Raw genomic sequence first — 57,671 nt, forward strand, 5'->3', positions numbered from 1 at the left:
ACAACCAATGTGCCCCGATCTTTAAACCGAGGGAATGGCTATCCGATTATGTTGGCGACCAGATGAAGAGCGATGCGTCAGCGCCGCGTCCCGTCCGGTGAGGCGTCATCTATGGATCGGATCGAGTCGGGTCAAACCCTTTTTTGCAGATTCTTTTCAGCCCATCCGCCTCGATCTATCACGGCCCCGCAAATGCTGGATCTTTCAGGGATCAGGGCATGTGCGGGTGCCTCCTTGTCACGGGATCAGCCGGATGCCCCCAGTCACGCCGGATCTGCATAATTGCATGCTGAAGACACTTGTCGATTCGTAGGGGAGCGTTCCGCACCACATCACAACGATCAAAAGCAGTTCTCGTTTCCTCTCCCTCGCCCCGCCGTATCGAGCAGGGCCGACGCGACGATTCACGGCCCGCACATCCGCGCTATCGGCGGACCGGCCGGCTCGCCCGGTAGATATGGCATGGAGGGATGTTGCGCCACTCCCGCGACTGATCGATCTGCCTAAACCTCGGCTCGAGCAGCGCCTCCACAGTGTCGCGCATCTGATAGGCGACCAGTTGCCCATGATCGGCAAGGAGCGCCGCGCTCGATTCCATGATGCGGACGCCCGCCGGCTCGTCGATGGTCGAGAACGGAATTCCGGTCACAATCAGGTCCACAGGCCCCAGGCCGAGATGGTCGATCACCGAGCCCGCACTTGCGGCACATCCGGTCACCGCAATGAGCCGGGGATCGGCAATCGCATCGCGCAAGTGGCGTGTGAACCGGGGACTGAGATCAATGGCAACAAGCACGCTGTCGCTGGGCATGCGCGCGAGCAGCGCACGGGTGACCGGGCCGCTGCCGGGCCCATATTCGACCACGACCCGGATATCGGCAAAGTCAATCGGCTCGAGCATGGAATCGACCAGGAAGCGCGACGCTGGAAAGGCCGATCCGACCGCAGATGGCCGATGGAAGAACTCACGAAACGAAATGATCAGACTGTTGAACCCCGATCCTGCAGGAACGGGACGAGTTGGGTGAAACAAGGTGGCCATGGAGCACTCCGGCATGAGCGACGAGCATGCTCAGATTACGTGCCCCTTTTGGCTCGGTTCCGCCAAATCCCGCGCTGCGCTTCAGCGCGGGACCCGCATGAAGCGGCGATTGCAGCCACCGCTTTCGTCTGGCAATTGGTTGCACTCTGACAGCCAGCCACGCTGGAAATGCCAATCAGGGGAGAGAGTTTGATGAATGTAGCCGAAGCCGTTGCCAGCCGTCGATCGATCCGATCGTTTCTCGACACGCCGGTACCGCTCGAGACGGTGCGCCGTGTGCTGGAGCAGGCAAGGATGACGCCTTCGGGCTGCAACTATCAGCCCTGGGAAGCCACCGTCCTGACGGGCGAACCGCTGGCGTCGCTGCAGCAGCGGCTACTGGCGAGCCAGCCCGACGATCCGCAGGAATATGATTTCGCCGCGCCCGGTCAGGTCCTCAAATATCAGCAGCGCCTCTCCAATCTGGGCAAGGCGATGTACGGCGCCATGGCCGTCGCCCGGGACAATTCGGAACAGCGTGCCGATTTCGTGAAGATGAACATGGTCTCGTTCGGCGCACCGGTGCTGCTGCTCTGCCATTTCCCCAAGCTGATGAAGGAACCGCAATGGTCGGATTGCGGCATGTGGCTGCAGACGATCATGCTGCTGCTGCGCGGCGAGGGCCTGGATAGCTGCCCGCAGGAATATATGGGCGTCTATGGCCGGACGATCAAAGACCATCTTGGCCTGGGCGAGGACATCCTGCTGTTCTGCGGCCTGGGCATCGGCTGGCGCGACCCGGACGCGCCGGTCAACAATTTCGAGCGCGAACGCGTGCCGCTCGACGAGCACGTCACCTTCCACGGCTTCGGCTGAGAGATTGGCGCCCTGCGGCTCGTCGGCCTTGCCTGGACCGACGAGCCGCGCCTCACCAGAACCGTTCGCTGGCGATCCGTGCACCGTCCGAGAGCGCTGCGAGCTTGGCCCACACGATTTCGGGGTCGAGGCTGTTGCTGCCGGCATGAACCGAAAAACCGCAGTCGACGCCCGCCATCACCCGCTCGCGTCCCAGCAGGTTCGCATAACGGCCAATGCGCTGCGCAATCAGTTCGGGATGTTCGATATAAGGACTCTGCGGCTCGACCATGCCGGGGCAAAGGATCTTGTCGTCCGGTAGCGGATGGTCCTCGAAAAAGGCAAACTCATGGGCGTGGCGCGGATTGGCGCCTTCAAGCAGGACCGTCTGCGGCTTGGCCGTCCAGACGATATCGGCAATCTCGCCAAGCGCGACATCGCAGTGATGCGGTCCGGGATAGTTGCCCCAGCACAGGTGCATTCGCAGCTGTTCTGCCGGAATGTTCCGAACCGCATGGTTGAGCGCCGCGATGTTCATGCCGATGCGCTTGCGAAAGTCTTCCAGGCTCAGATGCGTGAACTGGACATGGCGGCCCATGGCAAGGTCAGGACAATCGACCTGCAGCGTGATGCCGGCCGCGGCAATGGTCTCGTACTCATGCCGCAAACCCTCGGCGAGGGCGAAAACATAAGCCTCATCGCTTTCATAATACTGATTCGGGAAGAACAGCGCAGTCACGCCGGGTGACGCAGCCGACATGAAGGTCGCATGGCTGTTGGCGAGCCGCTGGAGACGCTCGGCATCGATCCGCGGCGCTTCCATGTCGATCACGGTGATCGGCGCGGTGCAGGCCGGGGCGGAACGCTTCGCGCGTCCCTTGTTGCCGAACACCTGTGCCTTGGCGCCGGGAAAGGCCTCGAGATCGGCAAACTCGTACTGGCCCGCCTCGCCGCCAAAGCCCGAGAGCCGGTGCTTGATATAGGTGGCATAGCTGGGCTTGGACTGCTCACCATCGTTCACGATGCTGACCCCGGCCTCGATCTGGCGCTGGATGACATGGGCCGTGGCCTGCTCGACCGCAGCTTCAAAACCGGCCTCGGACACCACTTCACCGCCTTCGCGCGCGAAAACCAGGTCGAGCAGGGCTTCGGGCCTCGGCAGGCTGCCGACATGGGTGGTGAGAAAGCGGTCAGGCACGGTCATGGGTGGAAACTCCGGCAGATCAGTCGTTGGTGGCATCGGGAATCGGCTGCAGAGGCCGGTTCAGAAAGGCGGCGAGCGCGGTGTTGAATTCGGCGGGGTGAGACAGATTGCACATATGCCCGGCATCGCGGATGAAACGAGCCTGGCCAAGTGGAGCGCTGCGGCCAATTGCTCGGGTAATGTCTCGGCGCCAGGGGGTGTCCGCAACTCCCGTGATGCCAAGCACAGGCATGCACAGGGTGGCGATCTGGTCGAGCCGGGCCGATGGACCGGCAGGTCCAGCCATCAGGTCACGCCCGTCATAATCGGCGAGCATCCGACCCGCGATATCTGCGGCTTCTCCTGCGAGACCCGCCATCAACGGATGCGCCGCCCATTGCCGCTTCATCGCGTCCAGCTGGCCCCGCCGGACCAGATCGGCAAATTCGCCAAGCGGAATGCGGTCCGAAGCGTTGGCATGGTCGGGAATGCCGGCGAGCGAGATGCCCTGCAGGACCAGCGTCGCCAGGCGGTTTCGGTGGTTCTGGGCATAGCTGATCGCGGTCGCGCCAGCCTGCGACATGCCGACCAGGTGAAAACAGTCCAGTTCCAGCCGGTCTGCGAGGCATACGAGATCTTCGACTTCGCGGGCGCGATCGGCAGGTGCGGTCGATTGGCCGAAGCCGCGCCTGTCGACCGTGATCACGCTGTGTCGCGCCGCCAGAGCGCGTGCCTGCATGGTCCACATGCGCCGGTCGAGGGTCCAGCCGTGAAGCAGGACCACAGCAGGGCCCCTGCCCAGCCGTTCGACGGCCAGATGGCCACCCTCAACGGCAAGCCACAGGGTCCGCCCGCCCAGGTGCGGCCGAGGCGCGCTGCCAGAATGGGTGCAGCCCAGCTTGCCGACCGGGCCGCCCATGAATCAAGCCGCTTCGGCGCTGCGGAAGGTGTTGTTGTTGCTGTGGTCGCCGGCCAGCCAGCGCGCGAGCTCGGCGCGGGCCTTGGCGCGGACTTCGCTTTCGATCGCCAACGCTTCAGGCGCATCGCACGTGAATTCGATGATCATGCCGTTGGGGTCCTTCACATAGACCGACCGGCAATAGCCGTGCTCGAGAATGTATGTCTGCGGCTCGACAATTCCGGCGGCGGCGATCCGGCGCTCGAGCTCGGCCTGGGCGTCGGGATCGACATGCAGCGCGATATGGTGGAACGGCGATTCCGGGATAGGCGGGCTGAACTCGGCCTGGTCGTCCTCGTTCGCGAACTGGAAGAAGGCGAGCGCGCTGCCGTCCTTCATTGCAAAGAAGCAATGGCAATAGGTGCGCTCCTTGCCGAACAGCTCGTCCTTTTCGCAATAGGTAGCGACCAGCGGAAAGCCGAGCACGTCCTCGTAAAAGGCGCGCGTCGCCTCGAGGTCGCGGGTGGTATAGGCGGTGTGGTGCAGGCGGTTGACTAGCTGGCTCATGGCTTCCTCCTCATCTTGTTTCCACGCTGGATCGACAGCCCCCTCAGGCCGTCAGTTTCAGCGTGATGCGGGCGACATGCTCGCCCTGGAAACGGGCACCTGCAAGTTCGTTTTCGGACGGCATGCGCGATCCGTCACCGCCTGCGATCGTGCTTGCGCCATAAGGCGTGCCGCCGCTGATTTCGGACATGATGGTGTTGCCGGCAAAGCTGTAGGGCAGGCCGATGACGATCATGCCATGATGCAACAGGGTCGTGTGGAACGACGTGATCGTCGTTTCCTGCCCGCCATGCTGGCTGGCGGTGGAAACGAACACGCTGGCAGGCTTGCCGATCAGCGCCCCCCTCGCCCACAGGCCGCCGGTCTGGTCGAGAAAGTTGCGCATCTGGGCCGCCATGTTGCCGAAGCGCGTGGGGGTACCGAAGATGATGCCGTCATAATCGGCGAGCTCGTCCGGGCTGGCAAAGGGGGCGGCCTGATCGACCTTCATGCCTGATCCGGCCGCGACCTCGTCGGGTACCAGTTCGGGCACGCGCTTGACTACCGCCTCGCAGCCTTCGACCGCATTCACCCCGTCGGCCACGGCGCCTGCCATGATCTCGGTATGGCCATAGCCCGAATAATAGAGGATGAGGATGCGTGCCACGGATGTCTTCCAATCGTCTGCAGGTCAGAACTTGTAGAGCGCCTCGAGCCCGAAGACGCGCGGGCGTCCCTTGAACACGAAGCCGCCCGGCGAGAATTCGGCATTATATCTTTTGTTGAACAGGTTGTCCGAAAACGCGGTCAGCGACCAGGCCCCGCCATCGAGCGTGAGGCGTGCATTGACGAGGTCCACCGGACGTCTGACGGTCGAATTGGGCACGTCGAACCAGGTCTTGCCGGTGCGGTTGTAATCCACGCGGATGCGGCCCTTGAGGTCGCTGTCGCCCAGATTGGTCTCGTATTGCGTGCCCAGATTGAGCGTATAGCGCGAGATGAATGGTGCCTCGTTGCCGATCACGGTGGGATCAGGGAATTCCTTGATCTCGCTATAGGTCACGCCAAGGCCGAAATTGATGTCCCAGCCGCGTGCCGGACGCAGCGTGCCGTCGATCTCGAAGCCCTGCAGCCGCACCTCGGGGACATTGCCCAGATTCTGGGTCGAGTTGGCGGCGAGGAAGACGAAGAAATAGCCGTTTTCCGACTTGGTGGTATAGGCGCTGGCGTTGAGCGTCAGCATCCGGTCGAACAGGTTGGTCTTGACGCCGATCTCGAACGTATCGGCCACTTCGGCTTCATATATATCGGCCACACCGACGACACCGGTGCCCGCTGCTACCGCACCGACGCCAGTCTGGTTGAACCCGCCCGAACGGAAACCGCGGCTATAGCCGCCATAGATCGTGACGTTTTCGGCCGGCTTGTAGGTCAGCGTGACCTTGGGCTGCCATTCGTCGAACGTTTCGCGGCGCACCTCGCCGGTGGTGCCGGTGGGGAAGCCGGGGACGACAGGGATGAACGCGGTCGGGGTCAGCGTGCGGTTGCGGCGCTTGTCGCGGTCATAGCGGAGCGAGGCATCGACGCGGAACGCTTCGGAGAATTCATAGCCGATATTGGCATAGACCGCCCAGGCGAAATTGTTCTGCGAGTCCGCGAGGAAGGTCGCCTGCGGGTTGCGCGGATCGGTGCTGGGGGTGCGGAACACGGGGAAGACGCCCTGGCCGGTATCCACCATGTTGCCGGTAGAGATATAGCGGTTGGTGTCGATGAAATAGCCGCCGAGCGACCAGGTGAACGCGTTATCGTCGTTCGACTGGATCCGCAGATCCTGGCTGATCGCCTCGACATCGAGGAACTGGCTCTGGTTGAGGTCAAACCCGAACAGCGCGAAGAACAGCGACTCCTGGATCGGCAGGAAGTTGAACGCATCGCCGGTCAGGATTTCGGACAAGGTGTCATAGGACGTCACCGAGGTGATCGATCCCCAATCGGCCTTGTAGTCGATCTTGGCCGAGACGTTGTAGATGTCGCGGTCGTTCTGCCCGGCATTGTTGACGCGCACGGGAAGGCTGGTGTCGTTCACGTCGGCGACGATATTGTAATAGAGCGCCTGGGTGCGCAGCAGCGACATCGAGGCTCGCAGATCGACCGTCAGCTGGTCGGTGGGTGTCCACAGCAGCTTGCCGCGCAGCGAGATATCCTCGAGCGGATCGGCATCCTCGCCCAGAAAGGTGTTGGGGATATATCCGTTGGTGTCGCGATAGGAGCCGGAAAGGCGGAATTTGAGGGTGTCGCTGATCGGACCGGAAATGCCGGCGCGCAGCGTATAGCCGAAGCCATTATCGACCCCGGCGAATACCCGCCCCTCGAACTGGTCGCTGGGCTGCTTGGTGTTGATGATGATCGCCCCGCCAATGGCGTTGCGCCCGTAAAGGCCGCCCTGCGGGCCTTTCAGGATTTCGATCTGCTCGATATCGAACAGTTCCTGGCTGAACTGGGCAGCATTGACCTGCTGCACTCCGTCAACCACCACGGCGACCGAGGGCTCGGAATTGCGGTTCTGGGTAATCCCGCGAATGATGACGAACGCGTTGCCCGCATTCTGGGTTTCGATCAGCTGGACGTTCGAGGTCAGCCCGATAAAGTCGGCGGCCTTGTCGATGCCGGCATTCTCGATCGATTCGGCGTTGAATGCAGTGATCGCGGCAGGGGTATCCTGCAGGGTGGAATCACGGCGCAGGGCGGTGACGACGATCTCGCCGGAGGCGGCCTCTTCCGTCGGCTGATCCTGTGCCAAGGCCGGCGCCGCAGCCGATAGCGCGACAACCGAAACCGAACCTGCCAGCAGCATCTTGTTCCAAATCGCGGGCATCTGCACCTGCTCCCCTCATCCAGTGGATCCCGCCGCTTCGTTCTTGCTGATGCCGGTTGAGGCTTTGCGGGCGAGTTATGCTTCGGGTAAATTGTTCGTAAAGCGAAGTCAAGTTCGATATACGAAGTTTCTGGCCGGCAGTCGAAGCATGGCGACGCGCACCATCACAGCCTGCGAGCGCAGGGGCACAGTTGGCGGGCGTTGGAAGTGAGATGCCGGGTCGTGGCGGCTTGGCAGGATCAGTTCTGCTGGAGCGAGTGCATCAATGCAGGCCAGCGCTGCAGCGCGCTGCCGATTTCGGCCGCAGCTTCGCGAAGCATTGGCAGCCGCGTGCGGACCAGTTCGTCCTGCGAGATGCGGGTGGTCGATGTCGAACAGTTGATCGAGGCAATCGCGTTGCGCTGGGCATCGAAGACCGGAACGGCGACCGAAACAATCCCGTAATCGAGTTCGTCCAATGCCGAATCATACCCGGTGTCGCGCGCCTTCTGCAGCCGCTCGGCCAACGCACCATCGGTGGTCACCGTGCGTTCCGTAAAGCGCTGCAGACTGGCCGACGCCAGATATCGCGCAACAACCGGCTCCGGCTGGAAAGCGAGCAGCACCTTGCCGAGCGAAGTTGCATGCAGCGGAAAGCGCGTGCCGACATTCGCGCCCAACCGGATGCGGCGGTTGGTCGAGACATGCGCAACATACAGGATGTCGGTGCCGGAGAGCACCGCCATCGACGAACTGTCGCCGGTATCGTCGCGCAGCTTCTGCAGCGGCGGCAGCACCACCTGCTCGACATTCATCGACGAGAGATAGGCCGTGCCGAAGCTCAGCACCTCGGGCCGCAGCAGGAACTTGCGTCCGAATTGGGCGATATAGCCAAGCTGCACCAGCGTGTTGAGGCAGCGCCGCGCAACCGCGGGGCTGAGGCCGGTGACCTGGGCCACTTCGCTCAGCTGCATTTCCGGATGTGTCGCGTCGAACGCCCGCAACACCTTGAGCCCGCGCTCGAGCGTCGAGAGATATTCGCTGTCCTTGCCTGGCTTGGCGGGTTGATCCATGCCTGATGCGCTAGCCGCTCGCCCGGTTTCAGGCAAGGCGGTGTCGTCCCAGTTCCGCAGTGCGCTCACTCGGCAGCGGCGGATGCAGGGCTGTCCACTCCCAGCACCTCGTCATTATGCTGCCCCAGCACTGGTGGTGCAGTGACTGTGGTGGCACGCTCGCCATCGAAGCTGAGCGGCGAACGGATCGTGCGGAAGGGGCCGTGCGGTCCGTGCGGGTCTTCGAGCACCAGCCCGAGATGCTTCGCCTGGGGAGTTTCGATCACCTCCGGTGCGCTGTAGACCGGCGAATGCGGGACTTCGAGCTGCTCCAGCGTTGCACACCATTCAGCGCGTGACTTTGCCGCAAAGAGCGGGGCCAGGAAGGCGGCAACCTGTTCGTAATTGGCGATGCGCGCGTCGCGGCTGGCAAATTCGGACCGCGCCAGCATGTCGGGCTGACCGACAGCGGTTGCCAGATTCTCCCAGAATTTGGGCGGCGACGACATGTGCAATGCGATCCAATCGCCGCCCTGGCACTGGAAGACATAGGATTGCGAGACATTGGGCCGACTATACGGTCCCATCACCTGGTCGTCAGAGAAATAATGGGTGAAATCATCGAGGTTGAAATGCGCCATCGCCTCGAACATCGAGACCTCGACCAACCGCCCCTTGCCGGTACTGGCACGCTCGTGCAGCGCCGCCAGCACGCCTTGCGCGCCGTAAAATCCGGTGATTGCATCGGCCAGCGCAGGCCCGACGACGCGGGGATTGGCCGGGTTCACCAGCAGACGAAGAAAGCCGCTGGCTGCTTGCGCCACGGTGTCGAAGGCGGGACGGTCGCGGTCCGGCCCGGTCGCGCCGAAGCCGGAGATCGACAGATAGATCAGCCGCGGATTGATCGCGCGCAACCGCTCGGGATCGACCTTGAGCTTGTCGGCGACGCCTGGACGGAAATTCTGGATGAACACGTCAGCCGAAGCGACCATGCGATCAAATGCCTCAAGATCGGCACCGCCGCGCGTGTCGAGCGTGACCGAGCGCTTGTTGCGGTTGTAGGTCTGGAAATGCGGGCTGTAGAAGCCGCCGCGAAAGGCGCGGAACGGGTCGCCGCCATCAGGCCTTTCCACCTTGATCACGTCGGCGCCCAGATCGGCGAGCATCATTCCGGCACATGGGCCCGTGATGAAGGTGCCCATTTCGAGCACGGTGACATTGGCGAGCGGCTTGGCCATATTGACATCTCCCTGATCGCCACTCATAGAAACTTCGATATACGAAATCAACTTCGTAAATCGAAACATTCTGGCGGGTCTCTACGCTCCCGCTCGGCCAGCACAGGAGCCCTTATGCGCATCGGCAAGCAGGACGCCCCATTCAGCTCGATCTGCACTTCGGATGCGACCAGCATTACCGTTCGCGGTCGTGATCTGTGCGGCGACATCATCGGCAAGATGGACTTTACCAGCTATTTCTGGCTGCTGGTCACGGGCGAGGAACCGACCGAGGTTCAGAAGCTGTTTGCCAATGCAGTGCTTGCGGCGATCGCCGAGCATGGGCTGGTGCCGAGCGTCGTCGCAGCCCGGATGACTTACGCTGCTGCGCCGGAAGCGTTTCACGGGGCGGTTGCGGCAGGCCTGCTGGGCTGCGGTTCGGTGGTCCTTGGCAGCGCGGAAGTGGCAGGCCGCTTCTATGCCGATCTGGTCGCCAGGCTTCGCGAAGGTGCCGGATCGGCGGCCGACATTGCCGCTGATGGCGTGCGCACCTTGCGCGCGAACCGGCAGGCTATCCCGGGCTTTGGCCATCCCCAGCATTCCGAAGGCGATCCAAGGGCCCTGCTTCTGCTGGCCATGGCAGAGGAGCATGGCATCGTGGGAGAGCATATCCGCATGCTGTACGCCCTGCGCGATTGCCTGCCCGAAACGCTGGGCAGGCCGCTGCCGATCAACGTCAACGGGGCCATCCCGGCTGTGATGCTCGATGTCGGCTTCCCGCTCGGCGCGCTCAAGGGCATCTCGCTGCTGGCCCGGACCGCAAGTCTGATCGGCCATCTGAACGAGGAAGGCCAACGCCCCATCGGCTTCATCATGTCCGGCGCAGCGGCTGGCGCTATCGCTTTCGACGCAGGCGACCCCGCCTAAACCTGCGGCTATTCGCTGCGCAGCGCCTCGATCGGCGACAGGCGCGATGCCCGGATGGCAGGATAGCCGCCGAACACCAGCCCGATCACGGCGGAAAAAGCGATGGCCATCAGCGCGGTGTCCAGCCCGATCGGGGCAGGAAAATCGGCGACCTGCTGGAAGATTGCGGCCGCGACCATCGCCAGCAGCAGCCCGATCGCCCCGCCGATAATGCACAATACCGCTGCCTCGACCAGAAACTGGTTGCGGATGTCGCTGCGCTTCGCGCCCAGCGCCATCCGCAAGCCGATCTCGCGGGTGCGTTCGGTGACGCTCACCAGCATGATATTCATGATGCCGATGCCGCCAACCAGCAGCGAGATCGATGCAATGGCCACCAGCACCGCCTGGAAGATCTGGGTGACCTGGCCTGAGGTTTCCGCGATTTCCTTGGTGGTCCGGACCGTGAACGGAGTGATCTTGCCCTTGGACACGCGGTAGCGCGCGCGCAGCAGATCCTTGATCTCGCGGTCACCGGCTACCAGGGTTTCCTCATCCTCGAAGCCGACGAACAGCAAGGTCACATCGTCAGGCCCCTGGGTCGTCGCGGTCGAAAGCCGCTGGCGAAGCGTGGTGATCGGCACGACGATCTGGTCATCATTGTCATTGCCCAGATTGCTGCCCTTGCTCTCGAGCAGGCCGATCACGGTAAAGGGCACCCGGTTGATCCGCACCTTTTCGCCAACAGGATTTCCGTCGACGAAAAGCTTGTCGGCGACCGTCTGGCCGATCACCACGACGCGCGCGGCCGAACCTATGTCGCTCTTGGTGAGGAACCGGCCATCGGACGTCCCGAGATTGGAGATGCTGGCAAAGGCTTCGGTCGATCCGACGGCCTGGGTATTGGCGCTGCGACCGCCGGTAACCAGCTGAACGCTGGTGCGCAGCTGCGGCGCCACCGCAAGGACGCCGGGCACCTGCCGGGCAATCGCCTCGCCGTCGCGTTCGGTGAGGCGGCCGCGATCGCCGGGTCGGGGCGGACCATTGGGGCGCTCAGGCTCAGGAACCACGATCGCCATGTTCGAGCCCAGGGTAGCGATCTGCTGGGTGACGGATACCTGCGCGCCATTGCCCACCGCGACCGCCAGGATCACCGAAAACACCCCGATCATGACGCCGAGCGTGGTCAGGATCGAGCGCATCAGATTGGTGCGCAAGGCGGTAAAGGCGATCGCGACATTGACCCCCCAGCCTGCCAGCGTGTTGAGAATGTCGGTCATGCCACCTCAGCCCGGCGGCGCGAGGTTACCGCAGCATCCTCTATGACCTTGCCATCGCGGAACACGATCCGGCGGGCGGCATATTCGGCAATGTCCGGCTCATGCGTGACGACCACGAGCGTGATTCCCTCGTCATTGAGCTTCTGGAAGATGCCCATGATGTCGAGCGAGGTCTGAGTATCCAGTGCGCCGGTCGGCTCGTCGGCCAGCAGGATCAGCGGATTGGTCACGAGCGCGCGCGCGATGGCCACGCGCTGCTGCTGCCCGCCCGACAGTTTGGCGGGCGTATTCAGCAGACGGTTGCCCAGCCCCATCGCATCGAGCCTCGCCCTTGCCCGCTCGCGCCGTTCGGCCGGGCGCACGCCGGCATAGATCAGAGGCACGGCGACATTGTCGAGCGCGCTGGTCCGCGCCAGCAGATTGAACTGCTGGAAGACGAAGCCGATCTTGCGGTTGCGGATCTCGGCCAGCTCGTCGCTGTTCAGCGTGCGGGTATCGATGCCGTCGAGCTTGAGCGTCCCAGATGTCGGCACGTCGAGGCAGCCGATCATGTTCATGAAGGTCGACTTGCCCGATCCGCTTGCGCCCATGATCGCGACGAATTCGCCCTGATCGATGCGCAGCGACACGCCGTTGACGGCATGCACCATCTCGCCGCCGATGACGTAATTCTTGATGAGATCCTGGGTTTCAAGAACCGGCGCTGTCATCGTCGTCCGCAGCTTCGGTTTCGGCCTTGGGCTTCAGCGATTTGGTGCGGACCAGCACCTTGTCGCCCGCCTTGATGCCGGATCGTATCTCGGTGAAATCATCGCCCTGCAGCCCGATCTGCACCTGTTTCCTGATTGGACGGTAAGGATCGGTGCCCATGATATAGACCGTCTGCACGGGAACGGGCTTGCGCTCGGGATCGGCGGGCTTTGGGTCTTCGGCAGCTTCCCGGTCAGCGGGCTTCGGGCGAAAACGCAGCGCATTGGTCGGCACGCGCAACACGTTCGGCTTCGCTCCGGTGATGATCTCCACATTCGCGGTCATTCCGGGCAGCAGCTTGCCGTCGAGATTGTCGACGTCGATGATGACCAGATAGCTGACGACATTCTGCGTTTCGACCGGCGCCTTGCGGATCTGGCGCACCTTGGCGCGGAATATATCATCAGGATAGCTGTCGACGGTGAAGGTCACGTCCTGACCCTCCCGGATCTGGCCGATATCCGCCTCGTCGACCGAGGCCTCGACTTGCATCTTGGTGGTGTCCGCAGCGATCTCGAACAGATTGGGCGTCTGGAAGCTGGCCGCCACGGTGGTGCCGGGTTCTACCAGCTTGTCGATGATGACGCCGCTCGCCGGGGCGAGGATCAGCGTGCGCGTGAGATCGAGCCGTGCCGAGGAGAGTTCGGCGCTTGCCTGCCGGATCTGCGCATCGCCGCTTTCGGTCTGCGCCAGCGCCACCTGCAAGGCGTTGCGGGCACTGTTCAGGCGGGTCTGCGCGGCATCGAGATTGGCCTTGGAAACAAAGCCCCGGTCGGACAGCGACTGCTGCCGGGCAAAGTCTCGCTCCTGAATCTTGAGTTCGGCCCGGGCGCGCTCGACATTGGCCCGGGTCTGGTCCAGCCCTGCCCGCGCGAGCGCCACCTGCGCCTCGATCTGCTGGACGCGCGCCCGCACGCGGGTCGGGTCGATTTCCGCCAGCACCTGGCCCTTGGTCACTGGCGAGTTGAAATCGACATAGACCTTGGTGATCTGTCCGGAAACTTCCGTGCCGACCTTGATTGTATTGAGGGCACGAACCTTGCCGCTGGCCGAGACGACTCGCTGCACCGTGCCCCGCCCGACCGTCTCGGCGATATATTCGTAATCATGCTGGACCGGCCGGACGACCAGATAGACGATATAGACCGCGACCAGCGCGATCAGTGCGGACCAGACCTTGTGGCGCCCTATCCAGGAACGCAGTTTCGTGAACATTCAGCCCGGCCCCATCCCGCCATCTATCACCCTGCTATAGGAGCAAGTCATGGGCGTGACCAGCGGCCATGCAACACGGAAAGGCGAAGTGACGGCTTGCAAGGCCCGGGCCCGAAAAGGAACCAGCGTGCCAGGCGGACCTGACACGCTGGTGGCCGGGAGTGCGACCCTTCAGGGCTGGTATCAGTCGTCGATATTGCGGCGGAACGTCTCCGGCAGGAAGATCAGGCCGATGACCACCGTCGCTGCAGCGACCAGAACCGGATACCACAGGCCGTAATAGATGTTGCCGGTGGCCGCGACCATCGCGAACGCCGTCGTCGGCAGGAAGCCGCCGAACCAACCGTTGCCGATATGATAGGGCAGCGACATCGAGGTATAGCGGATGCGGCTGGGGAAGAGTTCGACCAGCATCGCCGCGATGGGGCCGTAGACCATGGTCACCAGCATCGCCAGCGCCCAGAGGATGGCGACCACGGCAACCTTGTTGATCTTGGCCGTGTCCGCCTTTTCGGGATAGCCCGCCGCGATCAGGCCGGCTTTCAGCTCGTCCTGAAAGGTCTTGATCGCGGCCTTCTTGTCCTCACCCGAAAGCTTGCCGGCATCGGGTGCGGCAAAGGTCCTGTCACCGACCCTGACCATCGCGATCGTGCCCGCCGCTGCCTCCGCATTGGCATAGCTGATGCCGGCCTTGGCGAGATAGGTCTTGGCGATATCGCAGCTTGTCGTATCGAAGCTGTTCTTGCCGACCGGATCGAACTGGAACGAGCACTCGTCCTGGTGCGCGCTGATCGTCACCGGGGCCGAAGCCTGGGCCGCGGCGAGCGCGGGGTTGGCCGCCTGGGTCAGCGCACCGAACAGCGGGAAGTAGAGCATCGCCGCCAGCGCGCAGCCGCCCAGGATGATCGGCTTGCGGCCGATCTTGTCCGACAGCCAGCCGAAGAACACGAAGAACGGGGTGGCCAGAGCAAGTGCGATCGCGATCAGGATATTGGCGGTCGCGCCATCGACCCGAAGCGTCTTTTCGAGGAAGAACAGCGCATAGAACTGGCCTGCATACCAGACCACCGCCTGGCCTGCGACCGCACCCAGCAGCGCAACCAGCACCCAGCGCAGGTTGCCCCATTGGCCGAACGCCTCGGTCAGCGGCGCCTTTGAGGTCGTGCCCTCGTCCTTCATCTTCTGGAAGACCGGGCTTTCGTTGAGCTGAAGCCGGATCCACATCGACACCGCGAGCAGCACGATCGAGATGAGGAACGGCAGGCGCCAGCCCCAGGCGGCAAAAGCCTCTTCACCCAGCGCGAAGCGGAAGCCGATGACCACCAGCAGCGCCGCGAACAGCCCGAAGGTCGCCGTGGTCTGGATCCAGCTGGTATAGAGCCCGCGCTTTCCTTCGGGCGCGTGCTCGGCAACATAGGTGGCAGCGCCGCCATATTCGCCGCCCAGCGCCAGGCCCTGGGCCAGCCGCATCAGGATGAGGATGATCGGCGCCGCGACCCCGATCGAGGCGTAACTCGGCAAAAGGCCGACCGCAAAGGTCGAAAGTCCCATGATGCCCATGGTGACGAGAAAGGTGTTCTTGCGCCCGACCAGATCGCCGATCCGCCCGAAGACCAGTGCGCCGAATGGCCGCACCGCAAAGCCTGCCGCAAAGGCGGCGAGCGCGAAGATGAAGCCGGTGGTCTCGTTCACGCCCGAGAAGAACTGGGCGGATATGTACGTCGCCAGAAGCCCGTACAGATAGAAATCATACCATTCGAACACCGTGCCCAGCGAGGAAGCGGCGATGACCATCTTCTCCCCCTGGGTCGCTTGGTGATGCTTGGGTAAAGCATCCTCGTACACCGTAGCCATTGTACCCACTCCTCTGCTTGTGTCGTTAGAAGGTATATTTCGCCGCCATCTCCAGGCGATCCATCTGTCCCTTCAATCCGTTGGCCACTTCCCGCTCGGCGTGACGCACTTCGATGCCGATGTCGAGATTCTTGACCGGGGACCAGAACAGGTTGACCGCCGCGCTATAGGCGGAAACATTGGCGAGCCCCGGCACGATGACGCCGCCGGGATAGTCGGCATGCTGGTAGCCCGCCGCAATGGTCGAGCGCAGATTGCTCGTCCAGCCGAGCTTCAGCGATGCGAAAGCCGCGAAATTCTCGACCTTGAGCAGCCGGTTGCCCAGCGCGATCCGGTCGTACAGGGCATCGGGCGCATAGCCGAGGCCGAGATAGCGGCCGATGCCGTCGCCATAGGTCGCGCTGAAGCGGATATCGTGCCGCTTGTCCGGCCCGAAGGCGACTTTGCCGCCCGCCGAAATGCCCCAGCCCATCGCATCGTCGTCATTGCCGCCGTCATGCACCGAAAGCTGGCGCACCAGCCCCGCGACATGCAGGTCGAGGTTCGGCTGCTTGTAGACCAGCTTGGCGACCAGATCGGGCACGCGGTCCTGATCGTTGTCGGCCAGCGCGGCATTGGTGGTATTCACCGTTTCGGTCTGCGGATTTTCCAGCGCGAGATGCAGCTCCAGCCCTTTGGCCAGCGGCTGACGATACTGGACGATCATCTGCCGGACGAACACCGTGCCTTCGAGCGGCCCGACGAAATCGGTGCTCTCGGGCAGGAGCGCGGGGTTCTGGAAAGTGGTCCATTCCTGGCCGATCAGGAACTTGTCGAAGGTCAGGAAAGCGCGGCGCAGCGTCGGCGTATAGGCATTGGTCGCGCGCTGCGCGCCGGGCGGCGCGGTCGCCAGTGCGAAATCGAACTCGATATGGCTCTTCAGTTCCTTGCCCGCGAGCGGGGTCGAACTGGTGAAGAACAATCGCGTCTGGCGCGCATTGGCCATGAAATCGCGGGTCGATGTGCCGCCGACGGGGATCTGCTGCGGCAGGTAGAATTCCTTGCCCAGCGATCCGCCGGCCAGCATGCCGTCATCGTAACGGGTGGCACTGGCCACCGCCTTGACGAAACCGCCGAGCTTGAAGGTGGTGCTGCCGACGCGGAAACCCTCGGCGGGTGCGGTCGGCTTGGCCTCGAGCGCGGCGACCCGCGTCACCGCCTGCTCGCTGGCACTGGCGGCCTGGCTGGCAGCGGCAGCGGTTTCCGCCTGCACCGTGCGCGCAGCGACCAGGTCGGCGCGCAGCGTCTGCATTTCGGCCTCGAGCCGCGCCAGCCGCTCCTCCAGCGCCTGTTCGCGCGCGGTCTGAGCCATGGCCGTTTCCGGCGCGACCAGCGCGCTTGCGGCCAGTAACGCCGCCCCCAATGATCGATAACCCATCGGCATCGCTCTCTCCTCAGTCTGCGCCGGGTGCTCCCGGTCGCAGCCTCAGTCTTTGCCGATTGGCCTTCGCCTTCCAGAGCGACCATGGTCGGATATCTACGACCTTTGTCTAATGGCCCCATCGGGCAGCGGCGGCTTATCATCGCGCCAGCCCTGCGCCCTCAGACGCAGCTCAATGAGGAGAGTGACCATGGCCGATGCCGTCTATCCCGTGCCCGCCGACTGGGCCGAAAATGCGCTGATCACCGCGCCGGTCTACGAAGAGCGCTACCGCATGTCGATCGAGCAGCCCGATGCCTTCTGGCGGGAAGAAGCGGCGCGGATCGACTGGATCAGGCCGTTCACCCGGGTCAGCGAAGCGAGCTTCCACGAGGCCGATTTCGGCATCAAATGGTTCGCCGACGGCACGCTCAACCTCGCCGCCAACTGCCTCGACCGGCACCTCGAAGAGCGCGGCGATCAGGTTGCGATCCTGTGGGAGGCGGACAGCCCGGACGCAGCTTCGCGCGCAATCACCTATGGCGAACTGCACGAGATGGTCTGCCGCTTCGCCAACCTGTTGAAGGCGCAAGGCGTGCGCAAGGGCGAGCGGGTGACGCTCTACCTGCCGATGGTGCCCGAGGCAGCGGTCGCGATGCTCGCCTGCGCGCGCATCGGCGCGATCCATTCGGTGGTGTTCGCAGGCTTCTCGCCCGAGGCGCTCGCCGGGCGCATCCAAGATTGCGACAGCCGTATCGTCGTCACCGCCGATGAAGGGCTGCGCGGCGGCAAGAAGGTGCCCCTGAAGGCCAATGTCGATGCCGCGCTCGGCCATAATTGCGAGGCCGTCGATACCGTCATCGTGCTGAAGCACACCGGCGCCGACGTCCCGATGACGCAAGGCCGCGATATCGACTGGGCGATGGGCGTCGCCGCGCAATCCGCCGATTGCCCGGCAGAGGAAATGGGCGCGGAAGACCCGCTGTTCATCCTCTATACCTCTGGTTCGACCGGCAAGCCCAAGGGCGTGCTGCACACCACGGGTGGCTATGCCGTGTGGGCTGCGATGACCTTCCAGTATGTCTTCGATTACCGCCCCGGCCAGATCTACTGGTGCGCGGCAGATGTGGGCTGGGTCACCGGGCACAGCTATGTCGTCTATGCCCCGCTGATGACCGGCGCGACCACGGTGATGTTCGAAGGCGTGCCGACCTGGCCCGATGCCTCGCGCTTCTGGCAGATCGTCGACAAGTTCGGCGTCGAGATCTTCTATGGCGCGCCCACCGCGCTGCGCGCGCTGATGCGCGAGGGCGACGAGTGGGTGACGAGGACCAGCCGCAAGTCCTTGCGCCTGCTCGGCTCGGTCGGCGAGCCGATCAATCCCGAGGCGTGGGAATGGTATCACCGCGTCGTCGGCGAGGGCCGCTGCCCGATCGTCGACACCTGGTGGCAGACCGAAACCGGCGCGTGCATGATGACCCCGCTGCCCGGCGCGCATGCGCTCAAGCCCGGCTCGGCCGCCAAGCCGATGTTCGGGGTTAGGCCGCTGCTGCTCGACAATGAGGGGCAGGTGATCGAGGGTGCGGGCGAAGGCTGTCTGGTCATCGACCGCAGCTGGCCCGGCCAGATGCGCACCGTCTGGGGCGATCACGAGCGCTTCTTCCAGACCTATTTCACCACCTTCAAGGGCCTGTATTTCACCGGCGACGGCTGCAAGCGCGACGAGGATGGCTATTACTGGATCACCGGCCGCATCGACGATGTGATCAACGTCTCGGGCCATCGCATGGGAACGGCAGAGGTCGAAAGCGCGCTGGTTGCGCATCCCAAGGTCGCCGAGGCTGCGGTGGTCGGCATGCCGCACGCGGTCAAGGGCCAGGGCATCTATGCCTTCGTGACGACCAATGTCGAGGTCGAGCCCGACGAGCAGCTGCGCCGCGATCTGGTGCAATGGGTCCGCCGCGAGATCGGCCCGATCGCGACGCCCGACATCATCCAGTTCACGCCCGCGCTGCCCAAGACCCGTTCGGGCAAGATCATGCGGCGCATATTGCGCAAGATCGGGGAGAACGACCTGTCGAACCTGGGCGATATCTCGACGCTTGCCGATCCGCAGGTTGTCGAGCATCTTGTCGCAGGCAGACCGCAACTGGCAGATGCGACATAGAAACGATCCTGATCGCGGATGACCACCCGCTGTTCCGCCAGGCGCTGATCCTGGCGGTCAGCCGGGTCGCTCCGCAAGCGCAGATTCTGGAAACCGGAACGCTCGCCGCAGCCGCTGCCGCAGCCAGCACCGCGCAAGGACTACGCCTCATCCTGCTCGATCTCAAGATGCCGGGCGCGCTTGGATATTCGGGCATCGCCATGCTGCATGCCGAGCGGCCCGAAGTGCCGATCCTGGTCGTTTCCAGCGCGGAAGGTAATGCGGTCGCTGAGGAGGCTCGGCAGCTCGGCGCGGTCGGCTTTCTCTCGAAGGACAGCGATCTCGGTACGATCGAAGCGGCGATTGCGCGGGCCCTGGGCGGTCGCGCTCCAGCGGCTTCTTTGGCGACCGGCCCCGAGCCATTGCCACAGGATGTCGCGGGCCTCACCCCGACCCAGCTGCGCGTGCTGCGCGAGGTGATCGACGGCAAGCTCAACAAGCAGATCGCGCACGACCTCGCGATGAGCGAGGCGACGGTCAAGGCGCACATGACCACGATCATGCGCAAGCTGGGCGTGCAGAACCGCACCCAGGCCGCCCTCGTCGCCCGCTCGCTGGGGCTCGACCTCAGGCATTAGAGCATGATGACAAAAAGTGGGAACCGGTTTTTGTCAAAAAATCATGCGACAACAAACAGATAGACCGCGCTGACGGTTCAGCAAAACGTCATCGCGGTCTAGGCGGGTTCGCGGGCTCCGGCGGCGACATTGGCGAGGAAACCGCCGATCAGATCCGCCCCCGCCGGCTTGGCGATCAGCACCACGCCCATGCGCGCCGCGCGCCGTGCCAGTGCGGGCGAACCCTGCGCGGTGACGAGCGCGGCGGGAAGCCCCGGATGCTGCTCGCGCAGCGCCGCGATCAGCGCGAGGCCGTCGATCGACGCGCCGAGCTGATAATCGACCAGCGCGGCATCGAACGGCCCTGCTTGCGCCAGCGCCGCTGCCGGGCCATCGGCCCCGTGCGGATCATGGCCGAGCAGTCCGAGCAGGCTGGTCGTGCCCTCGACGATCAGCGGGTCATTGTCGACCACCAGCACCTTGAGCGCTCGATCAGGCCACATGGCGGGCGCAGGAGCGGTAATCGGGGTTGGCGCATCGATCGGCCAGGCAGCGGGCAGCGACAGGCTGAACCGGCTGCCCTTGCCCGGCACCGACTTGACCTCGATCACCCCGCCGAGCAGCCGCGCGATCCGCTCGGACAGCGCAAGGCCCAGCCCCAGCCCTTCGGCCTCGACCGTGCCCAGTCGGGTGAATTCGGCAAAGATCGCCTCGATCTGGTCCTCGGCAATGCCGACGCCGGTATCGATGATATCAATGCGGATGCGGTTGCCGCGCCGCCGCGTGCCGATCAGCACCACGCCCTCGGGCGTGTAGCGCAGCGCATTGGACAGGAAATTCTGCAGGATCGAGCGCAACAGTCCGGGATCGGTATGGACATGGCCCGATAGCGGCCCGATCCGCAGGCCCAGCCCCTTGTCCTCGGCCATCGGCACGAAGCTTTCGGCAAGATCGGTGAGGAACGGCCCCAGCGCCACCGGCTCCGGGCTCGGCTCTACCCCGCCTGCATCGAGCCGGCTGATATCGAGCAGCGCGCGAATGAGGCCGTCCGCCGCGCCGATCGCGCTGTCTATCCGCCGCGCCAGTTGCTGCGTGCCCGGTTCGGCATCGCGAGTCAGCGCGGCGGTAAACAGCCGCGCGGCATGCAGCGGCTGCAACAGGTCATGGCTCGCGGCGGCGAGGAAGCGCGTCTTGTCGCGCGTCGCCTGTGCGAGCTGGCGGTTGGCGCTGCTCAGCTCCTGGGTGCGGTCGGCGACACGCTGTTCCAGCTCGGCCAGCGTGCGCTCGAGCTCGTCGCGCATCCGCGCCTCGGCGGTGATGTCGGTAAAGCTGGTGACATAGCCGCCGCCGGGCATCGGCCCGCCCACGGTCTTGATGACGCGCCCGTCCTTGCGCTGCCGCTCGAAGCTGTGCGGCTGTCCCCGACGCATATGGCCAAGCCGCTTTTCGACATGATGCTCGATATCCTCCGATCCGAAATCGCCCAGCCGCGCATTATAGCGGATGAGCTCCGCAATCGGCGTGCCCACGCGCACCAGACCCGGCGGATAACCGAAAATGTCGAGATACTGGCTGTTCCACGCGACAAGGTTCATCTCGGCATCGACCACGCTGATCCCGGCATCGACATTCTCGAAGGTGGCGGCGAGCAGCTCGCGCGAAAAGCGCAGCGACTGGCCGCGCTCGCCGAGCAGACGCGTGACATCGGCCAGGCTCATCTGGCTGCCCGCGAGCGCCGAGGCGACCAGCGCGCGCGCCGAAGATGCGCCCACCACGCGGGCAATGAGGTCGCGCGCTCGTTGCGCAGCGGCACGGGTGATCGGCACGCCCGGCGCAGCATCGGGAAATTCGGTGCGCGCCCGCTCGGTCCCAACAAAGCTGGCGGTCAACCGCGCGAGATCGTCGAGATCGCTGATCTTCTGCGCGCCGCGCAACTGCCACAGCAAGGGCCGCGCCTGCACCTTGCGCGCCGCGACAAGGCTATAAGCGATCAGATTCGCCCCCAGGCTCCAGGCGACGCCGTGTACCAGCGGCGAGGCATTGCCGATGCCGAACAGCCGCATCGGATCGACCAGCGTGCCTTGTAGTGCCATCATCCAGCCATCGGGCAGGATCGGCGGCAGGGCGAGCGTGTAAAGCCACAGGGCAAAGCCTATGCCCAGGCTCACCCGGGCCGCCAGCGCATCGCGCCCGCCGCCCTGCGTCGCCAGGATAAGATGCGGGGTGAACTGCGCCATCGCGGCGAACGCGACGAGCCCGATCGAGGCGAGCGTATTCTCCGCCGGGATCAGCAGCGCCCAGGCGAGCGAGGCAGCGACGATGCCCAGGATCGAGGCCCGCCGCACGCGCAGCATCCGCCGCCCGAACGCGCCTTCGGCCGCATCCGATCGGTCGCGCTGCAGCAGCGCCGGAAAGATCAGGTCGTTCGAGACCATGGTGGCGAGCGCGGTCGCATCGACGATCACCATCGATGCCGCCGCGCTGATCCCGCCGATCAGCGCCAGCACCAGCACGCCGCCATTGCCCGCCAGCGCCGGAATCTGCAGCACATAGAGGTCGGCGCCCGTATCCGCCTGCACCAGGCTGGCCCCGGCGAGCGCGATCGGCAGCGCCATGATCGCCATGACGGCGAGATAGGCCGCAAGCCCGAACCGCGCGCGGTGCAGCGCGCCGGCATCCTGCGCCTCGACCAGCCCCATATAGAATTGCCGCGGCAGCGCGATGATCGCCATGGCCGAAATGAGGAAGATGACCGCGAACTCGACCGATAGCCGCTCGGGCTGAAAATTCTCGGCCAGCAACGCCGCGCCGCGATCGACAGCGCCTCCGTCAGCGCCAACCAGCAATACCGCAGCGACCGCCGCGACCGCCGTCAGCGCGACGATCTTGATCACCGATTCCAGCCCGATCGCATAGACCAGCCCCTCGCTGCGTCCCGCGAGTTCATAGCGGCGAGCGCCGAACAGGATCGCGAACAGCGCGAGCAGCACCGCCGCGCCGATCATCGCGGCATCGGCCATCGGCTTGCCCGATGCGAGCGAGAGCGCGCCGCCGATCGAGCGGAACTGCAGCGCGACATAGGGAATGGTGCCAACAAGGGCGATCAGCGTCACCAGCCGCGCGACGCCATTGTCATGCCCGAAGCGCGCGGCGATGAAATCGGACACGGTGGTCGCCTGCTCCTCCGCCACGGCCTGGGCGAGCCGCCTGAGGAAACGCGGGGCGAACAGCAACAGACAGATCGGCGCGAGATAGATCGGCAGATAGTACCAGCCGTCGCGCACGATCGACCCGACCGCGCCGTAAAAGGTCCAGCTGGAGCAATAGACGCCCAGCGCCAGCGTGTAGGCCAGTTGCCTGAGCCAGGGCCGCCGCTCGGCCTCGTCCGCGCGCCGCTCGACCAGAGCCGCCACCGCGAACAGCAGCAGGATGACCGCAAGCCCGATCAATGCCGCCGACGGCAGGCTCATAAGCTCCAGCGCTCCTCCCCCCGGCCCAACAGGGCTCGTGACGGTCAGTTTATGTCAGGGGAGCGAGCCCGGTCAATCGCGCCCGACGAACAGCTCCGCCATCGCATCGATGATCGCCTCGCGATCGAGCCGGTAGGTGCGGTAGAGGTCGGGCAGATCGCCGGTCTGGCCGAAACGGTCGGTGCCGAGCGGGCTCACGCGGTGCCCCCTCACGCCGCCGAGCCAGGAGAGCGCGGCGGGCGACCCGTCGAGCACCGTGACCAGGCCTGCGGTCGGCGAAAGCTGTCCGAGCAGCCTTGCGACATGGCTCTGCCCGCCCGGTTTGCCGGTCCAGCGCGCGGACCTCTGCGCCGACCAGTCGCGGTGCAGCCGATCGGGCGAGGTGACAGCGAGAAGACCGAGGCCGGGAATGTCACCCTTGAGCGCCTCCCACGCCTCTAGCGCTTCCGAAGCGACCGCGCCGCAATAGACGATAGCGGCTTCGGCTCCCGGACCAGGCTCACGCAGCCAGTAAGCGCCGGCGAGCGCATCGGCCTCCCACGCGCTGTCGGTGCGCGCAATCTGCTCGATCACGCGGGTCGTCAGGCGCAGATAGACCGACGCGCCATCCGCTGCCTGCATGTGCCGGAATGCGAACGCCATCATCAGCGCGACCTCATCGGCAAAGGCCGGTTCGAAGCTTTCCAGCCCCGGCTGGCCCATTCCGATCAGCGGGGTGTTGATCGACTGATGCGCACCGCCCTCGCCCGCGAGCGTGATGCCCGAAGGCGTGCCGACCAGCAGGAAGCGCGAATCCTGGTAGCAGCCATAGTTGAGCGCATCGAGCCCGCGCGCGATGAACGGATCATAGACAGTGCCCACCGGCATCAACCGCGTGCCGAAATGCGGGGCGGAAAGGCCCAGGGCCGCGAGCGCGAGGAAGAAATTGTTCTCCGCGATGCCCAGCTCGATATGCTGACCCGCCTGGTGCGCCGCCCATTTCTGCGCCGAGGGGATCTTCACGCGCTGGAACACGTCCGCCAGTTCCTGCCGCCGGAACAGCCCGCGCTGGTTGACGAACGCGCCGAGATTGGTCGTCTGCGTGACATCGGGCGCGGTGGTGACCAGACGGTCAGCAAGCGGGGCATCGGACTTGGCGAGATCGTGCAGGATCTTGCCGAACGCAGCCTGGGTCGACTGCTCCCGGCCTTCGGGCACGGGCAGCCGGTCGGGCAAGGGAATCGTGGGCGCGGCATGTTCCGCCTGCTTGCGCGCGATCGGGCTGTCGGCAACGAAGGCCTGGAGCGCGCTGGCGAGATTGTCTCCGAGCCCCGACCATTTGCCCCATTCCTCGCCCGGCGCGATGCCGAGCGCATCGCGGAAACCCTCGATCTGTCCGGCATTCATCATGCCCGAATGATTGTCCTTGTGCCCGGCGAGCGGCAGGCCATAGCCCTTGACGGTATAGGCGATCAGCAGCGTCGGGCGCTCGTCGTCCATGCTGTCGAACGCGTCGAGCAGCGTCTCGATGCAATGGCCGCCGAGATTGGTCATCAGCTGCGCAAGGCCGGCATCGTCGAACGATCCGAGCAGCTCGGCCACGCCGCGCTTCCTGCCGATATCGTGCATCAGCCGCTCGCGCCAGGCCGCACCGCCCAGATAGGTGAGTGCCGCAAAATCAGCATTGGGGCAGGTCTCGATCCAGTCCTCAAGCGCCTTGCCGCCTGGCAGCTGGAACGCCGCGCGCTGCAGCTTGCCATGCTTCAAGGTCACGACGCGCCAGCCGCAGGTCTCGAAAATGTCGTCGAAGCGGCGGAACATGCGGTCCGCAGTGGTCGCGTCGAGCGACTGGCGGTTGTAATCGACGATCCACCAGCAATTGCGCAGGTCGTGCTTGTAGCCCTCGATCAGGCATTCGTAGATATTGCCTTCATCGAGCTCGGCATCGCCCATCAGCGCGATCATCCGCCCCGACTGCTCCTCGCGCAGCTGGCCGTGCGCGATGAGGTAATCCTGCACCAGCGAGCTGAACGCGGTGATCGCGACGCCCAGGCCCACAGATCCGGTGGAGAAATCGACCGGAATGCTGTCCTTGGTCCGCGAAGGATAGCTCTGCACCCCGCCAAGGCCGCGAAACCGCTCCATCTTCTCGCGCGTCTGCTCGTCGAGCAGATAGTGGATCGCGTGCAGCACCGGGCCGGCATGCGGCTTGACCGCCACCTTGTCCTGCGGGCGCAGCGCGTGGAAATACAGCGCGGCCATGATCGCGGTCATCGATGCGCAGCTCGCCTGATGCCCGCCCACCTTCAGCCCGTCGCGCTTTTCGCGGATATTGTTGGCATTGTGGATCATCCACGAAGACAGCCAGCGCAGCCGCTGCTCGATTTCGGTGAGCAGCCGGACAGTCTCGGCGCGGCTTTCGGTAGAGACGGTATCGATGACCATGGGGGGCCTTTTCGTCAGATCGGGGGGAATCGTGACCTCTCCCATGCCCGAAAAGTCCGGGCTTCATCCAGCATTTTCGTGCGCCAGCGTTCGCTCTCGCGTCCGCGCCGGTTGAACCCCTGGCCGCTTGCTGCTAGCTGCGCGGCGGACTCGCCGGGGCCGCATTCGCGCGGCCCGATCTCGCCTCTTGCCGCAAGGACAGTATATGGTCCCCCGCTATTCCCGCCCGCAAATGACCGCCATCTGGGAGCCGGAGGCAAAGTTCCGCATCTGGTTCGAGATCGAGGCGCACGCCACCGATGCGCTCGCCGAGATCGGCGTGGTGCCCAAGTCCGCCGCCAAGGCACTCTGGGCCTGGTGGGCGACCAACCCTGTGATCGACGTCGCCGCGATCGACGCGATCGAGGCGGTCACCAAGCACGATGTCATCGCCTTCCTCACCTGGGTGGCAGAACAGGTCGGCGACGAGGCGCGCTTCATGCACCAGGGCATGACCAGCTCGGACGTGCTCGACACCTGCCTTGCGGTGCAGCTCGCACGCGCCACCGACATCCTGCTCGCCGACATGGACGCGCTGCTCGAAGCGATCGAGCGGCGCGCGATGGAGCACAAATATACGCCGACCATCGGCCGCAGCCACGGCATCCATGGCGAGCCGACCACCTTCGGGCTCAAGCTTGCACAGGCCTATGCCGAGTTCGACCGCTGCCGGGCGCGCCTGAAGGCGGCGCGCGCCGAGATCGCCACCTGCGCGATTTCCGGCGCGATCGGCACCTTCGCCAATATCGACCCGCGCGTCGAGGCGCATGTCGCCAAGAAGCTGGGTCTGGCGCTGGAGCCCGTCTCGACCCAGGTCATCCCGCGCGACCGGCATGCGATGTATTTCGCGACGCTTGGCGTCATCGCCTCTTCGATCGAGCGGCTGGCGACCGAGGTGCGCCATCTGCAGCGCACCGAGGTGCTGGAAGCGGAGGAATATTTCTCGCCCGGCCAGAAGGGTTCGTCGGCCATGCCGCACAAGCGCAACCCGGTGCTGACCGAGAATCTCACCGGCCTCGCCCGGCTGGTGCGCAGCGCGACGATCCCGGCGATGGAAAATGTCGCCCTGTGGCACGAGCGCGATATCTCGCACAGTTCGGTCGAGCGCTTCATCGGTCCCGATGCGACGATCACGCTCGATTTCGCGCTGGCACGGCTGACCGGCGTCATCGACAAGCTGCTCGTATATCCTGAACGGATGCAGAAGAATCTCGACAAGATGGGCGGGCTTGTCCACTCGCAGCGCGTGCTGCTGGCGCTGACCCAGGCAGGCGTGAGCCGCGAGGACGCCTATCGCCTGGTCCAGCGCAACGCGATGAAGGTCTGGGAATCGGATGGCGCGCTGTCGCTGCTCGATCTGCTCAAGGCCGACGAGGAAGTAACCGCCGCGCTGTCGGCCGAAGAGATCGAGGAGAAATTCAACCTCGATTATCATTTCAAGCATGTCGACACGATCTTTGCGCGCGTCTTCGGCTGACGTGCCAGGCGCGTAACGCGCGAACAGCCACGAGCGAACCGCGAGGGCCGGGCCTGGCGCCCGGCTGTCGGAGGCTCTCTCATGGCCAGTGCAGTTTCTTATGGTGCCACCTCTCCGCTGACGGTGGCTTTCCATGCCGGGTCGGCGGGCGAATGGCAGGTCGTGCGACAATCGACCCGGATCGGCGAGGACTTGCCTGCGGCCGAGCGCATCGGCACAGCTCCGACGCTCGCACCGGCTCTCTGGACGCTCACCGGCTTCACATCGAACCTGCGCTACACGACGGGGGCCGAGCGGCTGAAGCTCGATGCGCGCTCAGCGCCGCTGGGACGCAGCGAAGCGCGGATGGCCGCACTGATCCCGATCCGCAAGTCTGCGGCTTGGTGGGCAATGGCGCAGGATGAGCGCCGGGCGATCTATGAACGATCCGCCCATACGCCGATCGGGCTTGGCTATCTGCCCGGGATAGCCCGCCGCCTGCACCATTGCAGGGACCTTGGCGAACCATTCGACTTTCTGACCTGGTTCGAATTCGAGCCCGAGCTGGAGGGCGAGTTCGACGATCTGCTGGCGCGGCTGCGCATTACCGAGGAATGGCGCTTTATCGATCGCGAAATCGATATCCGGCTGATCCGCGCCGATTGCGCTGCAGCCCCTGCCGGATAGCGGACTGGCCAATCGCGATTTATCCCCCTATGCTCTCCGCTCGACCGCCGGGACGCGGGCAGAATTCAAGGAGACAGCGCGGTCATGCAGTTCCTCAAGACGCTGGTGATCATCATGATCGCCGTCGTGTTCGTCGTATTCGCCTATAACAACTGGCAGGCCGTGACGGTGGATCTGTGGGGCGGGCTGGAACTGGTGACCAAGCTGCCGGTGCTGCTGCTGATGACCTTCCTTGCCGGATTCCTGCCTCTCTGGGCCTATCACCGGACGGCCAGCTGGCGGCTGAAGCGACGGATAGCGACGCTGGAGGGCAATCTCGCCCGCAATGCAGCGCCCGTCGCCACGCCTTCGCCTGGCGCGCCCTTGGCACCTATGCCAGCTGCAGAGACGACAGAGCCGGAAACTGCGCTGCGATCGGTCTGAGAGAATTCAACAGGGGTACATTCACGTCATGTCCAATCCCATCTATCTCGCGGTCGATCTTCCCGACCTGGCGCGCGCCACCGCTCTGGTGCAGCAGGTGCGAGGCCATATCGGCGGCGTGAAGCTGGGCCTGGAGTTCTTCTGCGCGCATGGTCATCACGGCGTGCACGAGATCGCGAAGCTGGGCCTGCCGATCTTTCTCGACCTCAAGCTCCACGACATTCCCAACACCGTCGCCGCTGCGATGCAGGCAATTCATGTGCTGGAGCCGGCGATCGTCACCATCCATGCTGCCGGTGGCCGCGCGATGATGGAGGATGCCAAGGCGGCCGCAGGGGCGCATACCAGGGTTGTCGCGGTCACCATGCTGACCAGTCTCGACGACACCGACATAGCGCGGATCGGCTATTCAGGGACGGCGCATGACAATGTGCTGCGCCTTGCCGATCTGGCGCATCAGGCCGGGCTCGACGGCATCGTCTGTTCGGGGCAGGAGGTCGGCGCGGTCCGCCAGCAATGGCGCGACGGCTTTTTTGTCGTCCCCGGCGTGCGCCCTGCCAGCGCCGTCCTGGGCGACCAGAAGCGTGCCGTCACGCCGCGCCAGGCCCGCGATGCGGGGGCCTCGGTGCTGGTCATCGGCCGCCCCATCGCGCGTGCCGAGAACCCTGACCAGGCCGCGCGCGACATCATGGCGACATTGTAGAACACCCCCCATATTACCGTCACCCCCGCGAAGGCGGGGGTCCCGCTTTTGCGCCAGGTAACAGCAAAGCGGGATTCCCGCGGTCGCGGGAATGACGAGACACGGGAAACGAAGGTAACATGACCACCCTCATCAAGATCTGCGGACTTTCCACCGAGGCGGCGATCGATGCCGCCGCGCGCGAGGGCGCGACGCATATCGGCCTGGTGCATTTCGAGAAGAGCCCGCGCCATGTCACGCTTGAACAGGCCGGCGACCTGCGTCGCCGCACGCCGTCTCATGTCCAGGTCGTGCTGCTGCTGGTCAACGCCTCGCCCGAGCTGACCCAGCGCGCTCAACGCACCGTGCGGCCCGATGTCATCCAGTTCCACGGATCGGAAAAGCCCGAATGGCTGCGGATCGTGAAGCAGCACATGCCGGTCGAGGCGTGGAAGGCTCTGGGCCTGCGCAGCGCCGAGACGCTGACCAACGCCCGCCGCTTCGATGGCAGCGGCGACCGGCTGCTGTTCGATGCCCCCGCCCAGGCGCTGCCCGGTGGAAACGGATCGGTGGTCGACTGGTCGCTGCTGGTCGGGCACAGCCACGCCCTGCCCTGGGGGCTGGCAGGTGGACTCAGCCCCGACAATGTCGGCGAAGCTCTGGCTGCGACACGGGCCCCGCTGGTCGATGTCTCCTCGGGCGTGGAAAGCGCTCCGGGAGTCAAAGATATGGACAAGATCGCCCGCTTTTGCCAAGCGGTTCGCGACCATGACCAATACAGCAACCCAGCTTAACAGCTATCGCAATCAACCCGACGCACAGGGCCATTTCGGCCAGTTCGGCGGGCGCTATGTTGCCGAAACCCTGATGCCCCTGGTGCTCGATCTGGAGAAGCACTATCGCGCCGCCAAGGCCGATCCCACGTTCCAGGCGCAGTTCGACGACCTGCTCGAACATTATGTCGGCCGCCCCAGCCCGCTTTATTATGCCGAGCGGCTGACCGAGGAACTGCGGAAAGATGCCCCCGCAGGCAAGGGCGCACAGGTCTGGTTCAAGCGCGACGAATTGAACCATACCGGCGCGCACAAGATCAACAACTGTATCGGTCAGATCCTGCTCGCGATGCGCATGGGCAAGACGCGGATTATCGCGGAAACGGGCGCGGGTCAGCACGGCGTCGCCACCGCGACCGTCTGCGCGCGCTTCGGCCTGCCCTGCGTGATCTATATGGGCGCGACCGACGTCGCGCGGCAGCAGCCCAATGTGTTCCGCATGAAGCTGCTCGGCGCGGAAGTCGTCCCCGTCACATCGGGCGCAGCAACGCTCAAGGACGCGATGAACGAAGGCCTGCGCGACTGGGTCGCCAATGTCCACGACACCTTCTACATCATCGGCACCGCCGCAGGCCCGCACCCGTACCCGGAACTGGTCCGCGATTTCCAGAGTGTGATCGGCAAGGAAGCGCGCGCGCAGATGCTCAGCCGCATCAATCGCCTGCCCGACCTGCTGGTCGCGGCGATCGGCGGCGGATCGAACGCGCTCGGCCTGTTCCACCCGTTCCTCGACGATGAGGTCAAGATGCTCGGCGTCGAGGCGGCGGGCTATGGCCTCGATGGCGACCAGCATGCCGCGAGCCTCTTGGGCGGCTTTCCCGGCATCCTGCACGGCAACAAGACCTACCTTTTGCAGGACGAAGACGGCCAGATCACCGAGGGCCATTCGATCAGCGCGGGCCTCGATTATCCCGGCATCGGCCCCGAACACGCCTGGCTCAAGGACATGGGCCGCGTCGAATATACCGCGATCACCGATGACGAGGCGCTCGACGCCTTCCAGCTGCTCTGCCGCACCGAGGGCATCATCCCCGCGCTCGAGCCCGCGCATGCGATTGCGGCAGTCGCCAAGATCGCCAAGGACATGGACCGCGACCAGATCATCCTCGCCAACCTGTGCGGCCGCGGCGACAAGGACATCTTCACCGTGGCCGAGAAGCTGGGAGTGGAGATGTAGCGAAGAAATTGCCCTCTCCCCTTCAGGGGGGAGGGTTGGGAGGGGGGAATGCGATGCGGCCCGAGACATTGACCCAACGAGCAAGGGCCATGCGCATCGAAGCCACCGAAACCGAGATAAGACTTTGGCTTGAGCTTCGAGCCAAAAGATTTGCCGGAGTGAAATTTCGGCCACAGAAAGTGATCGGAAATTACATCGTAGATTTTGCCTCACGCAATCCGATGCTGGTAATTGAGGTCGACGGCGACAGTCATGATGGCCGTGAAGGCTATGATGCGGCGAGGACAAATTATCTGGAGAGCCTGGGCTATCGAGTGCTGCGCTTTACCAACTATGATGTAATGACCGCGATGGAAGGTGTATTGATGTTGATCGAAACGGCGGTTCAGGCCCCCCTCCCAACCCTCCCCCCTGAAGGGGAGAGGGCTAGATGAGCGCGCGCCTTTCCTCCGCCTTCCCCGCCGACCGCGCCGCGCTCGTGTGCTTCGTCACTGCGGGCGATCCTACGCCCGCTGCCACGCCCGCGATCCTCGACGCGCTGGTCGAGGGCGGCGCGGATGTGATCGAGCTGGGCATGCCGTTCACCGATCCGATGGCCGATGGTCCTGCGATCCAGGCGGCGAACCTGCGTTCACTGGCTGCGGGCACAAAGACCGCCGACATCCTGCAGATCGCCACCGATTTCCGTAGCCACCACCCCGATGTGCCGCTGGTTCTGATGGGCTACGCCAATCCGATGACCCGGCGCGGACCCGAATGGTTTGCCGATGCCGCGGCAGCGGCTGGCGTCGATGGCGTGATCTGCGTCGACATTCCGGTCGAGGAAGACGCGGCGCTTGGCCCGGCTCTCCGCGCCAAGGGCATCGCCCCGATCCGGCTCGCGACGCCGACCACCGATGCCGCGCGGCTGCCCGCCGTACTCGATGGCGCAGGCGGGTTCCTGTATTACGTCTCGGTCGCCGGGATCACCGGCAAGCAGCAGGCGGTGCAGGCGAGCATCGAGGAAGCGGTGACCCGGCTCAAGGCCTCGACCGACCTGCCCGTCGCGGTCGGCTTCGGCGTGCGCACGCCCGAGCAGGCCGCCGCGATCGCCCGCGTTGCCGATGGCGTGGTCGTCGGCAGCGCCATCGTCGATATCGTCGCCGAACATGGCGCGGCAGCGGCAGGCCCGGTGCGCGACTATATCCGCAGCCTCAGCGACGCGATCGCCACGGCGCGCGCCACAACGAACGCCTGATAGGAGCATCCCCCCATGAGCTGGTTCAGCCGCGTCCGCAATTCGATTCCTCTCATCGCCAAGCGTGACACCACGCCCGACAATCTGTGGCACAAGTGCAAGGCCTGCGGCGAAATGGTTTTCGCCAAGGAGTTCGAGGACAATCTCTCGGTCTGCCCCAAGTGCAACTATCATGAGCGCATCGGCGCTGCTGCGCGCTTTGCGATGCTGTTCGACGACAAGATCTGGGAAGAGCTGCCCGCGCCGGTGGTCAAGGAAGACCCGCTCAAGTTCCGCGACAGCAAGAAATATGTCGACCGCATCAAGGCTGCGCGCGCAGCGGGCACTGCCACCGATGCGCTGACCAATGCGCTGGGCCGCATCCAAGGCCACAAGGCCGTGGTCGGCGTGCAGGATTTCGCCTTCATGGGCGGATCGATGGGCATGGCGGTAGGCGAGGCGTTCATCCGCGGCACCGAGCGCGCGATTGCCGAAAAATGCCCCTATGTCATCTTCACCGCAGCCGGCGGCGCGCGGATGCAGGAAGGCATATTGTCGCTGATGCAGATGCCGCGCAGCACCGTGGCGATCAGCCGCCTGCACGCGGCAGGGCTTCCGTACATTGTCGTGCTGACCGACCCGACCACCGGCGGCGTGACCGCGAGCTATGCGATGCTGGGCGACATCCAGATGGCCGAGCCCAATGCGCTGATCGGCTTTGCAGGCCAGCGCGTGATCGAGCAGACGATCCGCGAAAAGCTGCCCGAAGGCTTCCAGCGCTCCGAATATCTGCTCGAGCACGGGATGCTCGACATGGTGGTCGAGCGCAAGGACCTGCGCGAGCGGCTGGGCAGCGTGATCGATTATCTGATGGCGGCCAAGGCGGCGGCATAAGCGCAAGGGCGGTGGCAAGGCACAACGCAACTCCTCCCCCGCCGGGGGAGGTGGCAGCCCGCAGGGCTGACGGAGGGGAAGCGGGATGGCGCTTGCCTTCATCCGGAGTTCAATCCCGCTTCCCCTCCACCGCTGCGCGGTCCCCCTCCCCGTTCCGGGGAGGATTTTGAGGTGGACCATGCCATCTCTTCCCATCCCGGCGTCCAGACCCAGCTCGACCGGCTTGCTGCGCTGTCGCCGGGGCGCGATGTGCTGGGGCTGGAGCGGATCACCGCGCTGCTCGATCGCCTCGGCAATCCGCACCTTCGCCTGCCGCCGGTCTTTCACGTCGCGGGCACCAACGGCAAGGGATCGACCTGCGCATTCCTGCGCGCCGCGATCGAGGCTTCGGGCCGCGTCGCCCATGTCTATACCAGCCCGCATCTGGTGCGTTTCAACGAGCGCATTCGCCTTGCCGGTCGGCTGATCGAGGATGAGGCGCTCGCCGATTATCTCGCGCGGGTGCTCGACATTGCCGAGGGCATCAACGCCAGCTTTTTCGAGGTGACCACTGCCGCCGCCTTCCTCGCCTTTGCCGAGACACCGGCGGACGCCTGCGTCATCGAGGTGGGGCTGGGCGGCCGGCTCGATGCGACCAACGTGCTGCCCGCGCCTGCGGTCTGCGGCATCGCGGCGCTCGGGATCGATCACGAGGCTTTCCTGCTCGCGCCGGAGGAAGGCACGCCCGAAATCCCGCTCGAACGGATCGCGTTCGAGAAAGCAGGGATTGCCAAGCAGGGCGTGCCGCTGGTCATCCAGAAATATGCCATCGGCATGATGGGCGCGATCGCGGGCCAGGCGATGCGCGCGGGTGCCTATGTCAAGGCACGCGGCGAGGACTGGGACGCGGCGCTCTATCAGGGGCGGCTGCATTATCGCGATGTCGACGGCAAGCTTGGCCTGCCCGTGCCACGCCTGCCCGGCGCGCACCAGGCGGACAATGCCGCGCTCGCCGTCGCGATGATCCGCCACCAGAGCGCACTCAGCATCCCCGACAGTGCCTTGAACGCCGCCATGGGCTGGGCCGAATGGCCCGCGCGGATGCAGCGGCTGAACGATGGTCCGCTCGTCGCGCTGCTCGGCACCGACGCGCCGGTATGGCTCGATGGCGGGCACAATCCCGACGCCGGTGCGGCGCTGGCGCGGCATGTCGCGGCGATGGGCGGCAAGGTGCATCTGATCATCGGGATGCTCTCGAACAAGCAGCCCGGCGCCCTGCTCGGCCCGCTGGAGCCGCATCTCGCCAGCGTTACCGCGCTGCCGGTGCCGGGGCATGAATGGCACGATGCCGATGCGTTTCAGCGATGCCTCTCCTCGGGGATCGAGGTGGTCGCGGCAGAGGATGTGCGCGCGGCCATGGCGCTGCTGGCCGAACGCGAGGCAGCTCCGGTGCTGATCGCGGGCTCGCTCTATCTCGCAGGCGAGGTGCTCAGGGCCAACGGGCAGGAGCCTGATTGAACGTCATTCCCGCTTTCTGGCGAAAGCCGGAATCCAGAGCGGCTGCAATGCCATCTGACTCTTGGGCTCCGGCTTTCGCCGGAGAACGGAATGGGCACAGGGCGTGACGTTCTTTCAATACCCCTTCCCGTTTGTCCCGAGCGAAGTCGAGGGACCTTTCTCAACCGCCCCGAATAAGTCCCTCGACTTCGCTCGGGACAAACGGAGGGGGCGATTGGTAGCTCTACCCCCCATTCTCCTCGGTCCCCGCCGTGCCGAGCGAGCGATCGACCAGCCCGCTGGCCATCATCCACCAGAACAGCAGTACGCCCGGCAGCGCAGCGACGGTTGTCACCAGATAGAAACTGGTGAAGCCGAGCGATTCGATCATTCCCCCTGCCAGCGTTCCAGTCAGGAACCGGCCCGTGATGCTCGCCGCCGCCGAGAGTAGCGCGAACTGGGTCGCAGTGAACTCGAGGTTGCACAGCGCCGAGAGATAGGCGACCACGCACACCCCGCCGATGCCGCTGGCGAAATTCTCGAAGCCCATGGCGCCCGCCATTGCCCAGGTGCTGTGCCCGACCGTGGCAAGCCCGGCAAAGGCGAGGTTGGAGACGGCCATCAGGATGAGGCTGATCAGCACCGAGCGTTTCATGCCGAGCCGCGCATAGAGTATCCCGCCGACGAAAATCCCCGCGAGCAGCGCCCAGAAGCCCAGACCCACGTCGTAGATCGCCAGCTCGTCATTGGTGAAGCCCAGATCCTCGAACAGCAGCCGCAGCGTCAGGTTGGCGAGCGTGTCGCCGATCTTGTGCACCAGCACGAACAGCAGCACGACGAGCGCCCCCTGGCGCTTGAAGAACTCGGCGAGCGGGCTGACATAGGCGATCGCGGCGGCGACCGGGCCCTTGAGCGGCTTGGGCTCCTGTCGGCGCGCGGGCTCACCCATGACGAGGCCGGTGATGACCGCGAACAGGCCGAAGAACGAGACCGCGATATAGGCGGTGGTCCAGTCGCTGCGCGCCGCAACGACCAGCGCCACCGATCCGGCGAGCGCCGCGCCAATGCGCCAGCCATATTGGCTCATCCCCGATCCCACGCCCAATTGGTGTGGCTCCAGAAGCTCGATACGATAGGCATCGATCACGATGTCGAAGGTCGCGCCTGCCACGCCGACCAGGATCGCCGCGACCGCGACGCTGGCAATATCGGCTTCTGGGTCGGCGAGCCCCAGGTTCATGATCGCGACCATCACCAGCACCGCACAGAAGATCAGCCACGAAACGCGCTGACCGATCCGGCCGAGCAGCGGCAGCTTCACCGCATCGATGATCGGCGCCCAGAGCCATTTGAAATTATAGGCGAGGAAGGTGAGTGCAAAGGCGGTGACGGTCGATTTCTCGATTCCCGATTGGGCGAGGCGCGTTGAGAGCGTCGCCGCGATCATTGCGAAAGGGAAGCCTGAGGAAATGCCCAGAAACAGCGCCGCCACCGGCGCGGCCTCGGTATAGGGGCGCAAGCCCGCCGGTATCGACGCGCGCCAGCCTGTGACTTCGGGCGCGATCCCGGCAGTGTGTTCGGTCATTCAGCTTCCCTTCCCGTATCCCGGATCGGGAAACTAGCGGCACGAGCGATTTACGCCAGAGGCTTTTGCGCCCGCCGCCGCGTTCAGATCACCGCCGATCCGATCACCGGCCCGCCCGGCCCCTGGCGCACCAGCAGCGCGTGCCGATCCGCACCAGCGACGCGGAGCATGTCCGGCGTGATCGTGACGGTCTGCGCGCCGCCGGTCCACGCGCCAAGATTGCGCTCCGCGAGCACGACATTGGTGTAATGCACCTTGCGCCCGCCATTTTCGCCGGCGCCGATGCTGACCGTGCGCCCGGACGCAAGCGCGACCAGTACCAGCTCGGCCTGCTGGCCCCCGGCACCATCGAGCATCACCTGTTTGCCCATGCCGGCAGCGGCGATCCGGACACTCAGCCCGGACTTGCGCCGCGCCACAGCAACGGTGGCGAGCAGGCTGCGCACCTTCGCTTCCTGGCTGCCGACCGCCTGCGCGCGCCCATCGACCACGAGTTGCGGGGTATAGATATTCGCGCCGGCAAAGGCCTTGTCGCCATATTGCCGCTGCAGCCTGGTATTCTCCTCGCGACCCAGACTGTCCTTCCATCCGAGCCGGTCCCAATAGGTCACTGGGCGGCTGATCACGAGGATGGCCGGATCGCGCGCCAGCCGCGCCGCGACCGCATCGGCAGGAGGGCAGGACGAGCAGCCCTGGCTTGTGAACAGTTCCGCAACGACCGGCCCGGCCGTGGAAGGCGTCAGCGCCGCCGGTGACGCCGCTTGCGCCGCATGCGCGGCAGAGGGCGGTTCGACCCGCGCATTGAACATCACGAACCCGGCCAGGCCTGTGACAGCCAACAAGGGGACCCAGAATTTCAGCATCGCACAACCTTTCAAGGCCGCCCGACGCGCCATGCCCAGGCATTGCTTGCCTGGGCACTCCATTGGCGCGCCGTCCATGGATGCGCGGTTCGCTGCATTGACGGCGGCGGTTACGCGGCTGAATAGAGGTTCAGCGGCTTGGGCATCGCCTTGGGAGTCTTGCCACGAATAAGCAGGTCGACCGCATGGATCGCCTTGACCAGTTCGGCCGCGCTATAGGGCTTGATCAGGCAGCCGATCGCATATTGCCTGGCATGGCCGGGGCACATGCCGGTCGCAAACAGCACCGGTATGTCGCGCTCGCTCGCCGCGCGTGCGACCTCGACCCCGCTGCCGCCGCGCGACAGGTTGACGTCCGCGAGCACCAGATGGATCGGCTCACGCTCCAGAATCGCAATGGCTTCGGCTTCCGTATCCACCGTTGCCACGACGCGATAGCCCGCATCGACCACCCGCAACTCGTTGTCAAAGGCCACCAGCGGCTCATCCTCCACGATCAATATGGTTTCGATCGACCGAGTGAACCGCGAAAACAGCATGGAGGGACTTTCTGAGAGGCGGGCAGCAGGAACAGCAATTACGCTGATTGCAATTCTTGCGTTCCCGCGCGCGCGCTTCGACGTTATAGCAGCGCGCATGCCCCCCCGGAAACCGAAATTCGATCCGCTCGACGACAGCCCGTCGCCGCTCGCCGCACAACCCAAGGCCAGGACCTCCACGCTCGGCGAGGGCCAGCGCATCGCCAAGCTGCTGGCGCGCGCCGGCATCGCCTCGCGCCGCGAAATCGAGCGGATGATCGAGGGCGGTCGCGTCGCGCGCGATGGCGTCGTCATCACCACGCCAGCGACGGTACTGACCAGCCTCAATGGCATCACCGTCGATGGCAAGCCGGTCAAGGAACCTGCGCCCGCAAAGCTGTGGTGCTTCCACAAGCCCGCCGGGCTGCTCACCGCCGAGCGCGACTTTACCGGGCGCCCGACGATCTACGAGCACCTGGCCAAGGTCGCGCCGGATGCGCCGCGGATGATGCCGATCGGCAGGCTCGACCTCAATACCGAGGGCCTCTTGCTGATGACGAATGACGGCGAACTGAAGCGCCAGATGGAACTGCCCGCCACCGGCGTCGAGCGCACCTATCGCGCGCGCGCCTTCGGAGAGGTCAGCCAGGCGCAGCTCGAGGATCTGATCCACGGCATCACCATCGAGGGCATCCGCTATGGCAAGATCGACGCCAATCTGGAGCGCCGCACCGGGCGCAACGGCTGGATCGAGATGACGCTGACCGAGGGCAAGAACCGCGAAGTCCGCCGCGTGCTCGAACATCTCGGCCTCAAGGTCTCGCGCCTCATCCGCACCCGCTATGGCCCGTTCGTGCTCGACGGGCTGGATGTCGGCGCGATCGAGGAGGTGCGACGGCACGATGTGGTCGCGTTCAGGAAGACGCTGAAATGAGGATCGAGGGTTAACATGCTCCGCATCATCTCGGGCGAATGGCGGGGGCGCAAGCTGAAGGCCCCGCCGGGCGACACCACCCGCCCCACCGCCGATCGCACCCGCGAGACGCTGTTCTCGATGCTCACCAGCCGCTTGGGTTCTTTCGAGGAACTGAGCGTGCTCGACCTTTTCGCAGGCTCAGGTGCGCTGGGGCTGGAAGCCTTGTCGCGCGGCGCGGCCAGTTGCACCTTTGTCGAACAGGACCGTCCGGCGATCGACGTGCTCAAGGGCAATATCCGGCTGCTCGGAGCGGAGGCGCGCTGCGAGGTGCGGCCCAGTTCAGCATTGTCGCTGGGCCCTGCGATCAAGCCGTTCGACCTGATTCTGCTCGACCCGCCTTATGGCACAGGCGCGGGCGCGGTGGCGCTCGACAAGCTGAACCGGCTGGGCTGGTTCGCGCCGTCGAGCTGGATCAGCGTGGAAACATCGGCCAGGGAAAAGCTCGACGTCTCCGGGTTCGAGATCGATGCAGAGCGGGTCGTCGGCAAGGCAAAGCTCACGCTGTTGCGGCCGTTGGGCGATGTGATAGACTGATCCCATGGCTAAATATTCGCCCATCGAGTCCGAATTCGCCTCGTCCGAAGAGGAAGAGGCTTATGATACGTGGTTTCGCGCCAAAGTGGAACGTGCGCTGCAATCGGGCGGGCCATATATCCCGCATGAAGAAGTCATGAGGCAGATGCGCGAAATCATCAGCAAATATGAAACCCCTGAAGCTGATCTGGACTGAGGCGGCGCTCGCCGATCTTCGGGACATATCGGAATACATTGCGTCACGGAACGTACGTGCCGCAAGAAAGCTGGAAGACGCTATCCTGGCCTGTGCTGATCGGTTGACCCAGCATCCACTCATGTACAAGGACCGGACGGGTGAATGGAACGCGGGAAGCCATTGTCCACCCTAACTACATCATCATCTATCGCGTGACCGACGATGCAGTGATCATGGCCGCTGTGATGCATGCCCGTCAGCAATATCCCTGAGCGCTATCCGGCAACCGCCCGCCCCCGTTGCGCCCATAGCCCGGCAAAGCTGACCAGGCCCGCCGCCGCCAGATACAGGCCCACGGCATCCGCGCCGCCGCGATCGGCCAGCGCCTGCGCGGCGATCGGGGCGAGCGCGCCGCCGATGATGCCTCCACCGTTAAAGGCTACCGATGCTCCGGTATAGCGCACTCGCGCCGGGAATTGCTGCGGCAGCCAGGCACCCAATGGGCCATAGACAAAGCCCATGACCAATAATGCGACCGAGAGCGCGATCCAGGCGAGCCAGAGCGATCCGGACCCCAGCAGCGGCCCGAACATCAGGCCGACACCCACCGTGGCCGCGCAGCCGATCATCAGCACGCGCCCACTGGTAGTCGCGTCCGAGCGATAGCCCGAGATGACGATGCCCAGCGCCAGGAACAGGATTGCGCCCAGCTGGACGATCAGGAAGCTGGTGCGGTCGTGCCCCAGCGCGGTCGTCGCATAGCCCAAAGCGAATGCCGTCGAGAGATAGAAGATCGCAAAGCAGGCGACGACCGCGAAGGTTCCCGCCAGCGTCGCGCGCAGATGATGGCGCAGCAGTTCGGCCACCGGGACCGGCGCGGGACGTTCTGCCTCCAGCACGCGCGCGAAATCGGGTGTCTCGCTGATTTTCAGGCGCACCCAGAGGCCGAGACCCACAAGGATGCCGCTGGCAAGAAACGGCACGCGCCAGCCCCAGGCGACAAACTGCTCTTCGGTCAGGTTCAGCCCCAGCAGCAGGAACAGCCCGTTGGCAGCGATGAACCCGACAGGCGCTCCCAGTTGTGGGGCCATGCCGAAGCGCGCCGACCAGCCAGACGGCGCATTTTCCACCGCCAGCAGCGCCGCGCCGCCCCATTCGCCGCCCAGACCGAAACCCTGGCCGAACCGCAGGATGCACAGCAGCAACGGCGCGACCCAGCCCACCATCTGCCAGGTCGGCAGGAAGGCGATCAGCAGCGTCGACCCGCCCATCAGCAGCAGCGATGCGACCAGGGTGGACTTGCGCCCGATCCGGTCGCCGAAATGCCCGAACGCGATGGCCCCGACCGGCCGCGCGAAAAAGGCCAGGCCAAAGCTCATATAGCTCAGCATCAGCTGCGCCGAGGCGCTGTCGGACGGGAAGAACAGCGGTCCGAACACCAGAGCGGCGGCGGTCGCATAGATATAGAAATCGTAGAATTCGACCGCGGTGCCGACCAGCGAGGCGGTCAGCACGCGGGCATGGGCACGATATGGATGCATCATTCTCCCCTTCCCGAGCGGGCAACCGTTAGCGCCGGACCTGCCCTTGGCAAGCAAAAGCCATGCGCCCTGTCGGGGACGAAAACAGCCAAAAGGGGCCGCGGTTGCCCGCGACCCCTTTCAGGAAGATGGGAAGAGTGAAGGGTAGTTCAGGAACGATCAGGCAGCGATCACGTCGCCATCGGCCTCCGGATCGCGCAGCACATAGCCACGGCCCCAGACGGTCTCGATATAATTTTCGCCACCGCACGCCAGCGCGAGCTTCTTGCGCAGCTTGCAGATGAAGACGTCGATGATCTTGAGTTCGGGCTCGTCCATGCCGCCATAAAGATGGTTCAGGAACATCTCCTTGGTCAGCGTGGTGCCCTTGCGCAGCGACAGCAGCTCGAGCATCGCATATTCCTTGCCGGTCAGGTGCACGCGGGCGCCATCGACCTCGACGGTCTTGGCATCCAGGTTGACGGCCAGCTTGCCGGTGCGGATGACGCTTTGCGAATGGCCCTTGGAACGGCGCACCACGGCATGGATGCGCGCGATCAGCTCTTCGCGATGGAAGGGCTTGGTCACGTAATCGTCGGCACCGAAGCCGAACGAACGCACCTTGCTGTCCATTTCCGAAATGCCGGACAGGATCAGTACCGGCGTCTGCACCTTGGCGACGCGCAGCTTCTTCAGCACGTCATAGCCGTGCATGTCGGGCAGGTTCAGGTCGAGCAGGATGATGTCGTAATCATAGAGCCTGCCCAGATCCAGGCCTTCCTCGCCGAGGTCGGTGGTATAGACATTGAATCCCTCGGTGGTGAGCATAAGCTCGATTGCCTTGGCCGTGGTCGGCTCATCTTCGATCAAAAGCACCCGCATGTGCAGCCCCTTTTCGCCCGTGCCATCGGCACCGTTCAGTCATCTGGACCCAAGAACGGATCGACGAGGAAAACATTAACCATATTTTTTTGGGCGCAAAAGGTTAATTTTGGATTAACCGGCCCGACTCCGCGAGTCGCAATGGCCTGGGCGAGCACGGACGGGTCGCAAAGACTCCTGTTTCCGGTGCTTTGACGGTCCCTTTCGGTTCGTCGCATTTGTACCGGTTAACTCCAATTGGTTTCCAATTGGTAACGGGCCGAGACACGAATTTACTCCCCCAGCCCACCTTCCGCCAGCCTGGGACGGAGCCACGCGATCAAGGCATCCACGCGTGCGGGACGATGCGGCGATGGTGGGGTGACGATGCTGAGCGTCAGCGGCTCGAACCGCCAGTTAGGCAGCAATTCGATCAGCCGCCCGTCAGACAGCCCCTCGAGGCAGAAGAAATCGGGCAAGGCCGCGATACACTGGCCGTCGAGCACGGCGGGCATCGCAGCATCGGCATTGTTGACGATCAGCGCAGGTCTGGCCCGGGCCAGCACCCGCGTGCCGTCCGGGCCGGTCAATGGCCAGAGCCCCGGCTGCGTGCTGTTGGCATAGTGGACGCCCTTGTGGCCCTCAAGATCTGCGGGATGGCGCGGCGTACCGTGGAGGGCGCAATAGCCCGGTGCGGCGATCAGATAGAGCTTGACGGTGCGCAGGCGGATCGCGCGCAGACTGCTGTCGGGCAGCACGGCGATGCGCAGCGCCAGGTCGAAGCCCTGATCGACCAGATCCACCCGAGCGTCGGACAGGTGCATGTCGATCAATATGCCTGGATGCAGCGCCATGAATTGCGCAATCAGCGGCGCGACCGCGCTGAGGCCAAAGCTCATCGGCACGGCGATCCGCACCGTTCCATTGAGCAGCACAGCCTCGTCGCGTGCGGCCTCGACCGCCGCCTCGCCATCCATGCGGATGCGCCGGGCATGATCAACAAGCGACCGCCCCGCTGCGGAAAGCGACAGCCGCCGCGAGGTTCGATGAAACAGCACGGTGCCCAGTTCCGCCTCAAGCCGCGACACGGCCTTGGAGACCTTGGCCTTGGACAGGCTGAGCGCTTCTGCTGCCGCAGTGAAGCTGCCCGTATCGGCAACGGCGGCAAAAACGGCCCAGGCCTCGAAATCCGGGAGTCGCATAATTGGAAACAATCCTTTTCCAGACTGGCTATTTCGGAAACGATAGCGCAAGCCTATCTGTTGCTCAAGCCAAGCGGTCGGCACAGGACCGATCCCGGCAAGGAGCAAGTGACATGATCGAGAAACGCGATTTTTCCACTCTGGGTCACGCCAATCACGGCTGGCTCAATGCCCGCCATCATTTCTCGTTCGGCGGCTATCACGATCCGGCCCGCATGGGCTGGGGTAGCTTGCGCGTCTGGAACGATGACGAGATCGCCCCCAAGAGCGGTTTCCCCACCCATCCGCATCGCGACATGGAAATCATCACCTATGTCCGCACCGGCGCGATCACCCATCGCGACAGCCTGGGCAATGAAGGCCGCACCGAGGCCGGCGATGTTCAGGTGATGAGCGCAGGCACTGGCGTGGCGCATAGCGAGTTCAACCTGGAGGACGAGGAAACCCGGCTGTTCCAGATCTGGATCATTCCCGATGAGGCGGGCGGTGCGCCGCGCTGGGATGCCAAGCAGTTCCCCAAGGGTGAGCGTTCGGGCAAGCTGGAAGTCCTGGCCAGCGGCCGTGACGAGGACATCCTGGCGGGCGCGCTGATGATCCGGGCCGATGCGCGGTTGTCCGGGGCAACCCTGGCCAAGGGCGACAGCATCACCCACCGGATCGACCCGGCTTATGCCGGGTATCTGGTGGTGTCTGCGGGCAGCGTCAGCGTCAACGGCGTCGAGATCGGCGAACGCGATGCTGCAGCGATCACCCGCGAACCCGAGATCACGATCACGGCGCTGGAAGATGCCGAATTCCTGATCGCGGAGACCCGCACCCACTGATCCCTCCCCCGCCCCGCCGCCTTCCCCCTTCCGGGCGGCGGGGCACCCCTTTTCATCCCCGATTTCATCAAGGAGAATTCCCATGGCAAAGGTTCTGGTGCTGTATTATTCGTCTTATGGCCATGTCGAGACGATGGCCGAGGCTGTCGCAGAAGGCGCGCGCGGCGAAGGCGCGGACGTGACCATCAGGCGCGTCCCCGAAACCGTTCCCGAAGAGGTTGCCCGTGCGAGCCATTTCAAGCTCGACCAGGCGGCCGAGATCGCCACCCCTGAAGAGCTGGCCGATTACGATGCGATCATCGTCGGCACCGGCACCCGTTTCGGCCGCATGTCGAGCCAGATGGCGGCCTTCTGGGACCGCACCGGTGGCTTGTGGGCCAAGGGCGCGCTGGTGGGCAAGGTCGGTGCCTCGTTCACCTCGACTGCCAGCCAGCATGGCGGCCAGGAGACGACGCATTTCTCGATCCTCACCAACCTGCTGCATCATGGCCTGACCATCGTAGGCCTCGATTATGGCTTCCAGGGTCAGCTGAGCAATGAAGAGGTTGCCGGCGGATCGCCTTATGGTGCCAGCACCATTGCCGGCGGTGACGGATCGCGCCAGCCGCATCAGATCGATCTGGATGGCGCACGCTATCTGGGGGCCAAGGTCGCGCGCACGGCGGCCAAGCTGACGGCATAATTCCCTAATCCCCTTCCCCTCCCCGCCCGCTCGGGAGCTTTCCGCTCGCGCCCTGCCAGACAGGGTGCGGGCGGTTTGCATTGGCACCCTGCGCTTGAGGCGCGCAGGCATCTGGTTGGCAGCCCCTGTTTCCTTCAGGATGTGCTACGGACGACACAGGGCCAGCCGCCGTCTGTGTCCGGACGGGGCGCGAGATCAGGGAGATTCACATGCCATCCATGCGTTACACATCCATTCTGTGCCTGCTGGCGCTGAGCATCGGTTCATGCCCCGCAACGGGTCATGCGCAGGACACCATGCGCCCCGGCTTCCATCCGGGCACGACGATCAAGGAATTCGGATCCGTTGCCAGCGTGGAGGGGCACGCCCCCATCCCCGCCGACGCGACCTTCAGCATTGCCTTTGATGTCAGCGAGCCTGGCAAGCCCGGGAGCATCAACCGCACCATCGATAGCGCAGCGCGGTTCATCAACATGCATGTAGAGGCGGGCGTACCGGCCGAAGCGATCCGTATCGCCGTGGTGGTGCACGGCCAGGCCTCCTTCGACCTGACCGACGCGGCCACTTATGCGGCTAAACATGTTGGCGCGGCCAATGCCAATCTGGCCGCGATCGCCACGCTGCAGCGGCATGACGTGCAGTTCATCCTGTGCGGCCAGAGCGCAGCGGCCCTCGGCATCAGGCGCGACCAGCTGGCACCCGGGGTCAGGCTGGCGCTCTCCGCGATGACCGCGCATGCGCAGTTGCAGCAGCAGGGCTATACGCTCAACCCGTTCTGAGCCGGGCACAGACAAACAAAAACCCTGCCGGAATATGCTTCCGGCAGGGTTTTGTTTTGGCTGGCTCCTCCAGGCGCACTGGAGGAGCGTAGGTCAACGCTTATTCGGCGTCGCTGTCCACCGCTTCGGCTTCGGCAGCGACCGGAGCCGGGGCGGGAGCTGCCTCGACCTCGTTCGCAGCCGCCATCGCCTTTTGCAGCGCGCGCTGCTGGGCACGGAGCGCGGCGTCGCGGCTGTTCGCGGCGATGCGGATGCGCGCCATGCCCGCACCGGTGCCCGCCGGGATCAGGCGGCCCACGATCACGTTCTCCTTCAGGCCGATCAGCGAGTCCCGCTTGCCTTCCACCGCCGCCTGGGTGAGCACCCGGGTGGTTTCCTGGAACGACGCAGCCGAGATGAACGAACGCGTCTGCAGCGAGGCCTTGGTGATGCCGAGCAGCACCGGCTTGCCTTCGGCAAACTTCTTGCCTTCGGGAAGACGGGCGTTGACCTCGTTCATCTCCTCGGCATCGAGCTGTTCGCCCGGCAGCAGCGTGGTGTCGCCGCCATCGGTGATCTCGACCTTCTGCAGCATCTGGCGAACGATCACCTCGATGTGCTTGTCGTTGATCTTCACGCCCTGCAAGCGATAGACTTCCTGGATTTCGCTGACCAGATATTCGGCCAGCGCTTCCACGCCCAGCACTTCCAGAATGTCGTGCGGATCAGGCGAGCCCGAGATCAGGTTGTCGCCCTTCTTGACATAGTCGCCTTCCTGGACGTCGATGACCTTCGACTTGGGCACCAGATACTCGACCGGTTCGCCCTCTTCCGGGTGGATCGCGATCTTGCGCTTGGCCTTGTAGTCGCGGACGAACTCGATGCGGCCCGAGACCTTGGCGATGATCGCATTGTCCTTGGGCTTGCGCGCCTCGAACAGCTCGGCCACGCGCGGCAGACCGCCGGTGATGTCGCGGGTCTTGGCGGCTTCGCGGCTGACGCGGGCGAGAACATCGCCGGCTTCGACCTTCTGGCCATCCTCGACCGAGAGCATCGCACCCACGGCGAGCATGTAGCGCGCCGCTTCGCCCGAACCCTCATCCAGCAGGGTGAGGCGGGGACGCAGGTCTTCCTTGGACTTCGCCTTGCTCGATCCGCGGAACTCCACGACCACGCGCTGCGCGATACCGGTGGCATCGTCGGTCTGCTCGACCAGCGTCTTGCCGTCGATCAGGTCCTGATACTTCACGACACCGCTGGTATCGGTGATCACCGGCATGGTGAACGGATCCCATTCGGCGATGCGATCGCCGATGTTCACCGCGCCATTGTCGTCGACCAGCAGCACCGTGCCGTACGGGATGCGGTGGACCGCACGCTCGCGGCCTTCCTTGTCGACGATCGCGATTTCGCCGTTACGGGCGAGCGACAGGCGCTGACCGCGCTTGTTCACGATGGTCGGGATATCCCGGTACTGCAGCGTGCCATCGGCCACCGCTTCGAGGTTCGACTGCTCGTTGAGCTGCGCCGCACCACCGATATGGAAGGTACGCATGGTCAGCTGGGTTCCAGGCTCACCGATCGACTGCGCGGCGATCACGCCGACAGCTTCACCGATATTGACCGGGGTACCACGCGCCAGGTCGCGGCCATAGCACTTGCCGCACACGCCCTGGGTCGCTTCGCAGATCAGCGGCGAACGGATGCGCGCTGCCTGGATGCCCAGAGCCTCGATCGACGCCACGGCGGCTTCGTCGAGCAGCGTGTCCTTGGCGACAACGACATCGCCCGACTTCGCGTCGACGATATCCTCGGCCAAGGTACGGCCCAGGATGCGCTCGCCGAGCGAGGCGATGACCGAGCCGCCCTGCACGATCGCGCGCATTTCCAGCGCCCGTTCGGTGCCGCAGTCTTCCTGCACGATGACGCAGTCCTGCGACACGTCGACCAGACGACGGGTCAGGTAACCCGAGTTCGCCGTCTTGAGCGCCGTATCCGCCAGACCCTTGCGCGCGCCGTGGGTCGAGTTGAAGTATTCAAGAACGGTCAGGCCTTCCTTGAAGTTCGAGATGATCGGCGTTTCGATGATCTCGCCCGACGGCTTGGCCATCAGGCCGCGCATACCGGCAAGCTGCTTCATCTGCGCTGGCGAACCACGCGCACCCGAATGGCTCATCATGTAGATCGAGTTGACGGGCGCCTCGCGGCCATGCTCGTCCTTGGGCGTCGCCTTGATTTCTTCCATCATGGCGTTCGCGACCTGGTCGCCGCAACGGCTCCAGGCGTCGATCACCTTGTTGTACTTTTCCTGCTGGGTGATCAGACCATCCTGATACTGCTGCTCATAGTCGGCCACCAGCGCGCGGGTCTCGTCGACCAGACGCTCCTTGCTGTCCGGAATGATCATGTCGTCCTTGCCGAACGAGATGCCGGCGCGGCAGGCGTGACGGAAGCCCAGGCCCATGATCGCGTCGGCGAACAGGACGGTGTCCTTCTGCCCGGTGTGACGATAGACCTGATCGATGACGTCGCCGATTTCCTTCTTGGTCAGAAGGCGGTTGACGACATCGAAGGGCACCTTGTGGCTCTTGGGCAGACATTCGCCGATGAGCATGCGGCCCGGCGTCGTCTGGTAGCGCTTCAGATACTGGTTGCCCTGTTCGTCGGTCTGCGGAACGCGCGCGATGACCTTCGAGTGGAGCGTCACCGCACCCACTTCGAGCGCCTGATGCACTTCGGCGATGTCCGCCATCAGCATGCCTTCGCCCGGCTCGCCTTCGCGGTCCATCGACAGATAGTACAGACCCAGCACCATGTCCTGCGAGGGCACGATGATCGGCTTGCCGTTGGCGGGCGACAGGATGTTGTTGGTCGACATCATCAGCACGCGCGCTTCGAGCTGGGCTTCCAGCGAAAGCGGAACGTGGACGGCCATCTGGTCACCGTCGAAGTCGGCGTTGAAGGCCGAGCAGACGAGCGGGTGCAGCTGGATCGCCTTGCCCTCGATCAGCACGGGTTCGAACGCCTGGATGCCCAGACGGTGCAGCGTCGGTGCGCGGTTGAGCATCACGGGATGTTCGCGGATCACCTCGTCCAGGATGTCCCAGACTTCCTTGCGCTCCTTTTCGACCCACTTCTTGGCCTGCTTCAGGGTCATCGACAGACCCTTGGCGTCAAGGCGTGCGTAGATGAACGGCTTGAACAGCTCGAGCGCCATCTTCTTGGGCAGGCCGCACTGGTGCAGCTTGAGTTCCGGGCCGGTCACGATGACCGAACGGCCCGAATAGTCGACGCGCTTGCCGAGCAGGTTCTGACGGAAGCGGCCCTGCTTGCCCTTGAGCATGTCGGACAGCGACTTCAGGGGACGCTTGTTCGCACCGGTGATGATGCGACCGCGACGGCCGTTGTCGAACAGCGCGTCCACGGCTTCCTGCAGCATGCGCTTTTCGTTACGCACGATGATGTCCGGCGCGCGCAGTTCCATCAGCCGCTTCAGACGGTTGTTGCGGTTGATGACGCGGCGATAAAGGTCGTTGAGGTCCGAGGTCGCAAAGCGGCCACCATCCAGCGGCACCAGCGGGCGCAGCTCGGGCGGGATCACGGGGATGACTTCCAGGATCATCCATTCGGGACGGTTGCCGGAATCGATGAACGATTCCACGACCTTGAGGCGCTTGATGATCTTCTTGGGCTTGAGTTCCGACTTGGTCGTCTCAAGCTCCTGCAACAGATCGGCACGCTCCTGCTCGAGGTCCAGATCCATCAGCATCTGACGCACGGCCTCGGCACCGATGCCGGCGGAGAAGGCGTCCTCGCCGAACTCGTCCTGCGCATCGAGCAGCTCGTCTTCGGTCAGCAGCTGATACTTTTCCAGGCTGGTGAGGCCCGGCTCGATCACGACGTAGCTTTCGAAATACAGCACGCGCTCAAGCTGCTTGAGCTGCATGTCGAGCAGCAGGCCGATGCGCGACGGCAGCGACTTCAGGAACCAGATATGCGCGACCGGCGCGGCCAGTTCGATATGGCCCATGCGCTCGCGACGGACCTTGGTCACGGTCACTTCAACGCCGCACTTTTCGCAGACGATGCCCTTGTACTTCATGCGCTTGTACTTGCCGCACAGGCACTCGTAATCCTTCACCGGACCGAAGATGCGCGCGCAGAACAGGCCGTCACGCTCGGGCTTGAACGTGCGATAGTTGATCGTCTCGGGCTTCTTGATCTCGCCGAAGGACCAGGACCGGATGCGTTCGGGGCTGGCGAGACCGATCTGGATCTCGTCGAAGGTTTCCGGCTTCACGGCGGGATTGTTGAATTTGGTCAGTTCGTTCATTTTTTTCGCCTTCCTGGCCCCTCTCCTTCGCAGAGAGGGGTTGGGGTGGGGAATTTTCACAGGTGGAGCCCGTATCGGCCCCACCCCCGGCCCCTCCCCCGAGGGGGAGGGGAGTAGTGGTTACTCCGCGGCTTCCGGCAGCGCGTCCGGGCCTTCGTCCGGATCGGGCAGCGCGTCGAGCGAGTTCAGTTCGACATTCAGGCCCAGCGAGCGCATTTCCTTGACCAGCACGTTGAAGCTTTCAGGGATGCCGGCCTCGAACGTGTCGTCACCCTTGACGATCGCCTCATAGACCTTGGTGCGGCCGACCACGTCGTCGGACTTCACCGTCAGCATTTCCTGCAGCGTATAGGCCGCGCCATAGGCCTGGAGCGCCCAGACCTCCATTTCCCCGAAGCGCTGGCCGCCGAACTGGGCCTTGCCGCCCAGCGGCTGCTGAGTGACGAGGCTGTAGGGGCCGATCGAACGCGCGTGGATCTTGTCGTCCACAAGGTGATGCAGCTTGAGCATGTAGATATAGCCCACGGTCACCTTGCGGTCGAACTTGTCGCCGGTACGGCCGTCGTATAGATCGACCTGGCCCGAGGGATCAAGACCCGCCCGCTCCAGCATCCGCGACACATCCGCCTCGCGCGCACCGTCGAACACCGGGGTGCCCATCGGAACGCCATTGCGCAGCAGGCCGGCCAGTTCGACCACGCCGTCATCCGAACGGTTGTCGATCTCGGCATGATATTCGGGGCCGTAGACATATTTCAGCTTCTCGCGAACGGCATCGGGCGGCGGGCCCGCTTCCGGATTCGGATTGGCCTCGCGCCATTCGTCCAGCGCCTTCGAAATCTGCTGGCCCAGACCGCGCGCAGCCCAGCCCAGATGGGTTTCGAAAATCTGGCCGACGTTCATGCGGCTCGGCACACCCAGCGGGTTGAGCACGAAATCGACATGCGTGCCGTCTTCAAGGAACGGCATGTCCTCGATCGGCAGGATGCGGCTGATGATCCCCTTGTTGCCGTGACGTCCGGCCATCTTGTCGCCCGGCTGCAGCTTGCGCTTCACCGCGACGAAGACCTTGACCATCTTGAGCACGCCCGGGGCCAGCTCGTCACCACGCTCCAGCTTTTCGCGACGGTCGTCGAACTTCTCGGTGATGCGGGTCACGGCCTCGTCATACTGGGCCTTGACCGCTTCGAGATCGGCCTGGACCGCATCGTCCTCGACCGCGAACTTCCACCACAGGTGCTTCTCGACTTCCTCGAGCAGCGCCTCGTCGATGGTCACGCCCTTCTTCACGCCCTTGGGGGCAGCCGATGCGACCTGACCGACCAGCATTTCGCGCAGGCGGTTGTAGGTGGCACGGTTCAGAATGGCGCGCTCGTCCTCGCGGTCCTTGGTCAGACGCTCGATTTCCTCGCGTTCGATCGCCAGCGCACGCTCGTCCTTGTCGATGCCGTGACGGTTGAACACCCGGACTTCGACGACGGTGCCCGAAACGCCCGGCGACAGACGCAGCGAGGTGTCGCGCACATCGCTCGCCTTTTCGCCGAAGATCGCGCGCAGCAGCTTTTCTTCCGGGGTCATCGGGCTTTCGCCCTTGGGCGTGATCTTGCCGACCAGGATGTCGCCCGGATGCACTTCTGCACCGATATAGACGATGCCCGCCTCGTCGAGGTTGCGCAGCGCTTCCTCGCCGACATTCGGGATGTCGCGGGTGATGTCCTCGGGGCCCAGCTTGGTATCGCGCGCCATGACCTCGAACTCCTCGATATGGATCGAGGTGAACACGTCATCCTTCACGATGCGTTCGCTGATGAGGATCGAGTCCTCGTAGTTATAGCCGTTCCAGGGCATGAACGCGACGAGCGCGTTGCGGCCCAGCGCCAGCTCGCCCAGATCGGTGGACGGACCGTCGGCGATGATGTCGCCCTCGGCAATCACGTCGCCCACCTTCACCAGCGGACGCTGGTTGATGCAGGTGTTCTGGTTCGAGCGCTGGAACTTCATCAGCGTGTAGATGTCCACGCCCGACTTGCCCGAATCCACCGAGCCGGTGGCGCGGATCACGATACGGGTCGCATCGACCTGATCGACGATGCCGGCGCGCTTGGCAGCGATAGCAGCGCCCGAATCGCGCGCCACGGTCTCTTCCATGCCGGTGCCGACGAACGGCGCTTCGGCGCGCACCAGCGGCACGGCCTGACGCTGCATGTTCGATCCCATCAGCGCGCGGTTGGCGTCATCGTTTTCCAGGAACGGAATGAGCGATGCCGCGACCGAGACGAGCTGCTTCGGCGAGACGTCCATCAGCGTGATGATGTCGCGCGGCGCCATCAGGAATTCGCCGGCCTGGCGGGCCGAAACGATGTCCTCGGCAAAGCTGCCATCGTCGTTCAGCTCGGCATTCGCCTGCGCGATCGTGTGCTTGGCCTCTTCCATGGCCGACAGATACACGACCTCGTCGGTCACCTTGCCATCGATCACCTTGCGATAAGGGGTTTCGATAAAGCCGTACTTGTTCACGCGGCTGAACGAGGCGAGCGAGTTGATCAGACCGATGTTCGGCCCTTCGGGCGTTTCGATCGGGCAGATACGACCATAGTGCGTCGGGTGAACGTCGCGGACTTCGAAGCCCGCGCGCTCGCGGGTCAGACCACCCGGGCCAAGCGCCGAAACGCGGCGCTTGTGGGTGACTTCGGCCAGCGGATTGGTCTGGTCCATGAACTGCGAGAGCTGCGACGAACCGAAGAACTCGCGCACCGCAGCGACCGCAGGCTTGGCGTTGATCAGGTCGTTCGGCATCACCGTCGACACGTCGACCGAGCTCATGCGCTCCTTGACCGCGCGTTCCATGCGCAGCAGTCCGACGCGATACTGGTTTTCCAGCAGCTCGCCCACCGAGCGCACGCGGCGGTTGCCCAGATTGTCGATATCGTCGACTTCGCCCTTGCCGTCCTTGAGGTCGACCAGCGTCTTGACGACGGCCAGAATGTCCTCGCGGCGCAGCGTGGTGACGGTGTCCTCGCAGTCGAGCTCCAGGCGCATGTTGAGCTTGACGCGCCCCACGGCGGAGAGGTCATAGCGCTCGGCGTCGAAGAACAGGCCTTCGAACAGCGCATCGGCGGTTTCGCGCGTCGGCGGCTCGCCGGGGCGCATGACGCGATAGATCGCATCGAGACCCATGTCGCGGCTGTCGGCCTTGTCGGCCTTCATCGTGTTGCGGATCCACGGACCGGTGGTGACATGGTCGATATCGAGCAGCACCAGCTGATCGATGCCGGCCTTGTCGAGCTTTTCCAGATTCTCGGCGGTGACCTCGTCGCCCGCCTCGATATAGATCTCGCCGGTCTGCTCGTTGATCAGGTCATAGGCGCTGTAGCGGCCGAAGATTTCCTCGGTCGGGATCAGCAGACTGGCCAGGCCATCCTTGGCAGCCTTGGTGGCGGCGCGCGGGGTGATCTTGTCGCCCGCCTTGAACGCCACTTCGCCGGTCGCGGCATCGACAATGTCGAACGCCGGCTTCATGCCGCGCCACTGTTCGGCGACGAACGGAATCTTCCAGCCGCCCGTGCCGCGCTCATAGGTCACGGTTTCATAAAAATAGTCGAGGATTTCCTCGTCGTTAAGGCCCAGCGCATAGAGCAGCGAGGTGACCGGCAGCTTGCGCTTGCGGTCGATACGCACATTCACGATGTCCTTGGCGTCGAATTCGAAATCGAGCCACGAACCGCGATACGGGATCACGCGCGCGGCGAACAGGTACTTGCCCGACGAGTGGGTCTTGCCGCGGTCATGATCGAACAGCACGCCCGGCGAACGGTGCATCTGGCTGACGATCACGCGCTCGGTGCCATTGATCACGAACGTGCCGTTCGCGGTCATCAGCGGCATGTCGCCCATGTACACGTCCTGCTCCTTGATATCGAGCACGGAGCGGCTTTCGGTCTCGGCATCGACCTCGAAGACGATCAGGCGCAGCGTCACCTTCATCGGGGCTGCATAGGTGATGCCGCGCTGACGGCATTCCTCGACATCGTATTTGGGCGACTCGAGTTCGTAATGCACGAAGTCGAGTTCGGCGGTTCCGGCAAAGTCACGGATCGGGAACACGCTGCGCAGCGTCTTTTCCAGACCCGAAACATAACCGATCGAGGGATCCGAACGCAGGAACTGTTCGTAACTCTCGCGCTGGACCTCAATGAGGTTCGGCATTTCGCTGACTTCGTGGATGTCACCGAAGATCTTGCGGATACGCTTCATCGGGGTCGGCTTGGTGGCGGCCGATGCTCGTGCGGAAGTTGCCATAAACGTGTCTTCGCCTTTTCGTGTCTGTCGATTCGGGGCGCACAAAGACGCCAAAAGGCCGCAAGCTCATGAGGACCCCATGAACCGCAGCCTATCGCGTCAGAATTATCCCTGAAGCTTCCTTCGTTCGGCAGGTCCGCGCAAACCTGTCATGTCTCGAAGCGTCCGGTGTTGGAGCGCGATATAAGCAGCGGTGTTGGACTTGTCAAACCGCAGCGCGCCGCTTTGCGACGGATGACAGCGCCCTGCCCGGCGCGCTATGCCTCTGCCATGACACGCTATCAGCGCCATCACTGGCTGCTCGCCGCCGCGCTCGCAGGGCTGGCGGGCTTTGTCGATGCCATCGGCTTTCTGGAAACGGGCGGATTCTTTACGGCTTTCATGTCGGGCAACTCGACGCGCATGGCGGTGGGCGCGGTCGGGGATGGTTCGGCAGCGGAGATCGCAGCGGCCATGATCGCGACCTTTGTGGCCGGGGTAACGCTGGGCGCGGCCCTCGGCAATCGCTGCGACGCCCGCAGGCGCCTGCCAATCACCGTGTTTCTGGTCGCTGCACTGCTCGCGACGGCGGCGGGCCTTGCAATGGCCGGATTTACGGTAGCGGCGATCGGCTGCACCCTGCTGGCGATGGGCGCGGAGAACACCGCCTTCCAGCGCGAGGGTCAGGTCAGCATCGGGCTTACCTACATGACCGGCACTCTGGTCAAGCTGGGCCAGGCGCTCGCGCGGGTGCATGTGCGCGAGCATCGCGGCGAGTGGCTGCCCTATCTGCTGCTATGGGCGGGACTGGTAACGGGCGCGCTGCTCGGCGCGCTCGCATTCCGTCACTGGGGGCTGAACGCCTTGTGGGTCTCGGCAGGGCTGGGCCTGGCGCTCGCTGGGGTTGCTGCACTGCCCCGGTTCGCGATGGAATAGGTCAGCGTACCACCCGGACCAGATACATCGCGGCGAAACTTGCCAGAGCACCCAAGGCCGCGCTGGCGATCACCTGGCTGGTCCAGTGTCCCCCCGCAGCGACCCGGCCGACGCACCCGGCAACCAGCAGGGCGACGGCACCCCAGCGCACGATCTGCGCTTCCGGCCCACGCTTGCCCGATGACGCCAGCACCAGGGCCGCCGCTGCCGCGCCATAAAAGATCGCGAAGGTCGAGGGCAGACCCGACGAAACACTGGCCTTGGCGACCTGGATCAGCGCCGGATCGGGCCGCGGGACGAAGATCAGCATCCTCAGGCCCCGCTCTGCTGCCATGGCCAGCGCGATGCCGATCAGCGCTCCTGCAGCCCCGCGCAAATTGGCGAGCGATGCGGCAAAGACCGCCACCACCAGGGCGCTGACCACGATCAGCGGCCATCCCGCAGTCGATAAAAGCCATTCGATCCACGCCGACTGTACTGGGATCAGCGCCTGCAGCTGGCGCGTGATGGCAAGATCCAGCGGCAACGGCCCCTGCACCGCGAAACTCCAGCCGCCCAGAACCAGACCAAGTATTAGAAGTGCAATCACGGAAGGACGCATGTCGTCAGGGTTCCAGGCAAAGATGAGTGCGATGACCCTAGCAGCAAATCAGGACAGCTTTGCAGACCAAAAAATTCGCTTTACCGGTCGGCAAAGTCATCTGGCCGGTAAACGGTGCCGAGCGCGTGAACGATTTGGGCCACCCCGAGCGTTTGTTGCGATACCATGACACACATATCGCACCCCATTCGCCCGGCAAGGGCCGCGATTGCCGCCGTTCTTGCCCTGACCGCAACCCCGCTGATGGCGCAGGACATCGCCCCCGCCACCGCGCCAACCCTCGCGCCAACGGTGCCCCAGGCACAACCCGCGCAGCCCCTGGTGCCGACGACAACGCTTCCCGGCACCAGCGCTCCCGCAGCCACGACACAGGGCCCGACCATCCAGGCTCAGCCGCCCGCTGCAGCACTGCCCGGCACACCGCTCGCGAGCCCTGTAGCACCGCCTGCGGTGACCGATGTACCGGTCGCCGCAATCGCGCCAACGGCCGAGGTTGAAGCGGCCCCGGCTCCGCGCGCGGCCCGACCGCAACCGGCGGAGCGCGCAACACCTACGCGCACTGCCCAGACTGAGCCCGCTGACCCGGTTGATCCGTCTGCAACCGGGAGGCCCGATCCGGCCGACACCTTGGCAGCCGAAGAGGTCACGGCCGTTCCCCCGATGACCAATGGTGCCACTGTAACCGAAACGCCAATATCCGAAGTGACGGCTCCGCCTCCTCCCGCGGGTGAAGGCGATGGCGAGATCTGGGGCTGGATGGCCGCACTGCTCGCAGCCCTCGGCGTGGGTGGCGGCGCGATCGCCTTGCGCCGCACCAGGACCCGAAAGAGCGCCGCGATGATGGCCGAAGCGCGTGCAGCGGATGCAGATTATGACCGCCGCCTCGCCTCGCCGCATGCTCGGCCGCCGATGGCAGCGGTGATGGCGGCGGCTCCCGCAACGGCTAGCTTTTCGCAGCCGGTCATCCATCCCGCGCCTGCCCGGCCTGTTGCGCGAACTGTCAATCCTGAGAGCCCGATCGACCATCGTCGCCTCGAGGCTCTGATTGCTCAGCGTCCGAACCGCGACAACCCGTTCAAGACCCGCGCCAATCGCAAGCGTCGCGCGCTGTTCCTGATGCGCAACGGTTACGGTATGCAGAGCGCAGCCTGACAACAAGAATGGAACGACACTTGCGCATTCGGGGAGGCGGCCATCCGCCTCCCCGTTTTTTTGCGTCAGGCCGAACGGTAACGCGCCAGCCAGTGCGCATAGGGCGCGGGCAGCGTCCAGCTGGCATTGTCGACGCCGAGTTCGCGCGCGGCCTGATAGGGCCAGTGCGGGTTTTCGAGCAGCGGGCGGCCCATCATTACCAGATCGACATCGCCGTCGGCGACCATGCGGTTGGCGTTTTCCGAACTGCCGATATACCAGCTGGTGGCGTTGGGTAGGCCCGCCTCCTCGCGCACCCGGCGCGCGATCGGCGCCATGAACGCCGGGCCCCAGGGAATTTGCGCCTCCGGCGTCGAAAAGCCGATGCTGACATCGATGAAATCGAGCCCGCGCGCCTTCATCTCGCCGACCAGAGCGATCGACTCCTTCAGCGTCTCCTCATCCTGCCCGTCATATTCGAGCACGCCGAAACGGGCCGAGAGCGGCAGATGGTCGGGCCATACCGCGCGCACTGCTTCCAGCGTCTCGAGCAGGAAGCGACCGCGATTTTCCGCGCTGCCGCCGTACTGGTCGGTGCGCTGGTTCGAATGGCGCGACCAGAAGCTCTGCGCCAGATAGCCATGCGCGAAGTGCAGCATCAGCCATTCGAAGCCCGCATCGCGCGCGCGGATCGCCGCCGCGACGAAATCGGCCTTCACCCGCTCGATGTCCTCGAGCGTCATCTCGCGCGGGGTGCGGCTGAGCCCGCCACCGAACGCCACCGCCGACGGCGCGATCGGCTCCCAGCCGCGCGGATCGCCTTCGGCGATATGGTCGTCGCCCTCCCAGGGCACATTGGCGCTGGCCTTGCGCCCGGCATGCGCGATCTGGATGCCGGGGACGGCACCCGCTTTCTTGATCTCGGCAACGATCGGCGCGAGCGCATCGCGCTGTTCGTCGTTCCAGATGCCGAGGCAGGCAGGCGTGATCCGGCCTTCAGGTGAGACGCCCGAGGCCTCGACCACCACCAGTCCCGCCCCGCCGCGCGCGAACGAGACGAGATGCGAGCGGTGCCAGTCGTTCGCGACGCCTTCGGTCGCCGAATATTGGCACATGGGCGACACCGCGATGCGGTTGCGCAGCGTGACCGACTTGAGCGTGAACGGGGTGAACAGCGGTGCGTCGGTGCCTGGGCTGGGATTGGTCATGGGGGGAATGTCCTTGGATAGGGGGTGGGGAGAGGTTTGATTGTTCGTATATAATCGAACTATAGGATATTCAAGGGGACCACGCTATATATAGGCGCATGAGGAACTATGCC

50 protein-coding genes (1 of these 50 running past the window's edge) are annotated in these 57,671 nt (G+C 64.6%); 25 read left to right on the forward strand and 25 right to left on the reverse strand.

Annotated elements, in window-relative coordinates:
• Window positions 1-424: 424 nt before the first annotated feature.
• Complete coding sequence (locus tag C7451_RS13115) at window positions 425-1,042, reverse strand: class I SAM-dependent methyltransferase (protein ID WP_110299430.1); 618 nt, start codon at window positions 1,040-1,042, stop codon at window positions 425-427.
• Between the two features lie 192 nt (window positions 1,043-1,234).
• On the opposite strand from C7451_RS13115, the gene C7451_RS13120 reads away from it, so the two are divergent.
• Window positions 1,235-1,897 carry a nitroreductase gene (locus C7451_RS13120; RefSeq protein ID WP_110299431.1) on the forward strand — a complete coding sequence of 221 codons (663 nt, stop codon included), beginning with the start codon at window positions 1,235-1,237 and terminating at the stop codon, window positions 1,895-1,897.
• A gap of 52 nt (window positions 1,898-1,949) precedes the next feature.
• On the opposite strand, the gene C7451_RS13125 is transcribed toward C7451_RS13120, so the two are convergent.
• From C7451_RS13125 to C7451_RS13155, 7 genes are all read right to left on the reverse strand, one after another.
• Window positions 1,950-3,080: a cobalamin-independent methionine synthase II family protein gene (locus C7451_RS13125; RefSeq protein WP_110299432.1), complete on the reverse strand. Its 1,131-nt coding sequence runs from the start codon at window positions 3,078-3,080 to the stop codon at window positions 1,950-1,952.
• A gap of 19 nt (window positions 3,081-3,099) precedes the next feature.
• Window positions 3,100-3,978 carry an alpha/beta fold hydrolase gene (locus C7451_RS13130; RefSeq protein ID WP_110299433.1) on the reverse strand — a complete coding sequence of 293 codons (879 nt, stop codon included), beginning with the start codon at window positions 3,976-3,978 and terminating at the stop codon, window positions 3,100-3,102.
• 3 nt (window positions 3,979-3,981) lie between these two features.
• Window positions 3,982-4,524 (reverse strand): VOC family protein, encoded by a 543-nt coding sequence (locus C7451_RS13135; RefSeq protein WP_110299434.1) that lies wholly within the window; start codon window positions 4,522-4,524, stop codon window positions 3,982-3,984.
• A 43-nt stretch (window positions 4,525-4,567) separates the two neighbouring features.
• The gene (gene wrbA / locus C7451_RS13140; RefSeq protein WP_110299435.1) at window positions 4,568-5,170 is read right to left on the reverse strand and encodes an NAD(P)H:quinone oxidoreductase; all 603 of its coding nucleotides are present in this window, start codon (window positions 5,168-5,170) and stop codon (window positions 4,568-4,570) included.
• A 24-nt stretch (window positions 5,171-5,194) separates the two neighbouring features.
• Window positions 5,195-7,378, reverse strand: coding sequence for a TonB-dependent receptor (locus C7451_RS13145; RefSeq protein WP_110299436.1), 2,184 nt, complete (start codon window positions 7,376-7,378; stop codon window positions 5,195-5,197).
• Window positions 7,379-7,617: 239 nt separating this feature from the next.
• The gene (locus C7451_RS13150; protein ID WP_110299437.1) at window positions 7,618-8,430 is read right to left on the reverse strand and encodes an IclR family transcriptional regulator; all 813 of its coding nucleotides are present in this window, start codon (window positions 8,428-8,430) and stop codon (window positions 7,618-7,620) included.
• Between the two features lie 65 nt (window positions 8,431-8,495).
• Entirely contained in the window at window positions 8,496-9,647 is a 1,152-nt protein-coding gene (locus C7451_RS13155; protein WP_110299557.1) for a CaiB/BaiF CoA transferase family protein, read from the reverse strand.
• 114 nt (window positions 9,648-9,761) lie between these two features.
• Between C7451_RS13155 and C7451_RS13160 the strand changes: the two genes are divergently transcribed.
• The gene (locus C7451_RS13160) at window positions 9,762-10,553 is read left to right on the forward strand and encodes a citryl-CoA lyase (RefSeq protein WP_110299438.1); all 792 of its coding nucleotides are present in this window, start codon (window positions 9,762-9,764) and stop codon (window positions 10,551-10,553) included.
• A gap of 8 nt (window positions 10,554-10,561) precedes the next feature.
• Here C7451_RS13160 and C7451_RS13165 read toward each other — a convergent pair whose 3' ends face one another.
• The 5 genes from C7451_RS13165 to C7451_RS13185 form a co-directional block, all read right to left on the reverse strand.
• Window positions 10,562-11,812, reverse strand: a complete 1,251-nt coding sequence (locus tag C7451_RS13165) for an ABC transporter permease (protein ID WP_110299439.1) — start codon at window positions 11,810-11,812, stop codon at window positions 10,562-10,564.
• On the reverse strand, window positions 11,809-12,522 hold the full coding sequence (locus tag C7451_RS13170) for an ABC transporter ATP-binding protein (protein WP_110299440.1): 714 nt from the start codon (window positions 12,520-12,522) through the stop codon (window positions 11,809-11,811). Before C7451_RS13170 ends, C7451_RS13165 begins: the two co-directional genes overlap by 4 nt.
• Window positions 12,503-13,777: an efflux RND transporter periplasmic adaptor subunit gene (locus tag C7451_RS13175; RefSeq protein ID WP_110299441.1), complete on the reverse strand. Its 1,275-nt coding sequence runs from the start codon at window positions 13,775-13,777 to the stop codon at window positions 12,503-12,505. Before C7451_RS13175 ends, C7451_RS13170 begins: the two co-directional genes overlap by 20 nt.
• 183 nt (window positions 13,778-13,960) lie before the next feature.
• The gene (locus tag C7451_RS13180; RefSeq protein WP_110299442.1) at window positions 13,961-15,631 is read right to left on the reverse strand and encodes an MFS transporter; all 1,671 of its coding nucleotides are present in this window, start codon (window positions 15,629-15,631) and stop codon (window positions 13,961-13,963) included.
• 25 nt (window positions 15,632-15,656) lie between these two features.
• Window positions 15,657-17,054 (reverse strand): DcaP family trimeric outer membrane transporter, encoded by a 1,398-nt coding sequence (locus tag C7451_RS13185; protein ID WP_244181876.1) that lies wholly within the window; start codon window positions 17,052-17,054, stop codon window positions 15,657-15,659.
• A gap of 187 nt (window positions 17,055-17,241) precedes the next feature.
• On the opposite strand from C7451_RS13185, the gene acs reads away from it, so the two are divergent.
• Together acs and C7451_RS13195 are read left to right on the forward strand one after the other, a co-directional pair.
• Entirely contained in the window at window positions 17,242-19,197 is a 1,956-nt protein-coding gene (gene acs / locus C7451_RS13190; protein ID WP_110299444.1) for an acetate--CoA ligase, read from the forward strand.
• Window positions 19,194-19,814, forward strand: coding sequence for a LuxR C-terminal-related transcriptional regulator (locus C7451_RS13195; protein ID WP_110299558.1), 621 nt, complete (start codon window positions 19,194-19,196; stop codon window positions 19,812-19,814). The genes acs and C7451_RS13195 overlap by 4 nt, the downstream gene beginning before the upstream one ends.
• A 98-nt stretch (window positions 19,815-19,912) precedes the next feature.
• Here the strand turns inward: C7451_RS13195 and C7451_RS13200 are convergent, their stop codons facing one another.
• Both C7451_RS13200 and C7451_RS13205 read right to left on the reverse strand, forming a co-directional pair.
• Window positions 19,913-23,263, reverse strand: a complete 3,351-nt coding sequence (locus C7451_RS13200) for a hybrid sensor histidine kinase/response regulator (RefSeq protein WP_110299445.1) — start codon at window positions 23,261-23,263, stop codon at window positions 19,913-19,915.
• Between the two features lie 72 nt (window positions 23,264-23,335).
• On the reverse strand, window positions 23,336-25,687 hold the full coding sequence (locus C7451_RS13205) for a transketolase (protein WP_208625216.1): 2,352 nt from the start codon (window positions 25,685-25,687) through the stop codon (window positions 23,336-23,338).
• Between the two features lie 205 nt (window positions 25,688-25,892).
• Between C7451_RS13205 and purB the strand changes: the two genes are divergently transcribed.
• The 10 genes from purB to C7451_RS13255 all read left to right on the forward strand — a co-directional run bounded on the left by purB (window position 25,893) and on the right by C7451_RS13255 (window position 34,591).
• On the forward strand, window positions 25,893-27,203 hold the full coding sequence (purB, locus tag C7451_RS13210; protein WP_110299446.1) for an adenylosuccinate lyase: 1,311 nt from the start codon (window positions 25,893-25,895) through the stop codon (window positions 27,201-27,203).
• Between the two features lie 81 nt (window positions 27,204-27,284).
• The gene (locus C7451_RS13215; RefSeq protein WP_110299447.1) at window positions 27,285-27,869 is read left to right on the forward strand and encodes a chlorite dismutase family protein; all 585 of its coding nucleotides are present in this window, start codon (window positions 27,285-27,287) and stop codon (window positions 27,867-27,869) included.
• Window positions 27,870-27,953: 84 nt separating this feature from the next.
• Window positions 27,954-28,292 (forward strand): LapA family protein, encoded by a 339-nt coding sequence (locus C7451_RS13220; protein WP_110299448.1) that lies wholly within the window; start codon window positions 27,954-27,956, stop codon window positions 28,290-28,292.
• Window positions 28,293-28,320: 28 nt separating this feature from the next.
• A complete protein-coding gene (gene pyrF, locus C7451_RS13225) occupies window positions 28,321-28,995 on the forward strand; it encodes an orotidine-5'-phosphate decarboxylase (RefSeq protein ID WP_110299449.1) in 675 nt (224 codons plus the stop codon).
• 119 nt (window positions 28,996-29,114) lie between these two features.
• On the forward strand, window positions 29,115-29,768 hold the full coding sequence (locus C7451_RS13230) for a phosphoribosylanthranilate isomerase (RefSeq protein WP_110299450.1): 654 nt from the start codon (window positions 29,115-29,117) through the stop codon (window positions 29,766-29,768).
• Window positions 29,743-30,984 carry a tryptophan synthase subunit beta gene (trpB, locus tag C7451_RS13235; RefSeq protein ID WP_110299451.1) on the forward strand — a complete coding sequence of 414 codons (1,242 nt, stop codon included), beginning with the start codon at window positions 29,743-29,745 and terminating at the stop codon, window positions 30,982-30,984. The genes C7451_RS13230 and trpB overlap by 26 nt, the downstream gene beginning before the upstream one ends.
• 53 nt (window positions 30,985-31,037) lie before the next feature.
• Complete coding sequence (locus tag C7451_RS13240; protein WP_110299452.1) at window positions 31,038-31,418, forward strand: endonuclease domain-containing protein; 381 nt, start codon at window positions 31,038-31,040, stop codon at window positions 31,416-31,418.
• The gene (gene trpA, locus C7451_RS13245) at window positions 31,415-32,221 is read left to right on the forward strand and encodes a tryptophan synthase subunit alpha (protein ID WP_110299453.1); all 807 of its coding nucleotides are present in this window, start codon (window positions 31,415-31,417) and stop codon (window positions 32,219-32,221) included. The genes C7451_RS13240 and trpA overlap by 4 nt, the downstream gene beginning before the upstream one ends.
• Window positions 32,222-32,236: 15 nt before the next feature.
• A complete protein-coding gene (gene accD / locus C7451_RS13250; RefSeq protein WP_110299454.1) occupies window positions 32,237-33,094 on the forward strand; it encodes an acetyl-CoA carboxylase, carboxyltransferase subunit beta in 858 nt (285 codons plus the stop codon).
• Between the two features lie 171 nt (window positions 33,095-33,265).
• Entirely contained in the window at window positions 33,266-34,591 is a 1,326-nt protein-coding gene (locus C7451_RS13255; RefSeq protein ID WP_110299455.1) for a bifunctional folylpolyglutamate synthase/dihydrofolate synthase, read from the forward strand.
• Between the two features lie 223 nt (window positions 34,592-34,814).
• Here the strand turns inward: C7451_RS13255 and C7451_RS13260 are convergent, their stop codons facing one another.
• The 3 genes from C7451_RS13260 to C7451_RS13270 form a co-directional block, all read right to left on the reverse strand.
• Entirely contained in the window at window positions 34,815-36,155 is a 1,341-nt protein-coding gene (locus C7451_RS13260) for an AmpG family muropeptide MFS transporter (RefSeq protein WP_244181880.1), read from the reverse strand.
• 83 nt (window positions 36,156-36,238) lie between these two features.
• Entirely contained in the window at window positions 36,239-37,018 is a 780-nt protein-coding gene (locus C7451_RS13265) for a DUF1223 domain-containing protein (protein ID WP_167398551.1), read from the reverse strand.
• A 110-nt stretch (window positions 37,019-37,128) separates the two neighbouring features.
• Window positions 37,129-37,557: a response regulator gene (locus C7451_RS13270; RefSeq protein ID WP_110299457.1), complete on the reverse strand. Its 429-nt coding sequence runs from the start codon at window positions 37,555-37,557 to the stop codon at window positions 37,129-37,131.
• A 97-nt stretch (window positions 37,558-37,654) separates the two neighbouring features.
• Between C7451_RS13270 and C7451_RS13275 the strand changes: the two genes are divergently transcribed.
• Genes C7451_RS13275 through C7451_RS20415 form a run of 5 tightly spaced genes read left to right on the forward strand, consistent with a single transcriptional unit; the run spans window position 37,655 to window position 39,496 of the window.
• Window positions 37,655-38,470 (forward strand): pseudouridine synthase, encoded by an 816-nt coding sequence (locus C7451_RS13275; protein ID WP_110299458.1) that lies wholly within the window; start codon window positions 37,655-37,657, stop codon window positions 38,468-38,470.
• 15 nt (window positions 38,471-38,485) lie between these two features.
• On the forward strand, window positions 38,486-39,046 hold the full coding sequence (gene rsmD / locus C7451_RS13280; RefSeq protein ID WP_110299459.1) for a 16S rRNA (guanine(966)-N(2))-methyltransferase RsmD: 561 nt from the start codon (window positions 38,486-38,488) through the stop codon (window positions 39,044-39,046).
• A 4-nt stretch (window positions 39,047-39,050) separates the two neighbouring features.
• Window positions 39,051-39,242, forward strand: a complete 192-nt coding sequence (gene relB / locus C7451_RS13285; protein WP_110299460.1) for a type II toxin-antitoxin system RelB family antitoxin — start codon at window positions 39,051-39,053, stop codon at window positions 39,240-39,242.
• Window positions 39,214-39,417, forward strand: a complete 204-nt coding sequence (locus C7451_RS13290; protein ID WP_279629497.1) for a type II toxin-antitoxin system RelE/ParE family toxin — start codon at window positions 39,214-39,216, stop codon at window positions 39,415-39,417. The genes relB and C7451_RS13290 overlap by 29 nt, the downstream gene beginning before the upstream one ends.
• Entirely contained in the window at window positions 39,383-39,496 is a 114-nt protein-coding gene (locus tag C7451_RS20415; protein ID WP_279629498.1) for a type II toxin-antitoxin system RelE/ParE family toxin, read from the forward strand. Before C7451_RS13290 ends, C7451_RS20415 begins: the two co-directional genes overlap by 35 nt.
• Window positions 39,497-39,499: 3 nt before the next feature.
• Here the strand turns inward: C7451_RS20415 and C7451_RS13295 are convergent, their stop codons facing one another.
• The 3 genes from C7451_RS13295 to C7451_RS13305 all read right to left on the reverse strand — a co-directional run bounded on the left by C7451_RS13295 (window position 39,500) and on the right by C7451_RS13305 (window position 42,807).
• Entirely contained in the window at window positions 39,500-40,765 is a 1,266-nt protein-coding gene (locus C7451_RS13295) for an MFS transporter (protein WP_110299561.1), read from the reverse strand.
• Window positions 40,766-40,924: 159 nt separating this feature from the next.
• On the reverse strand, window positions 40,925-41,626 hold the full coding sequence (gene ctrA / locus C7451_RS13300) for a response regulator transcription factor CtrA (protein ID WP_110299461.1): 702 nt from the start codon (window positions 41,624-41,626) through the stop codon (window positions 40,925-40,927).
• Between the two features lie 272 nt (window positions 41,627-41,898).
• Window positions 41,899-42,807 (reverse strand): LysR family transcriptional regulator, encoded by a 909-nt coding sequence (locus C7451_RS13305; protein ID WP_110299462.1) that lies wholly within the window; start codon window positions 42,805-42,807, stop codon window positions 41,899-41,901.
• A gap of 113 nt (window positions 42,808-42,920) precedes the next feature.
• Between C7451_RS13305 and C7451_RS13310 the strand changes: the two genes are divergently transcribed.
• The 3 genes from C7451_RS13310 (at window position 42,921) to C7451_RS13320 (ending at window position 45,092) form a co-directional block, all read left to right on the forward strand.
• The gene (locus tag C7451_RS13310) at window positions 42,921-43,631 is read left to right on the forward strand and encodes a pirin family protein (RefSeq protein WP_110299463.1); all 711 of its coding nucleotides are present in this window, start codon (window positions 42,921-42,923) and stop codon (window positions 43,629-43,631) included.
• 82 nt (window positions 43,632-43,713) lie between these two features.
• Window positions 43,714-44,313 carry an NAD(P)H:quinone oxidoreductase gene (gene wrbA, locus C7451_RS13315; RefSeq protein WP_110299464.1) on the forward strand — a complete coding sequence of 200 codons (600 nt, stop codon included), beginning with the start codon at window positions 43,714-43,716 and terminating at the stop codon, window positions 44,311-44,313.
• A 209-nt stretch (window positions 44,314-44,522) separates the two neighbouring features.
• Window positions 44,523-45,092, forward strand: a complete 570-nt coding sequence (locus C7451_RS13320; RefSeq protein WP_244181882.1) for a DsrE family protein — start codon at window positions 44,523-44,525, stop codon at window positions 45,090-45,092.
• A gap of 100 nt (window positions 45,093-45,192) precedes the next feature.
• Here C7451_RS13320 and rpoC read toward each other — a convergent pair whose 3' ends face one another.
• Window positions 45,193-49,404, reverse strand: a complete 4,212-nt coding sequence (gene rpoC / locus C7451_RS13325) for a DNA-directed RNA polymerase subunit beta' (RefSeq protein ID WP_110299465.1) — start codon at window positions 49,402-49,404, stop codon at window positions 45,193-45,195.
• A gap of 120 nt (window positions 49,405-49,524) precedes the next feature.
• Window positions 49,525-53,703 carry a DNA-directed RNA polymerase subunit beta gene (rpoB, locus tag C7451_RS13330; protein ID WP_110299466.1) on the reverse strand — a complete coding sequence of 1,393 codons (4,179 nt, stop codon included), beginning with the start codon at window positions 53,701-53,703 and terminating at the stop codon, window positions 49,525-49,527.
• 270 nt (window positions 53,704-53,973) lie between these two features.
• Here rpoB and C7451_RS13335 point away from each other — a divergent pair, with 270 nt between their 5' ends.
• The gene (locus C7451_RS13335; protein WP_110299563.1) at window positions 53,974-54,618 is read left to right on the forward strand and encodes a YoaK family protein; all 645 of its coding nucleotides are present in this window, start codon (window positions 53,974-53,976) and stop codon (window positions 54,616-54,618) included.
• A 1-nt stretch (window position 54,619) separates the two neighbouring features.
• On the opposite strand, the gene C7451_RS13340 is transcribed toward C7451_RS13335, so the two are convergent.
• Entirely contained in the window at window positions 54,620-55,207 is a 588-nt protein-coding gene (locus C7451_RS13340) for a phosphatase PAP2 family protein (RefSeq protein WP_167398552.1), read from the reverse strand.
• A gap of 177 nt (window positions 55,208-55,384) precedes the next feature.
• On the opposite strand from C7451_RS13340, the gene C7451_RS13345 reads away from it, so the two are divergent.
• On the forward strand, window positions 55,385-56,371 hold the full coding sequence (locus C7451_RS13345) for a hypothetical protein (protein ID WP_146215370.1): 987 nt from the start codon (window positions 55,385-55,387) through the stop codon (window positions 56,369-56,371).
• A gap of 65 nt (window positions 56,372-56,436) precedes the next feature.
• Here C7451_RS13345 and C7451_RS13350 read toward each other — a convergent pair whose 3' ends face one another.
• Window positions 56,437-57,558, reverse strand: coding sequence for an NADH:flavin oxidoreductase/NADH oxidase (locus tag C7451_RS13350; protein ID WP_110299469.1), 1,122 nt, complete (start codon window positions 57,556-57,558; stop codon window positions 56,437-56,439).
• A gap of 98 nt (window positions 57,559-57,656) precedes the next feature.
• Between C7451_RS13350 and C7451_RS13355 the strand changes: the two genes are divergently transcribed.
• Window positions 57,657-57,671: the start of an ArsR/SmtB family transcription factor gene (locus tag C7451_RS13355; protein WP_110299470.1), read on the forward strand. The gene runs 288 nt beyond the window's last position; 15 of the gene's 303 nt are visible here — the first part of the coding sequence; it begins with the start codon at window positions 57,657-57,659; its stop codon lies beyond the right edge, outside the window.

The organism is Blastomonas natatoria (assembly GCF_003201955.1).
Taxonomy (GTDB): Bacteria; Pseudomonadota; Alphaproteobacteria; order Sphingomonadales; family Sphingomonadaceae; genus Blastomonas; species Blastomonas natatoria.

Bases quoted from the DNA above. Each gene is read 5' to 3' on its own strand.
- C7451_RS13295 (WP_110299561.1), bottom strand. From the start codon at position 40,765: ATGCATCCATATCGTGCCCATGCCCGCGTGCTGACCGCCTCGCTGGTC.
- C7451_RS13160 (WP_110299438.1), top strand. From the start codon at position 9,762: ATGCGCATCGGCAAGCAGGACGCCCCATTCAGCTCGATCTGCACTTCG.
- rpoB (WP_110299466.1), bottom strand. From the start codon at position 53,703: ATGGCAACTTCCGCACGAGCATCGGCCGCCACCAAGCCGACCCCGATG.
- pyrF (WP_110299449.1), top strand. From the start codon at position 28,321: ATGTCCAATCCCATCTATCTCGCGGTCGATCTTCCCGACCTGGCGCGC.
- C7451_RS13270 (WP_110299457.1), bottom strand. From the start codon at position 37,557: ATGCTGTTTTCGCGGTTCACTCGGTCGATCGAAACCATATTGATCGTG.
- C7451_RS13350 (WP_110299469.1), bottom strand. From the start codon at position 57,558: ATGACCAATCCCAGCCCAGGCACCGACGCACCGCTGTTCACCCCGTTC.
- C7451_RS13165 (WP_110299439.1), bottom strand. From the start codon at position 11,812: ATGACCGACATTCTCAACACGCTGGCAGGCTGGGGGGTCAATGTCGCG.
- C7451_RS13125 (WP_110299432.1), bottom strand. From the start codon at position 3,080: ATGACCGTGCCTGACCGCTTTCTCACCACCCATGTCGGCAGCCTGCCG.
- purB (WP_110299446.1), top strand. From the start codon at position 25,893: ATGGTCCCCCGCTATTCCCGCCCGCAAATGACCGCCATCTGGGAGCCG.
- C7451_RS13305 (WP_110299462.1), bottom strand. From the start codon at position 42,807: ATGCGACTCCCGGATTTCGAGGCCTGGGCCGTTTTTGCCGCCGTTGCC.
- C7451_RS13205 (WP_208625216.1), bottom strand. From the start codon at position 25,687: ATGGTCATCGATACCGTCTCTACCGAAAGCCGCGCCGAGACTGTCCGG.
- C7451_RS13135 (WP_110299434.1), bottom strand. From the start codon at position 4,524: ATGAGCCAGCTAGTCAACCGCCTGCACCACACCGCCTATACCACCCGC.
- trpB (WP_110299451.1), top strand. From the start codon at position 29,743: ATGACCAATACAGCAACCCAGCTTAACAGCTATCGCAATCAACCCGAC.
- C7451_RS13320 (WP_244181882.1), top strand. From the start codon at position 44,523: ATGCCATCCATGCGTTACACATCCATTCTGTGCCTGCTGGCGCTGAGC.
- C7451_RS13220 (WP_110299448.1), top strand. From the start codon at position 27,954: ATGCAGTTCCTCAAGACGCTGGTGATCATCATGATCGCCGTCGTGTTC.
- trpA (WP_110299453.1), top strand. From the start codon at position 31,415: ATGAGCGCGCGCCTTTCCTCCGCCTTCCCCGCCGACCGCGCCGCGCTC.
- accD (WP_110299454.1), top strand. From the start codon at position 32,237: ATGAGCTGGTTCAGCCGCGTCCGCAATTCGATTCCTCTCATCGCCAAG.
- acs (WP_110299444.1), top strand. From the start codon at position 17,242: ATGGCCGATGCCGTCTATCCCGTGCCCGCCGACTGGGCCGAAAATGCG.
- rsmD (WP_110299459.1), top strand. From the start codon at position 38,486: ATGCTCCGCATCATCTCGGGCGAATGGCGGGGGCGCAAGCTGAAGGCC.
- C7451_RS13275 (WP_110299458.1), top strand. From the start codon at position 37,655: ATGCCCCCCCGGAAACCGAAATTCGATCCGCTCGACGACAGCCCGTCG.
- C7451_RS13200 (WP_110299445.1), bottom strand. From the start codon at position 23,263: ATGAGCCTGCCGTCGGCGGCATTGATCGGGCTTGCGGTCATCCTGCTG.
- C7451_RS13265 (WP_167398551.1), bottom strand. From the start codon at position 37,018: ATGCTGAAATTCTGGGTCCCCTTGTTGGCTGTCACAGGCCTGGCCGGG.
- C7451_RS13260 (WP_244181880.1), bottom strand. From the start codon at position 36,155: ATGACCGAACACACTGCCGGGATCGCGCCCGAAGTCACAGGCTGGCGC.
- C7451_RS13335 (WP_110299563.1), top strand. From the start codon at position 53,974: ATGACACGCTATCAGCGCCATCACTGGCTGCTCGCCGCCGCGCTCGCA.
- C7451_RS13310 (WP_110299463.1), top strand. From the start codon at position 42,921: ATGATCGAGAAACGCGATTTTTCCACTCTGGGTCACGCCAATCACGGC.
- C7451_RS13240 (WP_110299452.1), top strand. From the start codon at position 31,038: ATGCGGCCCGAGACATTGACCCAACGAGCAAGGGCCATGCGCATCGAA.
- C7451_RS13215 (WP_110299447.1), top strand. From the start codon at position 27,285: ATGGCCAGTGCAGTTTCTTATGGTGCCACCTCTCCGCTGACGGTGGCT.
- C7451_RS13145 (WP_110299436.1), bottom strand. From the start codon at position 7,378: ATGCCCGCGATTTGGAACAAGATGCTGCTGGCAGGTTCGGTTTCGGTT.
- C7451_RS13130 (WP_110299433.1), bottom strand. From the start codon at position 3,978: ATGGGCGGCCCGGTCGGCAAGCTGGGCTGCACCCATTCTGGCAGCGCG.
- C7451_RS13180 (WP_110299442.1), bottom strand. From the start codon at position 15,631: ATGGCTACGGTGTACGAGGATGCTTTACCCAAGCATCACCAAGCGACC.
- C7451_RS13115 (WP_110299430.1), bottom strand. From the start codon at position 1,042: ATGGCCACCTTGTTTCACCCAACTCGTCCCGTTCCTGCAGGATCGGGG.
- C7451_RS13120 (WP_110299431.1), top strand. From the start codon at position 1,235: ATGAATGTAGCCGAAGCCGTTGCCAGCCGTCGATCGATCCGATCGTTT.
- C7451_RS13230 (WP_110299450.1), top strand. From the start codon at position 29,115: ATGACCACCCTCATCAAGATCTGCGGACTTTCCACCGAGGCGGCGATC.
- C7451_RS13155 (WP_110299557.1), bottom strand. From the start codon at position 9,647: ATGGCCAAGCCGCTCGCCAATGTCACCGTGCTCGAAATGGGCACCTTC.
- rpoC (WP_110299465.1), bottom strand. From the start codon at position 49,404: ATGAACGAACTGACCAAATTCAACAATCCCGCCGTGAAGCCGGAAACC.
- C7451_RS13345 (WP_146215370.1), top strand. From the start codon at position 55,385: ATGACACACATATCGCACCCCATTCGCCCGGCAAGGGCCGCGATTGCC.
- C7451_RS13170 (WP_110299440.1), bottom strand. From the start codon at position 12,522: ATGACAGCGCCGGTTCTTGAAACCCAGGATCTCATCAAGAATTACGTC.
- wrbA (WP_110299464.1), top strand. From the start codon at position 43,714: ATGGCAAAGGTTCTGGTGCTGTATTATTCGTCTTATGGCCATGTCGAG.
- C7451_RS13185 (WP_244181876.1), bottom strand. From the start codon at position 17,054: ATGCCGATGGGTTATCGATCATTGGGGGCGGCGTTACTGGCCGCAAGC.
- relB (WP_110299460.1), top strand. From the start codon at position 39,051: ATGGCTAAATATTCGCCCATCGAGTCCGAATTCGCCTCGTCCGAAGAG.
- C7451_RS13290 (WP_279629497.1), top strand. From the start codon at position 39,214: ATGAAACCCCTGAAGCTGATCTGGACTGAGGCGGCGCTCGCCGATCTT.
- C7451_RS13150 (WP_110299437.1), bottom strand. From the start codon at position 8,430: ATGGATCAACCCGCCAAGCCAGGCAAGGACAGCGAATATCTCTCGACG.
- ctrA (WP_110299461.1), bottom strand. From the start codon at position 41,626: ATGCGGGTGCTTTTGATCGAAGATGAGCCGACCACGGCCAAGGCAATC.
- C7451_RS13175 (WP_110299441.1), bottom strand. From the start codon at position 13,777: ATGTTCACGAAACTGCGTTCCTGGATAGGGCGCCACAAGGTCTGGTCC.